The 55,370-nt window shown below is 62.5% G+C and carries 56 protein-coding genes (2 of these 56 running past the window's edge); 39 read left to right on the forward strand and 17 right to left on the reverse strand.

The genetic code is table 11. The features are described from left to right. Positions 1-1,603, forward strand: the 3' portion of a protein-coding gene (locus LNV08_RS05785; protein WP_263532719.1) for an EAL domain-containing protein. It extends 1,520 nt beyond the left edge of the window; the window shows 1,603 of its 3,123 coding nt (coding positions 1,521-3,123); its start codon lies beyond the left edge, outside the window; the stop codon is at positions 1,601-1,603. A 21-nt stretch (positions 1,604-1,624) separates the two neighbouring features. Here the strand turns inward: LNV08_RS05785 and LNV08_RS05790 are convergent, their stop codons facing one another. Both LNV08_RS05790 and LNV08_RS05795 read right to left on the reverse strand, forming a co-directional pair. Beyond that, positions 1,625-2,365 (reverse strand): DUF2306 domain-containing protein, encoded by a 741-nt coding sequence (locus tag LNV08_RS05790; protein WP_263532720.1) that lies wholly within the window; start codon positions 2,363-2,365, stop codon positions 1,625-1,627. Between the two features lie 45 nt (positions 2,366-2,410). Then, positions 2,411-3,394, reverse strand: coding sequence for an alpha/beta hydrolase family esterase (locus tag LNV08_RS05795; protein WP_263532721.1), 984 nt, complete (start codon positions 3,392-3,394; stop codon positions 2,411-2,413). Between the two features lie 294 nt (positions 3,395-3,688). Here LNV08_RS05795 and LNV08_RS05800 point away from each other — a divergent pair, with 294 nt between their 5' ends. The 10 genes from LNV08_RS05800 (at position 3,689) to LNV08_RS05845 (ending at position 14,816) form a co-directional block, all read left to right on the forward strand. Next, a complete protein-coding gene (locus LNV08_RS05800; protein ID WP_263532722.1) occupies positions 3,689-4,723 on the forward strand; it encodes a tetratricopeptide repeat protein in 1,035 nt (344 codons plus the stop codon). 12 nt (positions 4,724-4,735) lie between these two features. Next, a complete protein-coding gene (locus LNV08_RS05805) occupies positions 4,736-5,146 on the forward strand; it encodes a hypothetical protein (RefSeq protein WP_263532723.1) in 411 nt (136 codons plus the stop codon). 60 nt (positions 5,147-5,206) lie between these two features. Further along, positions 5,207-6,301: a sensor histidine kinase gene (locus LNV08_RS05810; protein ID WP_263532962.1), complete on the forward strand. Its 1,095-nt coding sequence runs from the start codon at positions 5,207-5,209 to the stop codon at positions 6,299-6,301. Continuing rightward, on the forward strand, positions 6,298-7,074 hold the full coding sequence (locus tag LNV08_RS05815) for a LytR/AlgR family response regulator transcription factor (protein WP_263532724.1): 777 nt from the start codon (positions 6,298-6,300) through the stop codon (positions 7,072-7,074). The genes LNV08_RS05810 and LNV08_RS05815 overlap by 4 nt, the downstream gene beginning before the upstream one ends. Before the next feature lie 257 nt (positions 7,075-7,331). Continuing rightward, on the forward strand, positions 7,332-8,138 hold the full coding sequence (locus tag LNV08_RS05820; RefSeq protein ID WP_263532725.1) for a DUF3667 domain-containing protein: 807 nt from the start codon (positions 7,332-7,334) through the stop codon (positions 8,136-8,138). 101 nt (positions 8,139-8,239) lie between these two features. Then, entirely contained in the window at positions 8,240-8,914 is a 675-nt protein-coding gene (locus LNV08_RS05825; protein ID WP_263532726.1) for a nitroreductase family protein, read from the forward strand. Positions 8,915-8,949: 35 nt separating this feature from the next. Further along, a complete protein-coding gene (locus tag LNV08_RS05830) occupies positions 8,950-10,137 on the forward strand; it encodes a sensor domain-containing diguanylate cyclase (RefSeq protein ID WP_263532727.1) in 1,188 nt (395 codons plus the stop codon). A 131-nt stretch (positions 10,138-10,268) separates the two neighbouring features. Continuing rightward, positions 10,269-12,332, forward strand: a complete 2,064-nt coding sequence (locus LNV08_RS05835; protein ID WP_263532728.1) for a hypothetical protein — start codon at positions 10,269-10,271, stop codon at positions 12,330-12,332. 81 nt (positions 12,333-12,413) lie between these two features. Further along, entirely contained in the window at positions 12,414-13,928 is a 1,515-nt protein-coding gene (locus tag LNV08_RS05840; RefSeq protein ID WP_263532729.1) for an ATP-binding protein, read from the forward strand. Positions 13,929-13,943: 15 nt separating this feature from the next. Further along, positions 13,944-14,816: a phosphate/phosphite/phosphonate ABC transporter substrate-binding protein gene (locus tag LNV08_RS05845; RefSeq protein WP_263532730.1), complete on the forward strand. Its 873-nt coding sequence runs from the start codon at positions 13,944-13,946 to the stop codon at positions 14,814-14,816. A 67-nt stretch (positions 14,817-14,883) separates the two neighbouring features. Here the strand turns inward: LNV08_RS05845 and gstA are convergent, their stop codons facing one another. Beyond that, the gene (gene gstA, locus LNV08_RS05850) at positions 14,884-15,492 is read right to left on the reverse strand and encodes a glutathione transferase GstA (protein WP_263532731.1); all 609 of its coding nucleotides are present in this window, start codon (positions 15,490-15,492) and stop codon (positions 14,884-14,886) included. Between the two features lie 265 nt (positions 15,493-15,757). Here gstA and LNV08_RS05855 point away from each other — a divergent pair, with 265 nt between their 5' ends. From LNV08_RS05855 to LNV08_RS05865, 3 genes are read left to right on the forward strand one after another with little or no spacing between them, the layout of a single operon-like run. Next, complete coding sequence (locus LNV08_RS05855) at positions 15,758-17,032, forward strand: efflux RND transporter periplasmic adaptor subunit (protein ID WP_263532732.1); 1,275 nt, start codon at positions 15,758-15,760, stop codon at positions 17,030-17,032. A 13-nt stretch (positions 17,033-17,045) separates the two neighbouring features. Then, positions 17,046-18,296 carry an ABC transporter permease gene (locus LNV08_RS05860; protein ID WP_263532733.1) on the forward strand — a complete coding sequence of 417 codons (1,251 nt, stop codon included), beginning with the start codon at positions 17,046-17,048 and terminating at the stop codon, positions 18,294-18,296. A 1-nt stretch (position 18,297) separates the two neighbouring features. After that, entirely contained in the window at positions 18,298-19,002 is a 705-nt protein-coding gene (locus tag LNV08_RS05865; RefSeq protein WP_263532734.1) for an ABC transporter ATP-binding protein, read from the forward strand. A 4-nt stretch (positions 19,003-19,006) separates the two neighbouring features. Here LNV08_RS05865 and LNV08_RS05870 read toward each other — a convergent pair whose 3' ends face one another. Continuing rightward, positions 19,007-19,360, reverse strand: coding sequence for a PspC domain-containing protein (locus LNV08_RS05870; RefSeq protein ID WP_263532735.1), 354 nt, complete (start codon positions 19,358-19,360; stop codon positions 19,007-19,009). A 177-nt stretch (positions 19,361-19,537) separates the two neighbouring features. Beyond that, positions 19,538-19,789: a hypothetical protein gene (locus tag LNV08_RS05875; protein WP_263532736.1), complete on the reverse strand. Its 252-nt coding sequence runs from the start codon at positions 19,787-19,789 to the stop codon at positions 19,538-19,540. 199 nt (positions 19,790-19,988) lie between these two features. Between LNV08_RS05875 and LNV08_RS05880 the strand changes: the two genes are divergently transcribed. The 4 genes from LNV08_RS05880 (at position 19,989) to LNV08_RS05895 (ending at position 24,129) form a co-directional block, all read left to right on the forward strand. After that, a complete protein-coding gene (locus tag LNV08_RS05880) occupies positions 19,989-20,540 on the forward strand; it encodes a hypothetical protein (protein WP_263532737.1) in 552 nt (183 codons plus the stop codon). A 93-nt stretch (positions 20,541-20,633) separates the two neighbouring features. Next, the gene (locus LNV08_RS05885) at positions 20,634-22,154 is read left to right on the forward strand and encodes an alpha/beta hydrolase (protein WP_263532738.1); all 1,521 of its coding nucleotides are present in this window, start codon (positions 20,634-20,636) and stop codon (positions 22,152-22,154) included. Continuing rightward, a complete protein-coding gene (locus LNV08_RS05890) occupies positions 22,151-22,942 on the forward strand; it encodes an ATP-binding cassette domain-containing protein (protein WP_263532739.1) in 792 nt (263 codons plus the stop codon). The genes LNV08_RS05885 and LNV08_RS05890 overlap by 4 nt, the downstream gene beginning before the upstream one ends. 14 nt (positions 22,943-22,956) lie before the next feature. Continuing rightward, positions 22,957-24,129: an ABC transporter permease gene (locus LNV08_RS05895; protein WP_263532740.1), complete on the forward strand. Its 1,173-nt coding sequence runs from the start codon at positions 22,957-22,959 to the stop codon at positions 24,127-24,129. Positions 24,130-24,160: 31 nt separating this feature from the next. Here the strand turns inward: LNV08_RS05895 and LNV08_RS05900 are convergent, their stop codons facing one another. Beyond that, positions 24,161-24,529, reverse strand: coding sequence for a DUF4902 domain-containing protein (locus LNV08_RS05900; RefSeq protein ID WP_263532741.1), 369 nt, complete (start codon positions 24,527-24,529; stop codon positions 24,161-24,163). A 160-nt stretch (positions 24,530-24,689) separates the two neighbouring features. Between LNV08_RS05900 and LNV08_RS05905 the strand changes: the two genes are divergently transcribed. From LNV08_RS05905 to LNV08_RS05920, 4 genes are all read left to right on the forward strand, one after another. Beyond that, complete coding sequence (locus tag LNV08_RS05905) at positions 24,690-25,403, forward strand: helix-turn-helix transcriptional regulator (RefSeq protein WP_263532742.1); 714 nt, start codon at positions 24,690-24,692, stop codon at positions 25,401-25,403. Positions 25,404-25,739: 336 nt separating this feature from the next. Further along, on the forward strand, positions 25,740-26,990 hold the full coding sequence (locus tag LNV08_RS05910; RefSeq protein WP_263532743.1) for an HlyD family secretion protein: 1,251 nt from the start codon (positions 25,740-25,742) through the stop codon (positions 26,988-26,990). Continuing rightward, positions 26,983-29,097 carry a peptidase domain-containing ABC transporter gene (locus LNV08_RS05915; protein WP_263532744.1) on the forward strand — a complete coding sequence of 705 codons (2,115 nt, stop codon included), beginning with the start codon at positions 26,983-26,985 and terminating at the stop codon, positions 29,095-29,097. Before LNV08_RS05910 ends, LNV08_RS05915 begins: the two co-directional genes overlap by 8 nt. A 271-nt stretch (positions 29,098-29,368) precedes the next feature. Further along, positions 29,369-29,590 (forward strand): DUF2061 domain-containing protein, encoded by a 222-nt coding sequence (locus tag LNV08_RS05920; RefSeq protein WP_263532745.1) that lies wholly within the window; start codon positions 29,369-29,371, stop codon positions 29,588-29,590. A 31-nt stretch (positions 29,591-29,621) separates the two neighbouring features. On the opposite strand, the gene LNV08_RS05925 is transcribed toward LNV08_RS05920, so the two are convergent. Next, the gene (locus tag LNV08_RS05925; protein WP_263532746.1) at positions 29,622-29,888 is read right to left on the reverse strand and encodes a YkgJ family cysteine cluster protein; all 267 of its coding nucleotides are present in this window, start codon (positions 29,886-29,888) and stop codon (positions 29,622-29,624) included. Positions 29,889-30,160: 272 nt separating this feature from the next. On the opposite strand from LNV08_RS05925, the gene mnmG reads away from it, so the two are divergent. The 4 genes from mnmG to LNV08_RS05945 all read left to right on the forward strand — a co-directional run bounded on the left by mnmG (position 30,161) and on the right by LNV08_RS05945 (position 34,442). Beyond that, positions 30,161-32,140, forward strand: a complete 1,980-nt coding sequence (mnmG, locus tag LNV08_RS05930; protein ID WP_263532747.1) for a tRNA uridine-5-carboxymethylaminomethyl(34) synthesis enzyme MnmG — start codon at positions 30,161-30,163, stop codon at positions 32,138-32,140. A gap of 38 nt (positions 32,141-32,178) precedes the next feature. Then, positions 32,179-32,832 (forward strand): 16S rRNA (guanine(527)-N(7))-methyltransferase RsmG, encoded by a 654-nt coding sequence (gene rsmG / locus LNV08_RS05935; RefSeq protein ID WP_263532748.1) that lies wholly within the window; start codon positions 32,179-32,181, stop codon positions 32,830-32,832. 63 nt (positions 32,833-32,895) lie between these two features. Continuing rightward, on the forward strand, positions 32,896-33,666 hold the full coding sequence (locus tag LNV08_RS05940) for a ParA family protein (RefSeq protein ID WP_263532749.1): 771 nt from the start codon (positions 32,896-32,898) through the stop codon (positions 33,664-33,666). After that, on the forward strand, positions 33,666-34,442 hold the full coding sequence (locus tag LNV08_RS05945) for a GNAT family N-acetyltransferase (protein ID WP_263532750.1): 777 nt from the start codon (positions 33,666-33,668) through the stop codon (positions 34,440-34,442). Before LNV08_RS05940 ends, LNV08_RS05945 begins: the two co-directional genes overlap by 1 nt. A gap of 6 nt (positions 34,443-34,448) precedes the next feature. Here LNV08_RS05945 and argC read toward each other — a convergent pair whose 3' ends face one another. Beyond that, positions 34,449-35,390, reverse strand: coding sequence for an N-acetyl-gamma-glutamyl-phosphate reductase (gene argC, locus LNV08_RS05950; RefSeq protein WP_263532751.1), 942 nt, complete (start codon positions 35,388-35,390; stop codon positions 34,449-34,451). 51 nt (positions 35,391-35,441) lie between these two features. Here argC and LNV08_RS05955 point away from each other — a divergent pair, with 51 nt between their 5' ends. The 5 genes from LNV08_RS05955 to LNV08_RS05975 all read left to right on the forward strand — a co-directional run bounded on the left by LNV08_RS05955 (position 35,442) and on the right by LNV08_RS05975 (position 42,156). Further along, complete coding sequence (locus LNV08_RS05955) at positions 35,442-35,981, forward strand: RBBP9/YdeN family alpha/beta hydrolase (protein ID WP_263532752.1); 540 nt, start codon at positions 35,442-35,444, stop codon at positions 35,979-35,981. A 14-nt stretch (positions 35,982-35,995) separates the two neighbouring features. Continuing rightward, positions 35,996-36,907 (forward strand): ParB/RepB/Spo0J family partition protein, encoded by a 912-nt coding sequence (locus LNV08_RS05960; protein WP_263532753.1) that lies wholly within the window; start codon positions 35,996-35,998, stop codon positions 36,905-36,907. A gap of 325 nt (positions 36,908-37,232) precedes the next feature. Then, the gene (locus tag LNV08_RS05965; protein ID WP_263532754.1) at positions 37,233-39,155 is read left to right on the forward strand and encodes a PrkA family serine protein kinase; all 1,923 of its coding nucleotides are present in this window, start codon (positions 37,233-37,235) and stop codon (positions 39,153-39,155) included. 79 nt (positions 39,156-39,234) lie between these two features. Further along, positions 39,235-40,515 carry a YeaH/YhbH family protein gene (locus tag LNV08_RS05970; protein ID WP_263532755.1) on the forward strand — a complete coding sequence of 427 codons (1,281 nt, stop codon included), beginning with the start codon at positions 39,235-39,237 and terminating at the stop codon, positions 40,513-40,515. Positions 40,516-40,647: 132 nt separating this feature from the next. Then, entirely contained in the window at positions 40,648-42,156 is a 1,509-nt protein-coding gene (locus tag LNV08_RS05975; protein ID WP_263532963.1) for a SpoVR family protein, read from the forward strand. Between the two features lie 7 nt (positions 42,157-42,163). Here LNV08_RS05975 and LNV08_RS05980 read toward each other — a convergent pair whose 3' ends face one another. Then, positions 42,164-43,576: a PLP-dependent aminotransferase family protein gene (locus LNV08_RS05980; protein ID WP_263532756.1), complete on the reverse strand. Its 1,413-nt coding sequence runs from the start codon at positions 43,574-43,576 to the stop codon at positions 42,164-42,166. 206 nt (positions 43,577-43,782) lie between these two features. Between LNV08_RS05980 and LNV08_RS05985 the strand changes: the two genes are divergently transcribed. After that, on the forward strand, positions 43,783-45,066 hold the full coding sequence (locus LNV08_RS05985; protein ID WP_263532757.1) for an MFS transporter: 1,284 nt from the start codon (positions 43,783-43,785) through the stop codon (positions 45,064-45,066). A 9-nt stretch (positions 45,067-45,075) separates the two neighbouring features. Here the strand turns inward: LNV08_RS05985 and LNV08_RS05990 are convergent, their stop codons facing one another. After that, on the reverse strand, positions 45,076-46,488 hold the full coding sequence (locus LNV08_RS05990) for an FAD-binding oxidoreductase (protein WP_263532758.1): 1,413 nt from the start codon (positions 46,486-46,488) through the stop codon (positions 45,076-45,078). A gap of 149 nt (positions 46,489-46,637) precedes the next feature. Between LNV08_RS05990 and LNV08_RS05995 the strand changes: the two genes are divergently transcribed. The 5 genes from LNV08_RS05995 (at position 46,638) to LNV08_RS06015 (ending at position 49,717) form a co-directional block, all read left to right on the forward strand. Next, a complete protein-coding gene (locus LNV08_RS05995; protein WP_263532759.1) occupies positions 46,638-46,895 on the forward strand; it encodes a hypothetical protein in 258 nt (85 codons plus the stop codon). 87 nt (positions 46,896-46,982) lie between these two features. Beyond that, on the forward strand, positions 46,983-47,564 hold the full coding sequence (locus LNV08_RS06000) for a cob(I)yrinic acid a,c-diamide adenosyltransferase (RefSeq protein ID WP_263532760.1): 582 nt from the start codon (positions 46,983-46,985) through the stop codon (positions 47,562-47,564). 91 nt (positions 47,565-47,655) lie between these two features. Next, the gene (locus LNV08_RS06005) at positions 47,656-48,057 is read left to right on the forward strand and encodes a DUF3597 domain-containing protein (protein WP_263532761.1); all 402 of its coding nucleotides are present in this window, start codon (positions 47,656-47,658) and stop codon (positions 48,055-48,057) included. Positions 48,058-48,183: 126 nt separating this feature from the next. Then, on the forward strand, positions 48,184-49,323 hold the full coding sequence (locus LNV08_RS06010) for a hypothetical protein (protein ID WP_263532762.1): 1,140 nt from the start codon (positions 48,184-48,186) through the stop codon (positions 49,321-49,323). Between the two features lie 145 nt (positions 49,324-49,468). Then, positions 49,469-49,717, forward strand: a complete 249-nt coding sequence (locus tag LNV08_RS06015) for a hypothetical protein (protein WP_263532763.1) — start codon at positions 49,469-49,471, stop codon at positions 49,715-49,717. Here LNV08_RS06015 and LNV08_RS06020 read toward each other — a convergent pair. From LNV08_RS06020 to LNV08_RS06045, 6 genes are all read right to left on the reverse strand, one after another. Next, positions 49,714-49,938 (reverse strand): hypothetical protein, encoded by a 225-nt coding sequence (locus LNV08_RS06020; protein WP_263532764.1) that lies wholly within the window; start codon positions 49,936-49,938, stop codon positions 49,714-49,716. The two genes, LNV08_RS06015 and LNV08_RS06020, sit on opposite strands and share 4 nt — an antisense overlap. A gap of 50 nt (positions 49,939-49,988) precedes the next feature. Continuing rightward, positions 49,989-50,435, reverse strand: a complete 447-nt coding sequence (locus LNV08_RS06025) for a PIN domain-containing protein (RefSeq protein ID WP_263532765.1) — start codon at positions 50,433-50,435, stop codon at positions 49,989-49,991. Further along, positions 50,435-50,761 carry a hypothetical protein gene (locus LNV08_RS06030; protein ID WP_263532766.1) on the reverse strand — a complete coding sequence of 109 codons (327 nt, stop codon included), beginning with the start codon at positions 50,759-50,761 and terminating at the stop codon, positions 50,435-50,437. Before LNV08_RS06030 ends, LNV08_RS06025 begins: the two co-directional genes overlap by 1 nt. Positions 50,762-51,043: 282 nt before the next feature. Next, the gene (locus LNV08_RS06035; protein ID WP_263532767.1) at positions 51,044-51,562 is read right to left on the reverse strand and encodes a GNAT family N-acetyltransferase; all 519 of its coding nucleotides are present in this window, start codon (positions 51,560-51,562) and stop codon (positions 51,044-51,046) included. Between the two features lie 153 nt (positions 51,563-51,715). Continuing rightward, positions 51,716-52,390, reverse strand: a complete 675-nt coding sequence (locus LNV08_RS06040) for a PolC-type DNA polymerase III (RefSeq protein ID WP_414858687.1) — start codon at positions 52,388-52,390, stop codon at positions 51,716-51,718. Beyond that, positions 52,387-52,710 (reverse strand): nucleotide pyrophosphohydrolase, encoded by a 324-nt coding sequence (locus tag LNV08_RS06045; protein WP_263532768.1) that lies wholly within the window; start codon positions 52,708-52,710, stop codon positions 52,387-52,389. The genes LNV08_RS06040 and LNV08_RS06045 overlap by 4 nt, the downstream gene beginning before the upstream one ends. A gap of 540 nt (positions 52,711-53,250) precedes the next feature. Here LNV08_RS06045 and LNV08_RS06050 point away from each other — a divergent pair. Together LNV08_RS06050 and LNV08_RS06055 are read left to right on the forward strand one after the other, a co-directional pair. Further along, complete coding sequence (locus tag LNV08_RS06050; protein ID WP_263532769.1) at positions 53,251-54,396, forward strand: SGNH/GDSL hydrolase family protein; 1,146 nt, start codon at positions 53,251-53,253, stop codon at positions 54,394-54,396. Positions 54,397-54,427: 31 nt separating this feature from the next. Next, a complete protein-coding gene (locus LNV08_RS06055) occupies positions 54,428-55,096 on the forward strand; it encodes an OmpW/AlkL family protein (protein ID WP_263532770.1) in 669 nt (222 codons plus the stop codon). Between the two features lie 60 nt (positions 55,097-55,156). On the opposite strand, the gene queE is transcribed toward LNV08_RS06055, so the two are convergent. Then, positions 55,157-55,370, reverse strand: partial view of a 7-carboxy-7-deazaguanine synthase gene (gene queE / locus LNV08_RS06060; protein WP_263532771.1) — the 3' portion only. It continues 422 nt past the right edge of the window; the window shows 214 of its 636 coding nt (coding positions 423-636); the start codon falls outside the window, past its right edge; its stop codon occupies positions 55,157-55,159.

Here is a 55,370-nt window from a genome sequence, read left to right on the forward strand (position 1 = left end):
TCAGCGCTACCAGGAAATGCTGGGTTATGTAGACGGCGAATTTCCGCGCACCCATCAGGCCTGGATGGAGCTGATCCACCCCGACGACAAGCCCCGCTTGCTGCAGATCATCGACGACTATCTGCAGCGACGCAGCGAGGCCTATGCGGCGGAGTACCGGCTGCGCTGCAAGAACGGCGACTACAAGTGGATTTATGCGCGCGGCAGCGTGGTCAGCCGCAGTGCCGAGGGGCAGCCGCTGCGCATGGTCGGCACCCACACCGACATCAGCGCCCTGAAGGCGGTTGAAGAAAAAATCTGGCTGCAGGCCAACTACGACGGCCTCACGCATCTGCCCAACCGGCAGCTGTTCCATGATCGGCTCGAGCAGTTAATCAAAAAGGCGCAGCGGGACCAAGAGCGCGTTGCGGTGCTATTCATCGATCTCGACCACTTCAAGGAGGTCAACGACACGCTGGGTCACGATGTTGGCGATGAATTGCTGGAGGAAGCCGCCTTGCGCATCAAGGACTCGGTGCGCGACTGCGACACCGTGGCCCGCCTCGGCGGCGACGAGTTCACCGTGCTGCTGCCGGAGCTGCATGACCTGGCCGTGATCGGCGCCCTGGCGCAGAAGATCATCGAACGGGTCTCCTTGCCCTATCTGCTGCGCGGCGCCGAACTTCATGTCTCGGCCAGCATCGGCATCGCCATCTATCCGGACGACGCGACCACGGTGATCGACTTGACCAAGAACGCCGACCAGGCCATGTATGTGGCCAAGGGCCAGGGGCGTCACTGCTTCCGTTTCTTCACCCGCGCCATGCAGGACGACGCCTTGCTACATATGGTGCTGGCCAGCGATCTGCGCCATGCCTTGGGCGCCGGGCAACTGACGCTGCACTACCAGCCTATCGTTGATCTGGCCGGCGGCAGCGTCCGCAAGGCCGAGGCCTTGCTGCGCTGGCTGCATCCGACGAGGGGCCAGATTCCGCCGAGTCAATTCATTCCCATTGCCGAAGAGACCGGCCTGATCAACCCGATCGGTGCCTGGGTGATGCGTCAGGCCATCGCGCAAGTTGTCGATTGGAAGCAGCGGCTGGGGGTTGAGCTCCAAATCAGCGTCAACAAATCGCCGGTGCAGTTTCTGGCGGATCAGCATCAGCAGGAAGACTGGCTCATCCTGTTGGAGCAGCTGGGCCTGAGCGGCAGCGACATCGTGGTCGAAATCACCGAGGGCGTCTTGATGGACAACGATATGCGTGTCGCTGCCCGGCTCTTGGAATACCGCGACCTGGGGGTTCAGGTCGCAATTGACGACTTCGGCACCGGCTATTCCTCACTGTCTTACCTGAAGAAACTTGATGTCGACTTTTTGAAGATCGACCAATCCTTCACCCGCAATCTGGCGCCGGATTCGCACGACCTGTCGCTGTGCGAAGCGATCGTGGTGATGGCGCACAAGCTGGGCATACAGGTCATCGCCGAGGGCGTCGAGACCGAGGCGCAAAGAGACCTGCTGCGCCAAATCAACTGCGACTTTGCGCAAGGCTATCTGTTTGCCAAGGCGCTGCCGGCCCTGGAGTTCGAGCAGCTGTTCTTGCAGCCAGCGCCGGCTCGGTAGCGGGGCTTATCTCAGGTGGCCTTACGCGGCCTGCAGCCGGCGAGCCCGCCTGCGCTTATGTGCACCCCAGGCCACATGGCCGAGCCAGAACAGCAGCAAGCCCAATATCAGCAGCGCCGGGACATTCAGCAGGCCGGACTTTTGCACCGCCTTCGGGAAGACCTGCTGCTGCCCCAGGAAGAGCGAATTGGCCGCGATGAACAAGGCCACCGTCATGCGCCAAAGATGGCGGGCAAGCCGCGTGGCGCCAGTGACGCCGCGATTCAAGATCAAACGCAGGTCACCGACTGCCGCCAAACTACCGATGATCATGAACATCACAAAGGCCGCGCCCGGCTGGCCATCCAGCATGCCGCGCGGATTCTGCGAGGCCAGCCAGAAGAAGTAGGCGCCCGCAACGGTGACGCTCAAGGAGGTCAAAAGCAGGCCGTAGTCGAAGCGTCCGATCTGGCCCGGCTTGCGCTTGACCGCCATCCATGAGCTCAAGACCAAGTAGAAGGTCAGGATGCCGGCAATCACCGAGGCCCGCTCGGGCGTCGGCAAAAACGGCGCCACGACGGCACCGATGCCGGACATGATCAGCATCGAAGCGACAAAGATCTTGCCGATCAGGCGGTGCAGGTCGGTGCCCTTTCGGCACACAAAAGCGGCCGTACCAGACAAGAGGCCGACGCTGCCGGCGCCGATGTGCAGGTAGAGCACCGCTGCAGCGGCGGCGTGAACCAGGGCGGAACTCTCGGGGGCGATGTAAAGGACGGTCATTTTTTAATAACTCCGTAATTCAGAGGATTGCGTCTATTGCGCTGTTTACTTGGGCTGCCGCTCGAAGAAGGCCCAGATCATGGCCGGGCCGTTCGGCTCCATCGGCGAGGGGCCCAAGAGCCGCGGGCGCTTCGAGTAAGGCTGCGGCAGGCCGTGCCCTCCGCCGTGAATGCTCACCAGTTCCACCTCGGCCTTGCCACCCTGGCTCCAGAGGTTCTGCTCAACGCGCACACCCTCGGCGACGGTTTGCTCGCTGGTCTGGGGTGACCCGGTCAGCTGAGCCCAATCGGCGAAATACTGTGCCGAAGCACGTGAGGAAACAATCGGGCCGCCCTTGTAGAACAGACCCAGCAGACTGATCTCGCCGCCGGCATAGGGCACCAGCGGGTCCTCGCTGCCGTTCATGATCATCACCGAAGTGGCTTTTTGCGCCGCCGGCTGGCATTGGAAGTTCTCAGGCGCCGGCACATTGGCGACCACGGCGGCCACGGCCTTGTAGCGGCTAGGCTGCTCCAGCGCCAAACGCATCGCCATCGAGCCGCCGTTGGAAACGCCGGTCGCAAACACGCGCGCCGGGTCGAGCGACAGCTCGGCGACTAGCTTATCGACCAGCGCGGCCAAGTAGCCCACATCGTCGCCTCTGACGCCGTTCAGCTCCTTGTCACCGATGCGGCTGCAGTCGTTCCAGTCGGAAGCGAAGGACTTGGGGTAGACGAGGGCGAAGCCATGCTGATCGGCCAGGCGCTCGAAGGCGTAGCCGGTGCCGATGCGGATTCGGCCGGGGCCTTCACCCGAGCCATGCATCACCAAGACCAGCGGCGCGCCTTTGGGCAAGTCCTTAGGCACATAGGTCCGGTAGCCGCGCTTGACGCCGGCCACGTCGATCTCGCCCTTGCTCAAGTTGCCGGACAGCTGCGGCAGTTCCGGATCAGGTGTGTAAAGAAAGTAGGCGAACAGGCCGGCCAGCACGGCCAGCAGGGCGAGTAGGCCCAAGAAGCCTCGCAGCAGGAATCGGAGAATTCTTTTCATAACCGTGCTTCTTGTGTATTGACGGGGCCGACTGTGCCCTTGTAGCCCGCTCGTGGCCAAGCGACGCCGGACCGGCGACGGCCTTGCCGGGACGAGCGACGCCCCGCAACGACCAATTGCAACCAATCGCGCTGGCATTAACTTTCCCGATTCGGGCGCCGCTCGTCCCGCCGCATCGTGCCTGAAAGCCTGCGCATCGTCGCTCGTCCGAGAGCCTGCTTGGACGAGCCGACGGCTCAACACAATGGCCCTGTCCTTAGAAATTTAACCACCCACTTTACCGAGAGCCCGATCATGAATACGCCTTTCATCTCCCATCGCGGCAGCCGCAGCATCGTCAACGCTATCGCCGCTCTGACCTTGTTCAGTACCTTGGGCACGGCCCAGGCCGCCGTCTTCAAAGATGCGCAGCTCGAGTCACTGCAAGATGCCGGCAAGTTTGTCGAGCTGGAGCAACTCGCCCAGACCCGTTTGAAGGCCAACGCCGCCGATGCCGAGGCCAGCGCGGCTTTGTCCTTGGCTCTGAGCTTCAGCGACGCCGGCGACGGCAAACGCCTCGAAGCCGGCGCCAAGCAGGCCAAGCTGTGCGTCGAGCAGCACCCGAACATGGCGGTTTGCCATGTGGCCTCGGCGCAGAGCCTCGGTTTGCAGATGATCAATATGGGCATGGCCAAGGCCATGCGCAATGTGGGGACCTTGAAAGAGTCCTGGATCCGCGCACTGGAGTTGGACCCCAGCAGCTTCACGGCCCGGGTGCAGCTGGCCAAGCTCTATCTGACGGTGCCCGGCATGATGGGCGGCAGCGTGTCCAAGGCCAAGGAGCTGGAGGCCGCCGTGCGCAGCAGCCAGCCCGAAACGGCGCGCATCATCCGCGTCAATATTGCCGCCGAAGACAAGAAATGGGCCGAAATGGAGAGCGAGTTGCTGGGCGCCAAGCCGAGCAAGGATGGCGCCATGCAGGACGAGCTGCGCGAAGCCACCATGCAATTGGCGCGAGTCTTTTTGAAGGACAACAAGGATTTGGCCAAAGCCAAGAGTCTGTATGAAGGCCTGCACCGCGATCAGCCGAACAAGGCCAGCGGCAGCTATGGCCTGAGCCGGGTCTTCGCCGCGCAGGGCCAAATGGACGAGGCGATTCGCCACCTGGAGCGGGCCAGGACGCTGAACGGCGCCGACGAATTGCCCGTCGACCACCGCCTCGGTGACGCCTATCTGGCCAAGGGCGACAAGGCGCAGGCCAAGGCCGCATACGAGCGCTTCATTGCCAACAAGCGGGCCAACCCGGCCAATGTCGAAGACGCTCGCAAGAGCCTGGCCAAGCTCGGCTGAAGGGGAATTCCAATGAGCGATCAAGACCTTCCACTCTGGCGCCTGAATCTGTTGCGCGCCTTCTATTTGCTGATCACGGTGGGGCTGGCAAGCAGTTGGGGCCCGAGCATGCTGCAGCACACCGACCTTTGGGCGCAGCGCCGGGGTGAGTTGGGCGCGATGTTGATCGGCCTGGCCATATTCTGTGTATGGGGGCTGCGTTACCCCTTGCAGATGTTGCCGCTGCTGATTTTTGAGCTGATCTGGAAAGTCCTCTGGATCTTGGCCATCGCCTACCCGCTGTGGCTGAGCGGGGCGGTCACGCCGGGCGTGGAAGCGTCCTTCTATGCCTGCTTGGCCGGGGTGGTGCTGACGCCGCTGGTGCTGCCGTGGCGCTATATCGTGCACCACTACTTCCGCAAGCCCGCTCAGCGCTGGCGTTAGTCGCCACTACAGCGACCACTGTTTCGACCTGCCCACCATTCACTCGAGTATTCTGCCGTGATGCATTCCACCGCCAATGCCCAACTCAGCCCTCCGATGCCGCAGCCCGATTGGCGAGCCCTGTTCGGCTGGCGCCGCGTGCGCACCGTCGTCATCATCTGCACCCTGCTGACTCTTTTGCTCAACCTCACCTACGCGAGCTTGACTTTTCGTTTGCCGATGCGGGTGTTCGGCACCGGCTTGGTCGTGCTGCTGGCTTTCGGTCTGACTGAGCAATGGCCTCGCCGATTGCCGAATTGGCTGGCGCGCTGGGCGCTGCAGGTGGCGGCAGTCGGCTTGGTGGTGCCGGTCACGGTGTTCCTCTTCTACAAACTCGGCACCGACGCGGGTGCGCCGGAATTCTGGAAGGAGGAGAAGCGGCTCTTTGGCTTCATGCTGATGAGCCTCTCCGGCATGCTGGTGGCACCTTGGACCGCGCTGACTGCCCTCTTACGCCAACGTGAGGCCAAAGTGGAAGAACAAGCGATCGACTTCGAACTGGAGCGCAGCGAGATGGCCCGCCAAGCGCTGGACGCGCGCATGCGCCTGCTCAGTGCGCAAGCACAGCCGCATTTTTTGTTCAACACCCTGGCCAATGTGCAGGCGCTGGTGGAAGCCGGCTCACCGCGCGCGCCGCAGCTCCTGCAAAGCCTAACGTCTTATCTGCGCGCCGCTGTGCCCAGGCTGGATGGTTCGGCCAATACGCTGGGCCAGGAGCTGGAATTGGTGCGAGCCTATCTGGAGCTGATGCAGATGCGCATGCCCGACCGCCTCGCCTTTGACCTGCATGTCGGCAGCGGCGTGCATCTCTTGCGCTGCCCGCCGATGACGCTGTTGACCCTGGTGGAAAATGCCGTTCAGCATGGCATTGACCCGAGCGAAGAAGGCGGCCGCATTGATGTCAGCGCCGAGTTGCTAGGAGACGGTCGCTGCCGCTTGACGGTCACCGACACCGGCGTCGGCCTGCAGGCAACCGGGCGAGGCCTGGGCACCGGCCTGGCGGCTTTGCGCGAACGCCTGCATTGGGCCTATGGCGGCAGCGCGACGCTGGACTTGAGCGAGGTGGAGCCGCATGGCGTGCAAGTTAGGATTGAATTCAAGATCGAGCCGAAATGAGCACAAACATCACCGCCCTGATTGCCGACGACGAACCGCTGCTGCGCGAGATCCTGGAAGCGCGCTTGGCCGCCGCCTGGCCGGATTTGAAAATCGTCGCGCAAGCGCGCAATGGCCGGCAAGCGCTTGAGCTGTTCGAGCAACATCAGCCGACGATTTGCTTCTTGGACGTGCATATGCCGGGCCTGAGCGGCATCGAGGTGGCGCGCCAGATCGGCAAGCGTTCGCATCTGGTGTTCGTGACCGCCTTTGACCAATACGCGCTGGATGCTTTTGAGCATGGCGTGCTGGACTATCTCGTCAAGCCCGTCACCGCCGCGCGCTTGGCCGAGACCGTGACGCGGCTGCAAGCGCGCTTGCAAACAGCGCAACCGGCCGTGCACACCGAGGCGCTGCTGGCGCAATTGGCCGAGCGGCTCAAGCTCGACCAGCCGGAGCCGATGCGCTGGGTGCGCGCGACGGTCGGCAGCTCCTTGCGGATGATTCCGGTTGACGATATCGATTACCTGAAGAGCGACACCAAATACACGCTGGTCGCCTACCGCGATGAGGGTCAGGCCGCCGAAGCCTTGATACGGATGCCTCTGAAAGACTTGGTCGCGCAACTCGACCCCCAGCAGTTTGCCCAGGTGCATCGCTCGGTCGTCGTCAATCTGCGCTCGATTCGCCGCGTCACCCGGGGCGACAACGAGACCGCCGACATCGAACTCAAAGGCCGCAGCGAGCGCCTGCCGGTGAGCCGCAGCTATTTGCAGTTCTTCAAGGAGATGTAGGCCCCGGCCTGCCGAGCGTTGCTGCTGAAGTTCCTATTTCAGGCTTCGTTCATCGGCGGCCCTCTGCCCGAGAATGCCTTCCAAATCCGCTGAGCAATTCAAACGAAGCTGACTCCAACACCGTCATCAATCCCTCGCATGCAAGGAAATGCAGGCTCTTGCCTTTTGCATGCCGTTCGCTGCAGGGGCTCAGCCGGACGTGGATGTTATGGTTCGATCTGCCGAGAATGCTCCCGCAGCCGAACTGGACTCGACCCATGCCCCACGACACCGCAAGCGGCTCACAAGCTATCGCGGGCTTGACTTGCCGCTCCTGTGCAACACCGCTGCAAGGTCCGTTCTGCCATGCCTGTGGCATCAAGGCACCACGCCTGCCGCTGACGCTGCCCGGCATGTGGCAGGACTTTACCGAGCGGGTGCTGCATGTCGAAAAGAGCCTCAAACGCACGGTCGGGCATCTGTGCTGGCAGCCGCAGCAGGTGTTCAAAGCCTTTATGCAGGGCCAGCGCCTGCGCTACACCCATCCGCTGCCGTTTTTGGTCGCCATTGCCACGCTCTGTGTGCTGTTGAGTCATTTTTACGGCGACGCCTACTTCGACGCCTATCGGGTCAAATTGCTGCAACAGGTCTGGGGCAGCCTGTCGCCGGCACGCAGTGCGCTCTACGCCCAACTCAATTTGTGGCTAAGCCTTTCAATGCCCTATTGGATGCTGGTCTTCACGCTGCCCAGCGCCGGTTTGCTGCGCTTGCTGTTCCCGAGGCAGGGCTTCACCGTCGCCGAGGCTTGGGCGGTAGGCCTGTACGGCATCGCCATGGCCATGTTGTTGGACTTGGCTGTCAGCGGCCTGGGCCAATGGGCACAGATGCCCATGCTGCGGCTGCAAATCATCACCGATGCGATGTTGCTGCTGATCTCCATCGCCTACTACCTGGCCTGGCTGGGATTCAAACCCTGGACGCTGCTGCGGGTAGTGGCAGCCTGCCTGTTTGGCTTTGCGCTGATGAACCAGCTGCAGGAAATGATCATTTACAGGATTGCGGCCTGGCTGCCCGGCCTGCAATGAACCCGCGGTGTGACCTGGGGTCAGGCCCGATGTGATGCGTCACATGTCGGCGTTATGCTCGCGCCGCACCCCAATCTACCGATTGCCCTCTCATGCACACAATGCCTGCCCCCACGATGGAGCCCTTGAGTGGTTACCGCGAACTGCCCAGCACCACCATGCTGGATCACGCCCGCAGCAACTATCAAAACCTGCTGCGCCGCCGTACCGTACGCGACTATGACAGCCGGCCCGTCGACCGCGCCGTGATCGAGCAATGCCTGCTTGCCGCCGGCACCGCACCATCGGGCGCTAATCAACAGCCCTGGCATTTCGTTGTGATCACCGATGCGCAGCGCAAGGCGCAGATTCGCGCCGCTGCCGAGGAGGAAGAACGCAGCTTCTACAGCGGCCGCGCGCCGGAGGAATGGCTGCGCGCGCTGGCGCCGCTGGGCACCGACGCCAGCAAGCCTTTTCTGGAAGAAGCGCCGGTCTTGATCGCGATCTTTGCGCAGAAATACGGCATCGATGAAAACGGCGAGCGTTTCAGCCATTACTACGTGCCCGAGTCGGTCGGCATCGCCACCGGCTTCTTGATCAGCGCTCTGCATGACGCCGGCCTGGCCACCCTGACCCACACGCCCAGCCCGATGGGTTTCTTGAGCAAGCTGTGCGGCCGCCCCGACGCCGAGAAGCCGGTCATCTTGTTGGTGGTGGGCTATCCCAAGCCCGGCTGCCTGGTGCCCGTGCATGGCGGCATCAAAAAGCCGCTGGAGGCGATCAGTACCTGGCTCTAAAGGCTGAGGCTTGGGCGCGTGCACAATAGCCGCCCATGCTGCCGACACCCTTCCACTTTCCCGCGCTGGATGTCCCCACCCTGCTAACCGTCTACCAGATGGTGGCAACCCTGATGATGTTGGTCACGGTTGGCGGCGCCTGGGGAACGCGGGGCCGTTACGGCATGTGGTTTTGGGCGGGCGCCTTTGCCAGCGTCGCGCTGGCCCAGCTTGTACGCAGCTGGCTGCTGGCCGTGGCGCCCCCCAGTCTGCTGACCATGACTGTCGGCCATATTGGCGGCGTGCTTTCCAGCGTTTTGGTGTTGCTGGGGGTGCGCGCCTTCCTGGGTCTGCCGTTGCGCTGGCAGCCTGCGGCCTTGTTCGCCGGCTTGGTCGCGTTGGGCTCGGTGAGCGCCTTGACCCTGGGTCAGCCGCTTTGGGTCTCGCTGTCTTTGACCTTGAGCGCCAGCGCCTTGCTGCGCTGCTTCGCACTGCGGCACATTTTCCGTGCGTGGCGCGTCCAGGGGGGCTTTGCGCTGAGCTTGATGCTGCTCGTGCTGGGCCTGTCGGTGGCGGCCCACGCCCTGCGCGCCCTCACCTCGTCGCCGGGTTTTGCAGGCTCGTCGGAGCATGCCGTCGCCACCAACAGCGTATGGCTGCTGGTTTTCATCGCCTTGCTGATTGCCCAGGCCTTCGCCGTCCTGCTGCTGCTCAATAGCGAGCTGCAACGCAGCCTCTGGTCGATGATAGAGATCGACCCCTTGACCGGCCTGCTCAACCGGCGCGGCCTGAAGAACCGCGTCGGCCGCCTGCGTCAACGCGGCGCCGGCGACAAGGCCGAGCTCGGCATGGTGGTCGCGATGATTGATTTTGATCACTTCAAAGACATCAATGACCGCCACGGCCACGCCGCCGGCGACGCCGTGCTACGCGGCCTGGGCAGACTGCTGCTCAGCCATGTGCGGCCCAATGATCTAGCCGTGCGCATGGGCGGGGAGGAGTTTGCGGTGGTCTGGCAAGAAGTCAGCGCCGAGGACGCGGTCAAGCTGGCCGAGCGCTTGCGCCTAAGCGTCGCCGACGAGATCTTCAGCACCGAAGCCGGCGCCATCCAATGCACGGTCAGCATTGGCATTGCGATGCCGCGCAGCCAGGATGAAGCGGTCGACGACCTGCTCGGCCGCGCCGACGCCGCGCTGTACAAGGCCAAACGCGAGGGCCGCAACCGGGTCGAGCGGGCCTATTGAGGTGCAGTGAGGCGGCTTGAATCGGCGTCTGCCGGGGCAGGATAACCGGCCGAAAGCCCCGGCTCATCGGCGCTTTGTCAATTTGGGGCCACCCTATCATCACGGGAACTAACGCTCCACAGACCCTCGCCATGCACAGCCCCTTCCCCTCCGCGTCCAGTTTGCCGGGCCGCAGCGTGCGGCGCAGCGTCAAGGCGGGTATATCGCTGCTTGGGGCCGCGCCCGCCTTGGCATTGAGCCTGCTTTGCGCCCTGACGCTGAGCGCCTGCGGCGGCGGGGGTGGTAGCGCCGACAGCGGCGGCAGCCCGAATCCCGGCACCACGACCCCTGGCGTCACGACCTTCACCGTGACGCCCACGCTCAACGGTGTCGCGGCCCTGGGCGCGCCCCTGACCAATGCCCAGGTCAAGGTGATGGACGGTAACGGTGCGGTCGTCGGCTCGGCCAGCACCCGCCCCAGCGACGGCTCCTACAGCCTGAGCCTCAGCAACAAGGTCTTGAAAGCGCCGCTGCTGGTGCAAGTCAGCGGCATTGACGCGGCCGGCAACCCGCAGGTGCTGCATTCGGCCGTCCCCATCATGGACGCGGCCAAGCCGGCCATGACGGCCAATATCACGCCGCTCAGCAATGCCATCGTGGCCCTGGCCCTGGGCAGCGACCCTCAGCCGGTGTTTGCCAGCTCGGCGGCCAGCGCGGCGGCCATGGCCGCGCCCGCAGCTTCGGCCGCCAGCGCGGCCGGCGAGTTCGTCAAGAGCATGATCAAAACCCAGCTCAGCGACCTCAAGTTCACCAACGCGGCTGCGCTGGACCTGCTCGGCGATGCCAGCTTTGCGGCCGACAAGAGCGCGCAAGATCTGCTGCTGGAATCCTTGCGCGTACAGCTGAGCAAGAACAACAAGGGCGTCGAGCAACTGCTGATCAGCAACAAGCTCAGCACCAGCCCCACGCCCGAGGTCCAAGTGAGCTTGGCTGCGGCCCAAACCGAGTTGCTCAAAACCACCGGCGGCACGCCGGCCACGGCCATCACCTCGACGCTGAAGCTGGCCTCGACCGCCAAGGCGACGCTGGACAATCTGCCCCTGCTGGACGAGTTGGCCAAGGGTCTGAACGCCTTGATCTCGCAGGGCAAGACCGCCGCTGACTTCAAAGCGGCCGCCCAGCTGAGCGCCTACACCCAGCACAACAGCGGCGACAAGGACGCCATCGCCGCCAAGCTGGCCGACTTTGCAATCAAAAAGGGCCAACTGGGCCGCTTCATGGTGACCGGCTGCGCCGACGACGCACTGCTGGTGGGTCTGTGCAAAAAGGTGCTGGTGTCGGCCAATGTCAGCGATGCCAGCGGCGCTTTGCTGGCCCAGTTCAGCGATGCCGTTTCCTTCACCAAGGGCGCCAATGCCACCACGCCGGGCCAATGGGGCCTGGTCGGCAATGGCAAGGGCTTTGCCGTCAACGTCTACCCGGTCAGCGTGATCCACTTGGGCAACGACGGAGCGGCCATTGCGGCAGGCGCGGCCGGCTCCGCCCCCAACCCCTGGGTCGGCATCCAAGTCGCCATTCAAGGGCAGAGCACGACGGCCACGCCGACCAAGCTCATGGACACCGCCACCGTGCAGCTGCAAAGTGGCTACAGCATTCCCTTTGCCTATTGCAGCCGCAAGCTCTTGTGCCTGTCCGATACACCGGGCGCCACCTCGGTCAAGCCCACCGGCAGCATCACCGAGCTGGTCCTCAAGCAGTCGGCCCTGGGCTGGCTGGGCAGCGCCGAAAGCCAGCGCGGCGCCAAATACACCGCCAGCTTCACGCTGGATGACAAGCCCTTGGCCGAAACCCGGGTCGCCTATTTGCCGGCGGATGTGCCGACGGACGCCCCGACGGCACGCTTCCCCGCCATCGACGGCTTGAGCAGCGGCAAGCCGCTGACGGCCGAGGCCATACGGGCCGGCTTGACGATCAACTTCGCCACTTGGGCGGCCGCCAACCCCGATATGCGCTTGATCAGCGTGCGGGTCTTGTTGGTCGGTTGGATCTTGCCCTTGTTCGTCGACACCGAGCCACCGAATGCACCGCTCACCACCTTGACGCTGGCACCGGTCGCTCTGCCCAACTCCGCCACCGTCTCGGCCGAGTTCTGGCTCGGCGCACAAGACTCGGCCGGGCGGCGTTTCTACACCCGCTACGCCCTGCCGACGCAGTAAGCAGGGGAGGCCCGGGCCGTGATCGCGGCAGGCCCTAGAAATACGTTTATGCTCAGGCCCGGAAGCCTGACCTAACGTCCCATGCACACTCTCCGACAGCAGCTCGTGTTGACCACTGCGGTGGTGTTTTCGATCGCCACGCTGGTCATCTTGGTGGCCGCGCGCTGGATAGTCGCGGGCGCCATGGCGCAAGAAACCGCTCGCGCCGGAGAACGCAGCGCCTCGCTGCTGTCGGCATCGCTGGCGCCGATGTTGGCCGAGTCCGACCTGGCCTCGATCGAAGAATTGGCCCAGGCCCTGGTGCAGCGCGGCGACTTCAGTTACGTGCAAATCAGCGATGCGCGAGGCGCCAAGCTCGCCAGCGTAGGGCCGGCGCAAGGCAGCGATGCACAGGGCTTTGTGCGCGATCTGCGCATGGGCACGCGAATCTACGGCCAGGCCAGCTTTGGCATCGCCCGCACCGGCGAACGCCAGGCAGCCCAGCAGGTGCAGTGGCAGTTGCTGGCGCTGTGCCTGGGCACGCTGCTGCTGGCCGCCGCCTCGCAAGTGCTGGTAGCGCGCCTGCTCACCAAGCGGCTGGAGGCCTTGCGCGAGGGTGCCGACCGCATGGCCGCCGGCGAACCCAATGTGCAGATCGAGGCGAGCGGCAGCAACGAGCTGGCGCAACTGGCCGGCGCTTTCAACCAAATGTCGAGTGCGCTGTCCGAGCGTTTCAAGGCGCAGCAGGCCGCCGAGCTGTCTTTGCAGCAGGCCAATGAGGCGCTGGAGCAGCGCGTTGCGCAGCGCACCGAACACCTGGAACAAACCCTCGCCCGCCTGTGTCAAACCCAGGACGAATTGGTCGAAGCGCAAAAGCTGGCCTCACTGGGCGCCTTGGTGGCAGGCATCTCGCATGAGCTCAACACGCCGATCGGCAACGCGGTGACGGCCGCCTCATCGCTGCAAAGCCTGATGAAAGACACCGCGCAGCTGGTGCAAGCACAGCAGGTCTCGCGCCGGGGCCTGAGCGAAGCGCTGCACAGCGGCGAGCAGATGGCCGGCTTGGTCTTGCGCGCGACGCAAAAGGCAGCGGGCTTGATCAGCAGCTTCAAGCGCGTGGCCGTCGATGACAGCAGTCAGCATCGCCGCAAGTTCGATCTGCGCGAGGTTTTGGAGGATTTGGTCTTGAGCTTTGGCCCCGGGCTCAAGCGCAGCCAAACGCGGGTCGAGCTGTTGGTACCGCATGGCATCGAGCTGGACAGTTATCCCGGGCCGCTCGACCAGGTGATAGGCAACTTGATTCAAAACGCCGAGCGCCATGCTTTCAACGGCCGATTGGGCGGGCTGGTGCAGATCAGCGCCCAACAGCTGGGCGAGCGGGTCGAACTGCAGGTGCGTGATGACGGCCAGGGCATGACGGTCGAGTTGCAGACACGCATCTTCGAGCCCTTCTTCACGACCAAGCTGGGCCAGGGTGGCTCGGGCCTGGGCCTGTCCATCGTGCGCAATATGGTCGGCGGCCTCTTGGGTGGTCACATCAGCGTGCGCAGCGCGCCTGGCCAAGGCTGCTGTTTCAATATCAACATCCCCTTGGCCGCACCGGCCAGGCCCATGTGAATCGGAGCTAGGGCAATGCCTGTTGACCCACGGTATCTACATCGCCGCAACTGCTTGGCTTGGCTGGCGGCCTTCAGCGCTGGCAGCGGCGTTTTCGCTCAGAGCAGCGCCAGCAGCGACCCGAGCCCCATCGTCTTTGGCATGGTGCCCTACCTGCCGGTGCAACAGTTGGTGCGCCTGTATGAGCCGGTCGTGAACTTGTTCGAGCGAACTTTGAGCAAACCCAGCCGCCTGGCCTCGGCGCCGGACTTTGAGCAGTTCATCGAGCGCGCCCGGCGCGGTGAGTTTGACCTGGTCGGCGCTTCACCCCATGTGGCGCGCATCCTGCACCGCGAAGCGGGTTTCTTGCCCCTGGTGCGCGCGACCGCGCCGCTGGAGCCGCTGCTGATCGTGCCGCTGGACAGCCCGGTCAAGCGCTTGCAAGACCTGCAGCAGCAAGCGGTCTTGATGGCCGACCCATTTGCCGTGCATGCGCTGATCGCCCTGCGCGAGATGCGCGACCAAGGTTTGGTGCCGGGGCGTGATTTCAAACTGCTGGTGGCCGGCACCCAGCGCAATGCCGTGCAGCGCATGCTCAAGGGCGACGCGGCGGCCGCCGTCGGCTCGGCTTCCACCTTGGGCATCTTGCCGGCCGAGCTGAGCGGGCGCTTTCGGGTGCTGCTGCGCGCGCCCAAGGGGCTCACGCCCATGGCCTATATGGCGCATCCACGCCTGCGGCCACAACTTGAGCGTCTGAAACAAGCCCTGCTGGCCTTCCCGGCCACACCCGAGGGCCAAGCCATGCTCAAGGCCGCTCAACATGATGGCTTGGTCACCTTGACCGACGCCGAGTTGGCCAGCGTGGATCCGCTGGTGGTGGAGTTTTACAAGCAGCGCGGGGCGGCTTGAAGACAATTCAAAGCAAAACGCGCCGCAGCGCGTTTTGCTCAATGGATGGTAGCAGGCGACTAGCGGCTTACTTCAGCAGGCCCTCGGCCTTCATCGCCGCGATCACCGCCGGGCGCGCCGCGACACGGGCGCGGAAGGCCACCAGATTCGGGTAGCCGGCAACATCCACGCCCACGTATTGACCCCAGTTGCTGACCACAAACAAATAGGCGTCGGCCACGCTGAACTGCTCGCCCATCAGGAACTGCTTGCCTTCGAGCTGTTCATTGACCCAGGCAAAGCGCTCGGCCAGCTTGGCCCGCACCTGCGGCTTGTACTCTTCGGTCGTGGCGGGGTTGAACAGCGGCGAAAAGCCCTTGTGCAGCTCGGAGGTGATGAAGTTCAACCACTCCTGCAGGCGGTAGCGCGCCATCGTGCCATTGGCCGGCGCCAGGTTCTTGTCAGGCGCTTGGTCGGCAATGTATTGGACGATGGCCGGGCCTTCGGTCAGGCGCTCGCCATTGTCCAGCTCCAGCACCGGTACCGAACCCTTGGCGTTGATGGTGTAGAAGTCGGTGCCATCGGCGAGCTTCTTGGACTTGGTGCTGGCCAGCACCAGTTCAAACTTCAGGCCCGCTTCAAGCAGGGCAATATGCGGCGACAGCGAGCAGGCACCGGGACTGTAATAGAGCTTCATAACGGGGATTCCTTGCGGGTTGAGTAACTGAGCAAGCGTACGCCGAAAAGAATTCACCCGCATGACGTCGCCCTTTCGCGTTTGATCTGAGCAAACTCACATCGGAAATTGGGGTCAGGTTGGAAATTGGGGTCAGGTTCATTTAATTCTCCCCAAGAAATGAACCTGACCCCATTTTCAAACATGCAAAATTGACACAGAACAAGACGCTAACCGAGCCGTGAAAGTAGATTGATGTTTTTGCAAAACCCAGCACCAAGCCTCTATGAAAACTGATCTGTCCACAAGGCTGAAGACGCTGGGTTGGAAGTGGCAATTGGTATTGCTGGCCTTGCTGCTGGGTTTGGCGGCGCTGGCTTGGCGCAGCTGGCGCGGCCCGGAGGTCACGACGAGCACGGTGCTGCGCCGCGACTTTGTGCAGTCGGTGGTGGCCAGCGGGCGCGTGGAGACCCCGCACCGCGCCGATATCGCGGCACAGATCACCGGCACCGTCGCGCGCGTGCCCGTCGCACAGGGCAGCCAGGTCGCAGCAGGGGACTTGCTGATTGAACTGGAATCCACCGAGTTGCGCGCCAATCAGCGCCAGGCCGAGTTGGCGGTGCAGCAGGCCTTGGCCCGCGTGCGCCAGGTCGGGGAGCTGCAAGCGCCGGTGGCCGAGCAGCAGCTGCGCCAGGCGCAAGCCAGCTTGACGAACGCCAAATCGCAGCTGAACCGGCAGCAGGCCTTGTTCGAGCAAGGCTTTATTGGCGAGGCCGCCCTGGAGCAGGCTCGCACCACGCTGGCCTTGACGGAAGCGCAATGGCGCTTGAGCCAAAAGCAGAGCGAGGCACTGCGACCCAGCGGCAGCGACGCAGCCCTGGCCGAGGCGGCGCTGGCGCAAGCGCGGGCCAGCGCCGAAGCAGCGGCCGCGCGTGCCGCCTACGCCCGCATCAAGGCGCCGGCCGCCGGCACGCTGATCGGCCGCAAGGTGGAGGTCGGTGACGTGGTGCAGGCCGGCAAGGTCTTGATGACGCTGTCGCCGGCCGGGCGCACGCAGCTGGTCTTGAGCATCGATGAGCGCAATTTGCGCCTGATCGCGCCCGGCCAGCCGGCGCTGGCGTCGGCCGACGCTTTCCCAGACCAGCGCTTTGCGGCCAAGCTGGTCTATATCAACCCCGGCGTGAACGCGCAGACCGGCGCGGTCGAGGTCAAGCTCGATGTGCCCGCGCCGCCGCCCTATCTGAGCCAGGACATGACGGTGTCGGTGGACATCGAGGTGGCACGCCGCCCGCAGGCCTTGCTGCTGCCGCTGGCCGTCGTGCGTGAGCCTCAAAGCGCCGCGCCCTGGGTGCTGCGTGTGGGCGAGGACGGGCGGGCGCGCCGCCAAAACGTGCGCCTGGGCCTGCGCAGCGGCGGCTATGCCGAGTTGCTGGACGGCCTGGCCGAAGGCGATCGTCTGGTGCTTGCGGCAGAGCCGGTGAAGGACGGCGCCCGGGTACGCAGCAAGGCGGACGCGCCCACCGCCAAGCCCGGCAGCGCCGCCCTGCCCGCCGGTCGCTGAAGGCCCGAGCGCCATGGCCCGCCCCCTGCCCTCCGCCTTGCCTTTCGAGTGGATCGTCGCGCTGCGCTTTTTGCGTGAAGGGCGGCTGCAGACCTTGTTCATCATCATCGGTGTGGCGATTGGCGTGGCGGTGATCGTGTTCATGTCGGCCTTGCTGTCCGGGCTGCAGGGCAACTTCATCCGGCGCGTGTTGACGGCGCAAGCGCATATTCAGCTGCTGCCGCACCAAGAGGTGACGCGCGCGCTGCGGCCGGCCAGCCCGACCGAGCAGCCGGGCGCCATCATCCAGCCGCCGCTGCAGCGGCTCAAGTCGATCGACCAATGGCAGGCAGTGGCCACCCAGGTGCGCGCCACGCCGGATGTGCTGGTGGTGTCGCCGCTGACCAGCGGCTCGGCCCTGGTGCTGCGCGGCAGCGCCAGCCGGGCGATTTCGGTCAACGGCATCGATCCCGATTTGTATTACCGCATCGTTGATCTGAACGACAAGCTGGTGCGCGGGCGCGCCGATCTGGGCGGCACCGACATCTTGATCGGCACCGATCTGGCCACCGATCTGGGCGTAGACATCGGCGACAAGCTGCGCCTCACGACCGCCAACTCGGCCAACGCAGACGCCAGCACCTTGACCATCATCGGCATCTTCGACCTCGGCAACAAAGGCGCCAACCAACGCAGCACCTTTGTGGCGCGCCATACCGCGCAAAGCCTGCTGGGTCTGCCCGGCGGCGTCACCAGCCTGGATGTGACGGTGCGCGATGTCTACGCGGCCGAAAAGATTGCGCAGTCGATCGAGGCCAACACCGGCGTGCAGGCCGACAGCTGGATCAAATCCAGCGCTCAATTCTTCTCGGCCGTCAGCGCGCAGACCACGGCCAACACCGCGATCCGCTTCTTTGTGGGCCTGTCGGTGGCTTTTGGGATCGCCAGCGTGCTGGTGGTGGTCGTGGTGCAGAAATCGCGCGAGATCGGCATTCTGCGCGCGATGGGCATTTCGCAAGCGCAGATTCTGCGCGTCTTCTTGCTGCAAGGTGGGCTGCTGGGCTTGGGCGGCTCGCTGGTAGGCAGCGGCGTCGGCGCGCTCGCCTTGTGGCTGTGGCAGATCTATGCACGCAATGCCGACGGCACGCCGCTGTTTCCGCTGGAGTTCGATCCGAGGCTGTTCGGCGCTGCGCTGCTACTGGCCACGCTGACGGGCCTGATCGCCGCTTTTGCGCCGGCCCTGCGTGCGGCAAGACTTGACCCCGTGGTGGCCATCCGTGCTTGAAATGACGACAACATCCGAGGCCGCCGAGTCGGTGGTGGTGCAACTGCAAGGCGTGCGCAAGGTCTTCAACCCCGGCACAGCCATCGCCACCGAGGTGCTGCACGGCATCGATCTGAGCCTGCACAAGGGCGAGTTCTGCGCGGTGATGGGGCCGTCCGGCTCGGGCAAAAGCACGCTGCTCAATATCGTCGGCCTGCTGGACCGCCCCAGCAGCGGCAGCTTGGCGATCAACGGCGAAGAAACCACCCAGCTGGACGATCGCGCGCTGACCCGGCTGCGCGGCCACAGCATAGGCTTTGTGTTCCAGTACCACCACCTGATCAGCGCTTTCACCGCGCTGGAAAACGTGATGATGCCGATGCTGGGGGCGGCCGGCTTCCCAAACGCCGAGATGCATCAGCGCGCCTTGGAGCTGATCGCCAGCGTCGGGCTGACGCCCTGGCAAGACAATATGGCCGGCAACTTGAGCGGCGGCCAGCAACAGCGCGTGGCCGTGGCGCGCGCGCTGGCCATGAAGCCAGCCCTGCTGCTGGCCGATGAACCCACCGGCAACCTCGACAGCAAAAGCGCCGATGCGGTGTTCGAACTGCTGCGCCGCGTCAACCGGGAGCAAGGCACAGCCATCCTGTTCGTGACCCATAACCCTGAATTGGCGCAGCGCTGCGACCGCACGATTCAGGTGATAGACGGCTTGGTCAGCGGCTAGCCGCTCAGACTTCTTGCTCGGGTACGAAAATCCACAACAAGATGTAGACCAGCACGCCGGAGCCGGCAAACAGCGCCAGCACCGTCAGCAGCAAGCGGCAAAGCCAGGACTCGATGCCGGTCAGCTTGGCGATGCCGCCGCAAACGCCACCGATCCAACGGTCGTCAACACTGCGCCGCAGCTCATTGATGCCGCCCGTTGCGGCGTTGCCCGTGGCCCGGTAGCCCGACGCTGACCCCGACAAGGCAGGCCCCGCACCGCCCAAGAGACGCTCTTTGGCGCGCGCGAATTCTTCGGCGGTCAAGACACCGCGCTGATGCAATTCAGCCAATTTATCCAGCTCGATGCTGTCAGACATTGCTTGCTCCTACAAAGTGATGGGCATAGCTTAACGTGAGGCCTGCACGGGCTGTTTGCAAGTTGCGACGAACTGCGATTTGGCAGCATCAAGCTGGCACGGAAAGCCCACTTCGATGAAGGCGCACACCAGCGGGCTGAAGAGGCCAGAGCTTTCTCCGCGCTAAAAGCGGGGGCGTTATTTGCCCGCTGCCGCAGCGGCCGATGTGGCGGACTGCTCCCGAATGGCATCTCGCGCGAATTCTTTGTCGCCTTTGGCGATGGGCTGCTGCCCTTTGTACGGGATGCGCGAGCCGGTCCAATAAGTCTTCTCGATATCGTCATTGGCGACGGCCTTGCCGCCCGCACCGGCGCTACAGCCCCCCACAGCACCGGCGAGCACTAACAAACAGCCCAAACCGAGGGCGCGGAACAATGATACTGATCCCATTTTTAATCATCCCTGAAGTTGCTGAGACATCGTGCAGCCCCTGTTCAGGGCACACGGCATGAAAGCCCGCTCATGCAGGCCGAAGATCTTCTTGTGCCACGATTGTGAGCGCATTGATTTCGCCTCACCAAGCGGGCAAACCCATGCCCGACGATTTTCCCTCCCATATCCCGCTAGCTCGCTCGGTTATGCTTTTCGAATGAACCCCATTCATCGCCGCCTGCTACTCATCGCCGCCCTGCTCGCCAGCGCAGCGCTGACGCTGACTGCGCTGGGCGTGAGCGGGCTGCTTTGGCGAGGTCGGGCGCTGCCCCGCTTCGCCAGTGCAGTGTTGATCGGGCTGCTGGTGCTGAGATTCACCGTGCCCTTGACCATCTTGGGCAGTGATCTGGCCTTCAAGCAGTTGCTGGCCGAGGACTACCGATCCAGCCAGCAAGGCATCACCAACACGGCCAGCGAGTTAGGGCGCCAAGCCGCTTCCGCCAGCCAAGCAGGCGCCTCAGCAGCCCATGAGTCGACCTTGGACAGGCTCAAGCACGCGGCCACGCTACCGGACGTGCGCGCCTATGCGGAGCGCATGCAGTTGGCGGCGGACCGCGCCGTCAGCGACTTGATCAGGCTGATCGTCAGCTTCTTGATGCAGACCTTGGTGTTCCCGCTGCTGCTGATGTGGCTGATGCTGAGCATGGCAAAGCAGGCATTGCTGGCTGCCGCTAACCGGCCCAGTCCACCCGCCATTCAACGCCGCTAAGCGCCATTCGCCGCTTAGCCTTCGCAGCGCCATGCGAGGCTGCCCATAATCCGCTCCAGCTCAGAACAGCTCTGAAGATACTGGAGGACGGATATGAGATACCGAAAACAACTGCTGCACCGAGCCGCGTGCGCCGGGGCGACCTTGGGCCTGGCGCTCAGCCTCGCTTTCGCCGGCAAGCCCGCTGCAGCGGCTAGCGCGCCTGGCAAGAGCATCACCAGCCCCTGCCGCATCGAGGGCATGCCCAATGAGCTGCAGTGCGGCAGCATTCAGCGTCCGCTGAATCCGGCCGATCCGGCTGGCACGCAGATAAGCATCCACTTCCTCGTCGTGCCGGCGATGGCGCGCAACAAGCAGCCCGACCCGGTCTTGATGCTGGCCGGCGGCCCCGGCCAGAGCGCGATTGCGGTGGCCCCCATGGTGATGAGCCGGCTGGCGCGGCTGAACAACCGGCGCGACATCGTCTTCATCGACCAGCGCGGCACCGGCAAGTCGGCGCCGCTGCAATGCGCCGATGAACGCGAGCTGCCCTTTGAACAGGCGCTCGATGCGAGCGCACAGCTCAAGCGGCTGGAGACCTGTCGCCAAGACCTGGCCAAGCTGGCGCACGGCGATCTGCGCTTTTACTCCACCACCATTGCGATGCAAGATTTTGAAGCGGTGCGGGTGGCTCTGGGGGCTGCGCAGTGGAATTTGATCGGCGGCAGTTATGGCACGCGGGCCGGGTTGGAGTATCTGCGCCTGTTCCCGGCGCAAGTGCGGCGCACCGTGCTGGACGGCGTTGCGCCGCCGGATATGGTCTTGCCTGCCAGCTTCTCGACCGACGGCCAGGCCGCGCTCGATGCCAGCTTGCGGGCCTGTGAGAAAGAGCCGGCCTGCGCTCAGCAATTCCCGCAGCTGCGTCAGCAGTGGGCCGGCCTCTTGCACAGCATGCCGCGCCAGCTCAGCGTTAAGCACCCATTGACCGGCCAAGACGAGCGCTTCACGCTGAGCCGCGACATGCTCTTGCGCAGCGTGCGCCTGCCGCTGTATGCGCCGGCGCTGGCGTCCGCCCTGCCCGCCGCCATCCACGCCGCCGGCGAAGGGCGCTTTGAAAGCTTGATGGGCTTGAGCGGCGCATTGGCGAGCAGCAAGTCCAGCCGGCTGGCGATGGGCATGCATTTCTCGGTCGTGTGCGCCGAGGATGTACCGCGCCTGGACAAGGCCGGCGACCCGCCGGGTGCCGACTTTGGGCGCGGTGACGCCCAGCTCTACACACAGGTCTGCAAGGATTGGCCGCGCGCGCAGATCGCGGACGAGTTCTTCAGCATGCCGCCGGCCACCTCGCCGGTGCTGCTGCTCAGCGGCGGAGCCGACCCGGCCACGCCGCCACGCCATGGCGATCGCGCAGCCAAGGCCTTGGCCGCTGCTAACCCCAAGCTGGTACAGCACATCGTCGTGCCCGAGGCCGGCCATGGCGTGATGGGGGTGGGCTGCATGCGTGAGCTGCTGTTCCGCTTTATTGACGCCAAGACCGATGCGCTGGCGCTACCGCAGGACGCGGCCTGCGCCAGCAAGATCCCGCGCCCCGGCGCCTTCCTGCCGGTGCAGGCCAGCAAGGGGCAACAGCCATGATCCGCATAGAGAACGTCAGCAAACAATTCATCGCCAAGAGTGGCGGCTCCTTGCTCAAGCGGCCGGCCAAGCTGTTGGTGCAAGCGGTCAAATCGGTGACGGTGGACGCGCCCGATGGCCGCATCACAGGCTTGCTCGGCCCCAACGGCGCCGGCAAGACGACCACGCTGCGCATGCTCGGCGGCTTGTTCACGCCGGACAGCGGCAGCATCACGGTAGACGGCATCACGGTGGCCGAGCAGCCGCGCCAAGCGCTGGCACGCATGGGCATTCTGGGCGACGCCCATGGCCTTTACCCGCGCTTGTCGGCGCGAGAAAACATCATCTACTTCGGCCATCTGCAAGGCATGGAAGAAGATGCTGCGAATGCCCGCGCCGAGGCCCTGGCCGAGCTCTTGGAGATGACCAAAATCCTCGACCGCCGCGCCGAGGGCTTCAGCCAGGGTGAACGGATGAAGACGGCGCTGGCCCGAGCGCTGGTGCATGACCCGGCGCATATCGTGCTGGACGAGCCGACCAATGGCCTGGATGTGCTGGCCACGCGGGCCTTGCGCGAGGCGCTACGTCATCTGCGTTCGAAAGAGGGCGGCAGCAAATGCATCATTTTCTCGACCCACATCATGCAAGAGGTGGAGCAGCTGTGTGAGCACGTCGTGATCGTGGCGAATGGGCGCAGCGTCGCCGAGGGCTCGGTTGAGCAGTTGCTTGAACAAGCCGGCGAGCGCAAGTTCGAAGACGCCTTCGTCAAGCTGGCCTTTCACCACGAACAAACGGGAGCGGCGGCATGAGGACTGCAGCAAGCATGAGCAAGAATTTCTGGATCGTTTTTGTCAAGGAAGTGCTGGACGCGCTGCGCGACCGGCGTACGCTGCTTCGCCTGATGGTGCCGGCCGTGCTGATGGGGCCGCTGCTGCTGTTGGCGCTGTCGGGCTTTATCTCCTCGCTGGAGGAGCGCGCCGACAAGCGCGAAGTGATGGTGGCCGGCATCGAGCACGCACCGAGCCTGCGCAACTACCTGGAGCGCCAGACCTACACCATCAAAGTAGCCCCGGCCGACTATGAGGCTCAATTGCGCAATACCAAATTGCTGGAGCCGGTGCTGGTAATCGGCAAAGACTTTGAGAAGGAATTGCTGACCGGCCAGCAGCCGACCGTGGAGTTGGTCAGCGACAGCGCCAACCAGCGGGCCAGCACAGGCCTGGGAGGCCTGGGGCGCTTGCTGGGCGGCTTCAACCGCGAGCGCGCGACGCTGAATATGGCACTGCGCGGCGTCTCGACCGAATTGCTGCAGCCGGTCTTGGTGGAAGAGCGTGACCTGGCCAGCGCCCAGGCCCGCGCCACCCGCATCACCAGCATCATCCCGATGTTCATCATCATGGCGGTGCTTTACGGCGCGCTAACGGCCGCGCTCGACAGCACCGCCGGCGAGCGCGAACGCGGCTCGCTGGAGCCGCTGTTGATGAACCCGGTGCAACACCTGGCCCTGGTGCTGGGCAAATGGGGCGCAGTGGCCTTGCTGGGCCTCTTGGTGGCGCTGCTGGCCAGCCTGAGCTTCATCCCGGCGCAATGGCTGCTCAGGAGCGACAGCTTGCAGGCGATGTTCCAGTTCGGCTGGTACGAGGTGTTCGCCTTCTTGCTCTTGCAGCTGCCGCTGGCGGCGGGCCTGGGCGCGGTCTTGATGGCGATGGCGATTCGCTCCAAGACCTTCAAAGAGGCGCAGGCCGGCAGCGGCTTGATCGTCACGCTGGTGGGCTTGGCGCCCATGGTCAGCATGCTCAACCCCGGCGGCGACGCAGCCTGGTATTTATGGGTGCCAGGTCTTGCTCAGAACACGCTGATGATGCTGGTGCTGAAGGGCGAGGCCCTGAGCTGGGCGCAAGTGATGCCGGGGGTCTTGGTAGGCGCGACCTTGACGGTAGGCTGTTTACTCTTCGTCGCCAAGTCCATGCGAGTGGCCGTGGCCGGGCACAAATAGCCTCACGGCGGGCAGTTCGCTGCCCGCAATCTCAATGCAAGCCCAGCGCCCGCCGTACTTCGCACTGCCAAGGCAGGGCGTGAACAATCTCGTTCAGTTGCCGCGCCGACTCCATAGGCGCCAAGACTTGCCCTGCACGGTTGACGAACTGCAGATTGGTGATCAAGGCCATCGGGTCCACCATCGCCACCAGACCCGCCGGCAGACTGACCCAATCCCAGGCCACGCCCGCGATGGCTTGGCCATCTGCCCCCTGCCACAGGGTTTGCCCCATGGCCGGGTGTTCGGCGTCGCCGGCGACCAACACCTGCGTACTCAAATGCGCCAATTGCAAACTGGGGGCGTGCTGGGTTTCACACAAAACTCTGGGCCATGCGTACACAATCCAAGCAGGAGTCATATTTTTGATATAAGAAGTGAAATACGCTGAACAAGCGCGGGCAAGCTGAAGCCAGTGTGCAAGCTGAACCGCTGTTTCACCAGCTGTAAACCTTGTCAGGGAGACAACGGATGGGCTTGGCAGCCAATTGGCGCTAAGCTGGTATGGAGGGAGGCATTCGATGTTAGACGGGCGATACCAATCGGTGCTTGAGGCGGGCAACCGGGCTGTGTTCACCAGCGAGCTGGAGCACTTCACCAAGGCCATGGGCTTTGACAATTTCTCCGCGATGACGGTGGTCGATCACTCCTTGGGGAGGTCTGATTTCATCAATGTTGACAACTGTCCGAGTGGGTTTCGTGCTGCGATGGACAGCCCCCAACTGGGTCAACGCGATCCGGTCATGCAGCATTGCAAGCGACAGAGCGTGCCGATAGTTTGGGATCAGCAGACTTATGTGCGCAATAACGCCGCCGAACTCTGGGAAGCTCAAGCTCGGTTTGGCTACCGCACCGGCATCTGCCTTGCTTTGCATCTACCCGAGGGACGGCATTTTGTGCTGGGCATGGAGCGTCATGAATCCCTGCCTTCCGACACAGTGCAATTGACCCGTATGGTTGCAGATCTGCAACTGTATGCCGTCCATGCAATGGACACGGCCCTGCGGGTACTCTTGCCGCCTGAGCAGCAACTCGACCGACCCCATCTAACGCCGCGCGAGTTAGAGGCTTTACGTTGGACCATGGATGGCAAAACGGCTTGGGAGGTCGGCGCCATTTTGAGCATCAGCGAGCGCACGGCCGTCCTGCATCTAAGCAATGCAATGCGTAAGCTTGATTGCAATAACAAACACCAAGCCGTCCTGAAGGCGATGCGAATCGGCCTGATCCGCTGAACCTGCCCTGCATGCCCTGTAAGAGTTGACAGTTACCACTTGCTGCAGTCTTTGCTTCAATTGCTCTGTGCCGATAGCACGCACCCTACTAAATCGGAATCTGCCATGCAAAACGAACAAATTCAGCCCTTGATTTCTCAGCCGCTTTCAGCGCCAGGTCCAACAGAGATTGATGCCCAGTTGCTGCATTTGGTGTGCGGAGGCTCGACACCCATCGCTAACGCTGGCGCCGATCCAATCCCCTGTCCAAAAGGCACGTGGTAATTCCCAAGCGCTTGCCATCAGGGCGATTGATGCGGGAGGCTGGAGGCGAATAGCCTCGGTTCTCCTTCGTCCATGCTCTTCCGCCCCGAGGCCCACCAAGGCCAACAACAAGCTTGGCTCGGCAGCATTCAGCTGCTGAGGCCGCTCTCGCTCAGGGTACTGAGCCTTACCGCCGTCACGGCGGTGGTGGTCGTGGCCGTCTTTCTGAGTCAGGCCGAATACACCCGCAAAGCGCGAGTCAGCGGCTATCTGCTGCCCGACAGGGGTGTGCTGCGGGTCAGCAGCGCCCAAGCGGCGACCGTGCTGACACGGGAGGTCAGCGAAGGCCAGTCGGTCAAGGCCGGCGATGTGCTGTTCGTGCTCAGCCTGGACAGCGCCAACCAGAGCGCCGAGGCCATCGCCAAGAACCTGTCGGCCGGTCAGCAAAGCCTGCAGATGAGCGCCGAACATCAGCGGCAGTTAGCGCACACTCAGCAGCAAACACTGACGCTGCGCAGCAAAGGTATTGAGCGCGAGCTAAGCTTGCTGAAGGCCGAGGCCGGCTTGCAGCAGGAACGCCAGGCACTGGCCGACGCCGCCTTGGCGCGGCTGGAGCAGCTCAGCCGCGAGCAATTCATCTCTGCGGCCCAGGTGCAGGCCAAGCGCGAGGAGGTGCTGGGCCTGCGCGCCCAGGGCCAAGCGCTGGAGCGGCAGCGCGAGACCTTGCTGCGTGAGCAAGCAGCAACCCTGGCCGAGGCACAGCAATTGCCGCTGAAAGAGCAGGTGCTGCAAGGCGTGATTGAGCGCGACAGCGCCGAACTGAATCGCCTCGGCTTAGAAACCGAGGGCAAGCGCCGCCTGGTCTTGCGGGCACCGAGCGACGGCGTTGTCGCCACGCTGCAGGCCGAGCCGGGCCAAAGCGTGAACGCCGGCGCCGTCTTGGCCAGCGTGTTGCCGGCGCAGGCGCAGATGCTGGCACAGCTGTACGCACCATCCAGCGCGGTCGGTTTTGTGCGGCCGCAGCAGGCAGTGAATCTGCGCTATCAAGCCTTCCCCTACCAAAAATTCGGCAGCCAAAGTGGTCGCGTTTTGCAGGTCTCACGCACGCCGCTGACGCCGGCCGAGCTGGCCTTGCTGAACCTGCCCGCCGCCCTCAGCCAGGGCGCGCAGAGTGAGCCGCTGTACCGCATCACCGTCGGTCTCGACCGCCAGACCGTCACGGCCTATGGCCAGGAGCAGGCCTTGAGCGCCGGTATGCAGTTGGAAGCCGATGTGCTGCTGGAGCGGCGGCGCCTGATCGAATGGATTTTTGAGCCCTTGTTGAGCCTTGCCCGCCGTGTCTGAATCGCCGAACTTGATTGAGCGCCTCCATCTCGGTTGGCGCGGCCGCAGCCGCATGCCGCTGCTGCTGCAAACCGAAGCGGCCGAATGCGGTCTGGCTTGCTTGGCCATGATTGCCAGCCACCATGGCCGCCAGCTCAATCTCGCGCAGATGCGGGCGCGCTTTTCGCTGTCGCTGAAGGGTGCGACCATGGCAGATTTGGTCCGCATGGCGGCCGATCTGGGCTTGAGCAGCCGCGCGCTGAGGGCTGAGCCAGCACATTTGGCGCAGCTGCATCTGCCGGCCGTGCTGCACTGGGACTTCAATCATTTTGTCGTGCTGGCCGAGATTCGCGGTGACTTCGCCATCATTCACGACCCGGCTCATGGCCGGCGCCGCCTGCGCCTGACCGAACTCTCTCGCCACTTCACCGGCGTGGCGCTGGAGCTTCGACCGAGCCACAGCTTCGCGCCGCAAGCCGCTGCGCCGCGCCTGCGCTGGCGCCAGCTGTTCGGCCACATCAGCGGGCTCAAACGCGCCCTGCTGCAGATTCTGGGTCTGGCCTTGGCGCTCGAGATGCTGGCCCTGCTCTCGCCCTTCTTGCTGCAATGGGTGGTGGACGGCGTGCTGGTCAGCGCCGACCGCGATCTCTTGGTGACCTTGGGCCTGGGCTTTGGCCTGCTGGTGCTGCTGCAGGTCGGCGTCGGCGCGCTGCGCTCCTGGGCGGTGCTGTATCTGTCGGCCTCGCTGAATGTGCAGTGGCTGACGCAGGTGTTCGGCCATCTGCTCAAGCTACCCCTGGCCTGGTTCGAGAAGCGTCATATCGGCGATATCTGGTCACGCTTCGGCAGCGTGCAACTGATTCAGCGCACGCTCTCGACCCGCTTTGCCGAGGCGGTGTTGGACGGCCTGATGGTCATCCTCACTCTAGGACTGATGTGGATCTACAGCCCGCGTTTGAGCGGCTTGGCGCTGCTGGCGGTAGCCGCCTATGCGCTGCTGCGCTGGGCGTTCTTCAAGCCGCTGCGCGAGGCCTCGGAAGAAGCGCTGGTGCATGAAGCCAAGCAGAACAGTCACTTCCTCGAATCGCTGCGCGGCGCGCAGGCGATCAAACTGTTTAACGCGCAGGCCGAGCGCAGCGCCGCCTTTGCCAACCTGGTGGTTGAGCAGATGAATGCCGGCATTGAGGTGCGCCGACTCGACCTCTGGATGGACGTAGGCCACAAACTTTTGTTTGGGCTTGAGCGGGTCGCCATCATCTGGGTCGGCGCTCTTTTGGTACTGGAGCGCGAGCTGTCGGTCGGCATGCTGTTCGCCTTTTTGGCCTACAAGGAACAGTTCACGCTGCGCCTGGCCGGCTTGATCGACAAGGGCGTGGAGCTCAGCATGTTGCGCCTGCAGGGCGAGCGTCTCGCCGACATCGTGCTGACGGCACCCGAAACCGATGCTGGCCATACGGCCCCGGCGCCTGACAGCGAAGGCCGCCTGACTTTGCACGCTGTGAGTTTTCGTTATGCAGACGGCGAGCCGACGGTGCTCAGCGACTGCAGCTTCAGCGTTGCAGCGGGCGAATCGGTCGCCGTCGTCGGCCCCTCGGGCTGCGGCAAGACCACGCTGCTGAAGCTGCTGCTGGGTATTCACCGCCCGCTGGCCGGCGAAATCCGCGTTGACGGCGTGCCGCTGGCGCAAATCGGTCTGAGCGCCTGGCGCGCGCGCATCGGCACGGTGATGCAGGATGACCAGTTGTTCGCCGGCAGCATCAAGGACAACATCGCGTTCTTCGACCCCGATGCCGACCTGAAGTGGGTCGAGGAATGTGCGGAAAGAGCCTGCGTGCTGGCCGATATCAAGGCCATGCCCATGGGCTTTCAAAGCCTGATTGGCGATATGGGCAGCAGCCTGTCGGGCGGCCAACGCCAGCGCATCTTGCTGGCACGCGCCCTCTACAAACGACCCCAGTTCCTGTTTCTGGATGAAGCGACCAGTGCCCTCGACGTGGCGCGCGAACGCGAGGTCAACGCTTCGCTAAGCGGCTTGAAGCTGACGCGCATCGTCATCGCGCACCGCCCCGAAACCATCGCGGCGGCGGAGCGGGTGATCAGGCTAGAGGCTGGCCGAGCGGTGCTTTAAGGATGCTCTGCGCAACTCAGCGCGAGTGGGTGCAGTGCGGATCGGGATGGGCTGCAAGGCGCGTTTTGCAGCCAATAGCAGTAGCTATTGGCAAGAAATGCAACGCCGCATACCGCACGAGGCCGCACTAGCACACGCCGCGAGGAGTTGTGTAGAGCATCCTCAACGCCGGCTATGGCCGGCATCGATTTTGCCAACTGGACGCTGGTGCTCGCTGAATTTAGAGTTCAGCTATTGATACCCCAACAACAATAGCAAGGGCAGAGCAATCATGGCCAAGACCGCAAGCTTCGGTGTCCTCCATCTCGGCACATCTTTTGGCGTCACCTACACCTTGACCGGCAATATCGCCATCGCTGGCGCCGTGACCTTTATCGAACCGCTGGTCAACACCGTGATGCATCACTTTTTTGAGAAGTACTGGGGCCACCCTGCTTTGCTGGCTTGGTGGGCGCGCCGCGGCCGCCCCTCGGAAGTGGTCAACCCGGCTTGATCGGAATACCGTCGTCTGGGCGGGACAGAACTCAGGGCGCCGTCTGCTCTTCCATCCAACCCAGCCAGCGCATCGCTTGCTCGCGGTTGTCGCCGCACATCAGCTCGGACGGCTGCAGTGAACCGCACACCGCCGGCCGCTCGGGGCGGCCGAAAATCTTGCAGCGGTTCGCCTCATCGAGCTGCACGCAGCGAACGCCGGCTGGCTTGGAGATGCCATTGACAACCGGCATGCCCGGGATGGGCGAGCTGATGGACGGGGCGATGCAGCAGGCGGCGCAATGATCTCGGCATTTCATCGCGCAATTGTCCGTCCAGTTGCAGCGGCAGACCGGCACTTATCCACAGCCCCGCGTAAAATCTGGCGCTTGCCCGCGCGCGCGTCTTCCGCAGTGCAAAGAGGCTGAGAACTTTTGTAGCGAGCGGGCGTCAGGCTAGGCGGGCGGAGCGCAGCAACCGGAATGTACTTCCTGTACATGAGGATTGCGAGCATCCAACCAACGACGCATGGCGGTCGCGCAGTAAAAAGTTCTCAAGCTCTGAGGCCACTTTTTTCAAGGCAAACCCACTCATGCAATACCCCAAGGAATTCGACGTTATCGTGGTCGGCGGCGGACATGCCGGCACCGAGGCCGCGCTGGCCGCCGCCCGCATGGGCTGCGCCACACTGCTGCTGACCCACAATATCGAGACGCTTGGGGCAATGAGCTGCAACCCCTCGATCGGCGGCATCGGCAAGGGCCACCTGGTTAAAGAAGTCGACGCGCTGGGCGGCGCGATGGCAGCGGCCACCGACGAGGCCGGCATCCAGTTCCGCATCCTCAACGGCTCCAAAGGCCCGGCCGTGCGCGCCACCCGCGCCCAGGCCGACCGGGTTCTGTACAAGGCGGCAATTCGCCACAAGCTGGAAAACCAGCCCAATCTGTGGCTGTTCCAGCAAGCGGTGGACGACTTGCTGGTCGAGTCGGACGGTCAGGGCGAGCGCGTCGTCGGCGCGGTCACCCAGATGGGTTTGCAGTTCCGCGCCCGAGCTGTCGTGTTGACGGCCGGCACTTTTCTTGACGGCCGCATCCATGTCGGCCTGCAGAACTATGCTGCCGGCCGCGCCGGAGACCCACCAGCAATCAGCCTGTCGGCACGGCTGAAAGAGTTGAAGCTACCGCAAGGGCGGCTGAAAACCGGTACGCCGCCGCGCATCGACGGGCGCTCGATCGACTTTTCAAAATGCGAGGAGCAAGGCGGCGACTTGAACCCGCTGCCGGTCTTCAGCTTCATGGGCAACGTCTCGCAGCACCCGCGCCAAGTGCCCTGCTTCATCACCCACACCTCGGCAGAGACGCACGCGATCATCCGCTCCGGCTTCGAGCGCAGCCCTATGTTCACCGGCGTGATCGAGGGCGTCGGCCCGCGCTACTGCCCCAGCATCGAAGACAAGGTTAATCGCTTCGCCGACAAAGACAGCCACCAGATCTTTCTGGAGCCCGAAGGCCTGACGACGCACGAGTACTACCCAAACGGCATCTCGACCTCCCTGCCCTTCGACATTCAGCTCGCCGCCGTCCGTTCGATTCCCGGCTTGGAAAACGCCCACATCATGCGTCCCGGCTACGCGATCGAGTACGACTACTTCGACCCGCGTGGACTCAAGTCCAGCTTCGAGACCCGCGACATCCAGGGTCTGTTCTTCGCCGGCCAGATCAATGGCACGACCGGCTATGAAGAAGCAGCGGCCCAAGGTCTGTTCGCCGGCCTCAATGCCGCACTGCAGGTGCAGGGTCGTGGCCCTTGGTTGCCGGCCCGCGATCAGGCCTATCTGGGCGTCTTGGTCGATGACCTGATCACCCAAGGCGTGACCGAGCCCTATCGCATGTTCACCAGCCGGGCCGAGTTCCGACTGCAGCTGCGAGAGGACAACGCCGACATGCGGCTGACTGAAATGGGCCGCGAGCTGGGCCTGGTGGATGACGAACGCTGGGCTGCCTTCAACCGTAAACGTGATGCTGTTTCACGTGAAACAGAGAAGCTCAAAGCGACCTGGGTTCATCCGGCGATCCTGCCCGCCGCCGACGCCGAGCGTCTGGTTGGTAAGGCCCTGGAGCGCGAATACAACTTCATCGAGCTGCTGCGCCGGCCCGGCGTCGTCTACGACACCTTGGCAGAAGTCGCCTCCATAGCAAGACCGGAGTCGGCTGTTTCACGTGAAACAATCAGCGCCGAGTTGGGCGACAGCTTGGCTACAGCGGTGATCGAGGCGATAGAAATCAGCGTCAAGTACGCCGGCTACATCAACAAGCAGGTTGACGATGTGGCGCGCGCCGCGAACTACGAGCACCTGAAGTTGCCGGCGGAACTCGACTACTCGCAGGTCAGCGCCCTCTCCTTCGAAGCGCGCCAGAAGTTAAACAAGCTCAAGCCCGAGACCCTGGGCCAGGCTTCGCGCATCTCGGGCGTGACGCCGGCTGCCATTTCCCTGCTGCTGGTCCATCTGAAGAAGAAGCGCTTCAAGGGCTTCGGCGCCGAAGAAGCAGCAACAGCGACTCCAAGCGCCTGACCAACACCGAGCCCCCACAGATAGCGACAACGACATCAATGATTGATATTGCCAGCCTGCGCGCACCCCTGGTCGCCGCCGCAACGACCTTGCGCTTGGAACTCAGCGAGGCCCAAGTTGATAAGCTCTTGGCCTATCTGGCCATGATGGAAAAGTGGAACAAGGTCTACAACCTGACTTCGCTGCGCGACCCGCAAGCGATGTTGACCCACCATTTGATCGACAGCCTGAGCTTGTTGCCGGCGCTGCGCAAGCAGGCGGCAGGCAGCGCTTTGCGCCTGATGGATGTCGGCAGCGGCGGCGGTTTACCTGGGGTAGTCGTCGCCATCTGCAACCCCGACATGGATGTGAGTTGCGTCGATGCGGTACTGAAGAAGGCCAGTTTCATCACGCAAGTAGCGGCGGAACTGAAGTTGCCGAATCTGCACGGCGTCCACTCCCGCGTCGAAGCGCTGGACACCCCGGCTTTTGACCTCATCACCTCACGCGCCTTTGCTTCGCTACTGGACTTCACCACCCTCACCCGCCAGCATCTGAAGCCAGGTGCTGTTTGGCTGGCGATGAAGGGCCAGCACCCGACTGAAGAGATTGCTGCCCTGCCCAGCGATCTTGATGTGTTTCACGTGGAACAACTTGAGGTGCCGGGCCTCGACGCCCAGCGTTGTTTGATCTGGATTCGGCCAAAAAACTGAGCCACGTAAACAAAATTACCAGGCGCAGCGATTAAGCTGTGAACGTCCACAAATACTGAGCACATGGCCAAGATCTTTTGCGTTGCCAATCAAAAAGGCGGAGTCGGCAAGACCACCACCACCGTCAACCTCGCCGCCGGCTTGGCCAAGGTGGGCCAGCGGGTGCTGGTCGTTGACCTTGATCCGCAAGGCAATGCGACCATGGGTTCAGGCATCGACAAGCGAACGCTGGAACTGACTGTTTACGACGTGTTGCTGGAATCCAGCAGCGTCGCAGAAGCCAAGCAACACAGCGAAAAAGCCGGTTATGACGTACTCGGCGCCAACCGCGAGCTGGCCGGCGCCGAGGTGGAATTGGTGTCGCAAGAGCGGCGCGAGCGGCGCCTGAAGACCGCGCTGAGCGCGGTCAAAGATGACTACGATTTCGTCCTGATCGACTGCCCGCCCTCGCTGTCGATGTTGACGCTGAACGGCCTGTGCTGCGCGCACGGCGTGGTCGTGCCCATGCAGTGCGAGTACTTTGCGCTCGAAGGCCTGTCTGACTTGGTCAATACGATCAAGCAGGTGCATGCCAACCTGAACCCCGACCTGCAAATCATCGGTCTCTTGCGTGTCATGTTCGATCCGCGCATCACGCTGCAAAACCAGGTCAGCGATCAACTCAAGAGCCACTTTGGCGACAAGGTGTTCGACACCGTGATTCCGCGCAATGTTCGCTTGGCTGAAGCGCCGAGCTATGGCTTGCCCGGTGTCGTGTTCGACTCCTCATCCAAGGGCGCCCAGGCCTTTGTCGAGTTCGCACGTGAAATGGTGCGCCGTGTCGGCAGCATGTGATGAATCCGAGCTTGGCTGACTTGGCCCTGCGCGCCGAGCAAGCCGGCTTGAACGCCAGCGCGCCACCGCAAGAGAAGTTGATCGAAGGATGGTTGATCCGGCTCTCACCGGGCAAAGCCAAACGCTCGCGCTGCATCAACGCGCTGGCCGCCGGTAGCCTGCCCTTGGACGAATTGCTGGCGCGCTGCCAAACGGCTTTTGCGGCCGCCAATCTACCGCTCTACGTGCGCGTGACGCCGTACAGCCAACCGGCCGATCTGGACGAACGCCTGGCCGCCAAGGGCTGGCCCGAGGTGGATGCCGCCGATGTGATGGTCCTGGCCGCCCTGCCCGCCGGCTCAAGTTTGCCAGCCGACCAAGTTTTGCAAGCCTTGGAAGCGCCGGCATACGCGCAACTGGTCGGTCACTTGCGCGCTTCCTCAGACGAAGAAATCGCCGCGCATGCCGAGCGCCAGCAGGCGTCACCGGTGGCGTATCAAGGCTTTGCCTTGCGGTCCACAGAGTCCGGCGCCGAGTTGCTGGCCTGCGGCCAGTTCGCCCGCGAAGGCGGCATCGTCGGCTTGTTCGACATCTTCACGCCGCCGGCGCAGCGCGGCCGGGGCCATGCCCTGAATCTGTGCCGCCAGCTGCTGCAGAGCGCCGCCGCCGAGGGGGCGCATGAAGCGTACCTGCAGGTCGGCTCAGATAACTTTGAGGCCCAGCGCGTCTATGCGCGGCTGGGCTTCAGCTTTGCCTACCGCTACCACTATCGCAGCGCGGCAATTTCAACGCCCTAGAAGGGCTTAAAGCCCCAGGCCCTCATCGAGCCCCAGGTGCACATTCATAGACTGCACGGCGGCCCCGCTGGCGCCCTTGCCGAGGTTATCCAGGCGGGCCATCACCAAGACTTGAGTGTCGGAGCCGAACACGAAGAGATCGACCCGGTTCGTGTCATTGCAAGCCTGCACATCAAAAAAGCCCGAGGCCAAGGTCGCTGCATCGCGCAGCGGCATCACGCGGATGAAGCGCTCGCCTTCGTAATGCGCGGCCAGCGCCTGCTGCACATCCTCAGCGCGCGCGCCCGCACGCAATTGGCTCAGATGCAGCGGCACGCTGACGCACAAGCCCTTGTAAAAGCTGCCGACGATAGGCATGAAGACAGGCGCGTTCTGCAGCCCGGTGTAGTTCATCATCTCGGGCAGATGCTTGTGCGCCAGGCCCAAGGCGTAAGGGCGCGGCGACTGCAGGGCCGCGTTGCCGCCCACTTCGTACTCGGCGATCATGCTTTTGCCGCCGCCCGAGTAACCGGTTATGGATGTGGCAGAAACCAGCGCGGCCGGGCTCAGCAGACCGGCATCCACCAGCGGACGCAGGGCCAGGATGAAGGCAGAGGCATGGCAGCCGGGGTTGGAGATCCGCTTGGCAGCGCGCAGCTTGTCGCGCTGGCCCTTGGCCAATTCAGGTAGGCCAAAAGCCCAGCCGGAGACCGTGCGGTGTGCGGTGCTGGCGTCGATCAAACAGGTGTTCGGGTTGCTGATCATCGCGGCTGCTTCACGTGAGGCGGCGTCGGGCAGGCATAGAAACGCCACATCGGCGGCATTGAGCAGGCGCGCTCGCTCGGCCGCGTCCTTGCGCTTGTCGGCGTCGATGCGCAGCACTTCCACATCCTTGCGCGCCGCCAGATATTCATGAATACGCAGCCCCGTCGTACCCTCTTGTCCGTCCACAAAAACTGCGTAAGTCATGATCTCTCCAGCACAATCAAATTCAAAGAACCGAAATCTTAAGGCAAGCCGATGAAAGACCTGCAACGCGTCCTCCTACTCCCCGGATGGTTGAACTCCGACCCCGAACATTGGCAAAGCCTGTGGGAGCAAAAATTTGGATACGAGCGAGTCGAGCAAGCCGATTGGGGCTGGCCGCGCCGTGGCGACTGGATGGCGCGCTTGGATGAGGTCTTGCTCGCCGATGCGCGGCCCGCCGTGCTGGTGGCCCATTCGCTAGGCTGCCAATTGGTAGCCAGTTGGGCGGAACACTCGCAGCTGACCGGGCGAGTGCACGGTGCACTTCTGGTCGCTCCGCCCGACACCGAAGCAGCCAACATGCCCTCGCAGCTTCACAACTGGAGACCGATTCGCCGCAGTCGCCTGCCCTTCCCCTCCATTGCCGTCATCAGCAGCGATGACCCTTTTTGTTCGCAAGTGCGAGGCGCGCAGATAGCCGCTGATTGGGGCAGCCGCTTGGTCGAAGCAGGGGCTTGTGGTCACCTGAACACGGCATCAAAGCTTGGCGTCTGGCCCGTCGGCCAAGCCTTGCTGGCGGGCCTGCGCGAGTAAGGGACAATTACCGCATGGCGACAAAAAAACTCAAAGGCCTCGGCCTCGGCTTGGAAGCACTCCTAGGCCCCACAGTCAGTGATTCAGACGCAGCAGCCGCCCGCGAAGGCGCCCCTAACGCCTTGCGGCTGGAGCAGATGCAGGCCGGCAAATACCAGCCGCGCACGCGCATGGATGAGGGCTCGCTGTACGAGCTGGCCGAGAGCATCAAGGCGCAAGGCATCATGCAGCCGATCTTGGTGCGGCCGATCAAGCCGCCCTCGGATTTGAGCGAAGTACGTTACGAAATCATTGCGGGTGAGCGTCGCTTCCGGGCCGCCCAACTGGCTGGCTTGCGCGAAGTGCCGGTGCTGGTCAAAGCGGTGCCCGATGAAGCCGCCGCCGCGATGGCCTTGATCGAAAACATCCAGCGTGAGGACCTCAATCCGCTCGAAGAAGCGCAAGGCCTGCAACGCCTGGTCAGCGAATTCCATCTGACGCATGAACAGGCTGCCCAGGCAGTAGGCCGCTCGCGCAGTGCCGCCAGCAATCTTTTGCGCCTGCTGCAACTGGTGGAACCGGTGCAGAACATGCTGATGGCCGGCGACATCGATATGGGCCATGCACGCGCGCTGCTGCCCTTGGACGGCGCCCACCAGATCACCTGTGCGACCGAGATCGCGGCCAAAAAGCTCAGCGTGCGCGAGGCCGAGAAAATGGTCGCTCGCCAGGGTGTCGGCCGCCAAAGCACCTTGCTGCGCGCCAAAAACGACAAGAGCCGCGATCTGCTGAGGCTTGAAGAGGAACTGTCTGACCTGCTCACGGCCGTGGTTGAAGTGCGCGTCAAAAAGCGCACCAAGCGCGGCGAACAGGGTGAACTGTCGATTCAGTTTGCATCGCTCGACGAGCTGAACGGTCTGATCGACCGCTTGCGCGGCCCACAGTAAAACCTGCAATGGCAGCGGCTTTTGGGGGTCAGGTCATGCCCCCCACGCCGGGCAAAATCAGCGTAGCATTGGGCCACGGTCTGGCCCTTGAAACGACTTGAAAGCACCCTAAGTACAAGCTTATTCTTGCTTAGCCAGCGGCACTCGAGTAGCAAGCTCTGATCAAGCTTGGCCAGCAAGAAATTTGCAGCAAAGAAATGCACGGAAAGCTCTGATGACGCCCCAGTTCCCGCTGGCGGCAGCGGCCGGGACGCCATCAGAACTTCCCTGAAGTCCCCGAGCAAGCAGGTGCTCGGGGTTGGACGGGGCTTTACAGGAGCTCAGCATGGACGTGATCAGCAGTTTCACCGCTCGCTACGAGCGCACTCGCGTTGAAGAACTCTCGCTGGAGGACTACCTCGCCGAGTGCAAACGCAATCCCATCACCTACGCCACCGCGCCCGAGCGCATGCTCCAGGCCATCGGTGAGCCGCAGATGATTGACACCCGCAACGACACGCGGCTGTCGCGCCTGTTTGCCAACAAGACCATCAAGATCTACCCCGCATTTGCGGAGTTCTACGGGCTCGAAGAGGCGATTGAACAAGTCGTTAGCTACTTCCGCCATGCGGCCCAAGGTCTGGAGGAAAAGAAGCAAATTCTCTACCTGCTGGGGCCGGTCGGCGGCGGCAAAAGCTCGATCGCCGAGCGACTGAAACAGTTGATGGAGCAAGTGCCGTTTTATGCCCTGCAAGGCTCGCCGGTCAACGAGTCACCGCTGGGTCTGTTTGATGCCGCCGAGGACGGCCCGCTGCTGGAGCAGGAGTACGGTATCCCGCGTCGCTATCTGAACCGCATCTTGAGCCCTTGGGCCGTCAAGCGGCTGGAGGAATTCGGCGGCGATATCCGCCGCTTCAAGGTCGTCAAGCGCTACCCCAGCGTGCTCAAGCAGGTCGGCATCTCCAAGACCGAACCGGGCGATGAAAACAACCAGGACATCTCCTCGCTGGTCGGCAAGGTCGATATCCGCAAGCTCGAGACCTTTTCGCAAGACGACCCGGATGCCTACAGCTATTCCGGCGGCCTGTGCTTGGCCAATCAAGGCTTGCTGGAATTTGTCGAAATGTTCAAGGCACCGATCAAGGTGCTGCACCCGCTGCTGACGGCCACGCAGGAAGGCAATTACAAAGGCACCGAAGGCTTCGGTGCCATTCCCTTCGACGGCATCGTGCTGGCCCACAGCAATGAGAGCGAGTGGAAGACCTTCCGCAATAACAAGAACAATGAAGCCTTCCTGGACCGCATCTATATCGTCAAGGTGCCGTACTGCTTACGCGTTAGCGAAGAGGTCAAGATCTACGAGAAGCTGATCCGCAGCTCCTCGCTGGTGTTTGCCAAATGCGCGCCGGGTACGCTGAAGATGATGAGCCAGTTCGCCATCCTGACTCGCCTGAAGGAGCCCGAAAACTCGTCCCTGTATTCGAAGATGCTGGTCTATGACGGCGAGAGCCTGAAGGACACCGACCCCAAGGCCAAGAGCTACCAGGAGTACCGCGACTACGCCGGCGTAGACGAAGGCATGAGCGGTATCTCGACCCGCTTCGCCTACAAGATTTTGTCCAAGGTCTTCAACTTCGATTCATCCGAGGTAGCGGCCAACCCGGTGCACCTGATGTATGTGCTGGAGCAGCAGATCGAACGCGAGCAGTTCCCGACCGAGACCGAAACCAAGTACGTCGGTTTCATCAAAGAGAACCTGGCGCCGCGCTACGCCGAGTTCATCGGCAAGGAAATACAAACCGCTTATCTGGAAAGTTATAGCGAGTACGGGCAAAACATCTTCGACCGCTATGTCACCTACGCCGATTACTGGATTCAAGACCAGGAATACCGCGACACCGACACCGGCGAGGTGTTTGACCGCTCGGCACTGAACGCCGAGTTGGAGAAGATCGAGAAGCCCGCCGGCATCAGCAACCCGAAAGACTTCCGCAACGAGATCGTCAATTTCGTGCTGCGCGCACGGGCCAATAACGCAGGCAAAAACGCTTCCTGGACCAGCTACGAGAAGTTGCGTACGGTGATCGAGAAGAAGATGTTCTCCAACACCGAAGAGTTGCTGCCCGTCATCAGCTTCAACGCCAAGGCCAGCGCCGACGAGGCCAAGAAGCATGAGAACTTCGTCCAGCGCATGGTCGACAAGGGCTACACGGCCAAACAGGTGCGGCTACTCTGCGAATGGTATTTGAGGGTTAGAAAGAGCTCCTGAAGGCTATTGAAGCTCCAGCGCTAGGTGAGTTGGACGCTAACTCTCACCTGGCCTTCGAATCACTGCCTGAGGACTACAGATGCTTCAACAAATCATCGACCGTCGCCTGTCGGGCAAGAACAAGTCGATAGGCAACCGGGAACGCTTTTTACAGCGCCACAAGGAACAGGTGCGCGAAGCGGTGCGGCGGGCCGTTGATGGGCGCGGCATCCGCGATATGCAAAAAGGCGAGGACGTTCACATTCCGAAAAAGGACTTGAGCGAGCCGATCTTCGGCCACGGCGAGGGTGGCGTGCGCGAGGTGGTGCGGCCCGGCAATACCGAGCATGTCAAAGGTGACCGCGTCGCCAAACCCAAGGGCGGCGGCCAAGGTCAAGGTGGCGGCCAGGCCAGCGACTCCGGCGAGGGCGACGACGACTTCGTCTTCCACCTCAGCCGCGAGGAGTTCATGCAGGTCTTTTTTGAAGACCTAGCTCTGCCCAATCTGGAGCGCACCCAGCTCGCCGATACGCCGGAATGGAAGACCCACCGGGCCGGCTACACCGGCGACGGCAACCCGACCAATCTGCACATCGTGCGCTCGATGCGCGGCGCTTTAGGGCGGCGCATCGCCTTGGGTACCGACAAGCGGCGCGAGCTGCTGGAGTTGGAAGAGCGCTTGGCCTTGCTCAAGCATGAAGACCCCGTTGACCGCGAAGTTCAGCGCATGCTGGCGGAGACCGAAGCGCGCATCCAACATCTGCGCCAGCGCCTCAAGGCCATCCCATTTCTCGACCCCATCGATCTGCGCTTTCGCAACCGGGTGCGCGTGCCGGTGCCAACCAGCCGCGCCGTGATGTTCTGCTTGATGGATGTATCGGGCTCAATGGACGAGGGCCGCAAGGATCTGTCCAAGCGCTTTTTCATCCTGCTTTATCTGTTCCTGACCCGGCATTACGAAAAGATCGACGTCGTTTTCATTCGCCACCACACGCAGGCGCAAGAAGTGGACGAGCAGAATTTCTTCCATGCCACCGAAACCGGCGGCACCGTGGTGTCCAGCGCCTTGGTGCTGATGGAAGAAATCATCCAGGCTCGCTACCCCCGCAGCGAATGGAATATCTACGGCGCTCAGGCCAGCGACGGCGACAACTGGCACCACGACAGCGGCCGCTGCCGCGAGCTTTTGGCCGACAAGATCTTGCCGATGTGCCGCTACTTCGCCTATGTGCAAGTCGCCGAACAGGAGCAAAACCTCTGGGACGAATACAGCAAACTCAGCCAAGAGGTGCGCCACTTCGCCATGCGCAAGGCCACCGAAGTCTCGCAAATCTACCCGGTCTTCCGCGATCTGTTCAAGAAGGAAAGCTCAGCTAAGTGAGTGCCTGCACTCACCCGCTACATCAAGGCATAAGGGGCTGACATGACCGACATCGAAAACCGCCGCCACCGCGCCATCGCCCCCAGCACCGATGACTACGGCGGGCGCCGCTGCAAGCCGGCCTTGAAGGAAATGAAACCGGCCGGCCCCAGGCCCGCCGCCCCGCTGCCCTCGCCCAGCGACTGGACCTTTGAGCTGATCGACGAATACCACGATGTGATTCGCGCCACAGCCGAGCGCTACGGCTTGGACACCTACCCGAACCAGCTCGAGATCATCACCGCCGAGCAGATGATGGATGCCTACGCCTCGGTGGGCATGCCGGTCAATTACCGCCACTGGAGCTATGGCAAGGAGTTCATCGCCACCGAGCGCAACTACAAGCGCGGACAGATGGGTCTGGCCTATGAGATCGTCATCAACTCCGACCCCTGCATCGCCTACCTGATGGAAGAAAACACCATGGCCATGCAAGCCTTGGTGATTGCTCATGCCTGCTACGGGCACAACAGCTTCTTCAAGGGCAACTACCTGTTCCGCATGTGGACCGATGCCTCCAGCATCATCGACTACCTGGTCTATGCGAAAAACTTTGTGGCCGAATGCGAGCAGCGCCATGGCATCTCGCAGGTCGAGCAAATGCTGGACTCCTGCCATGCGCTGATGTCTTACGGCGTCGACCGCTACCGCCGCCCCGCCAAGCTCTCATTGGCCCAAGAACGCACTCGCATGGCCGACCGCGAGGCCCATGCGCAGCAGCAGATCAACGACATCTGGCGCACCCTGCCCAAGCGCGCCGACGCGGCCGCCGAGGCCGCCACCGCCCTGCGCTTCCCCGACGAGCCGCAGGAAAACATCCTCTATTTCATCGAAAAGAGTGCGCCGCTGCTGGAGCCCTGGCAGCGCGAAATTGTGCGCATCGTGCGCAAGATCGCTCAGTATTTCTACCCCCAGCGCCAGACCCAGGTGATGAACGAGGGCTGGGCCACCTTCTGGCATCACCGTCTGCTCAACCAGATGTATGACGATGGTTATCTAAGCGACGGCATGATGATCGAATGGCTGAAGTCACACACCAATGTGGTCGCGCAGCAGCCCATGGCCAATCTGAATCCCTATGCGCTGGGCTTTGCGATGTATACCGACATCAAGCGCATCTGCGAAAAGCCGACCGAAGAAGACCGGCGCTGGTTCCCCGACATCGCCGGCGGCGACTGGCTACCGACGATCGACCATGCGATGCGCAACTTCAAGGACGAGAGCTTTATAGGCCAATACCTGAGCCCGCACCTGATGCGTGAGTTCAGGCTGTTTTCCATCCTCGACGACGAGAAATTGTCCGAGTACGAAATCTCCGCCATTCATGACGAAGCCGGCTATCAGCATGTGCGCGAAGCCCTGTCCCGCCAATACGATCTGAGTACCCGCGAGCCCAATATCCAGGTCTGGAACGTCAATCTGCGCGGGGACCGCTCACTCACCCTGCGCCACACCCAGCATATGGGGCGCCCCCTGCACGACAGCGCGCAAGAAGTGCTCAAGCATGTGGCCCGGCTGTGGGGCTTTGGCGTTCAGCTGGAAAGCGTCGATGACAAGGGCGAGGTCAGCAAGCGCTGGAGCGTGGCGGCGCCGCCGGCATGACACGACACTAGGCTTCGGCCAGCAGAGCCGTGGCGAGCTCGCCCAAGACGCGAATACCGATTGCCCTCTCCTCGCTCAGCGGGTGTGCAGCCGTCAGACGCAGGCAGTGGTCGAAGCCCGTGCCGGTGCTGAAGACCGCCCCGGGAACGAAGTTGTAGCCGCGCGCCCGCGCTTGCTCAAGCAGGATGGAGGCATCCAAGCCAGCCGGTAAAACGACCCACAAGGCATAGCCTGCATCACCGCTATTCAGCCTTGTCCCGGTGGGAAAGTGCGCCAAGATCTCGCGCTGATACAGCTCGACCTGCTCCTTCAAGCTTTGCCTCAGCCTTCTGAGGTGCGCGTCAAAACTGCTGCTGGCCAGAAACGCAGCCATGACCTGCTCGATCAAAGACGGCATCAACTCACCATGCACCGCACGCGCCGCCCGTAACTGCAAATGCAGGCGGCCACTGACGACATAGCCCAGACTGAAGCCAGTCCCACTGATGCAGGCGAAGCTGCCGCAGTACAGCACCCAGTCGTCGCGATCAAACGCCTTCAGAGGGCGTGGTCGATAGGCGCCACGATAGAGCTCACCCATCATGTCGCACTCGATCAGGGGCAGCTGATGCTGGGTGATCAGGGTGACGAGTTGCTCCTTGTCGGCGTCGCTCCAGCCGCCTCCGGGCGCAGTGCTCAAGCTGTGGTCAAACACGCAGGCGGCCACAGGGTACTGACTCAGCGCATGGCCCAAAGCCTCCAGGGAGGGACCGTTCTCGTTCGAGACCGGAATCTCAAGCACGCGCAAGCCCATGCTCGCAATCAGTTCCAGCGCCCGCATCGGCGCCGGGCTGGTGACCACGACCCAATCGCCGGCTTGCGTCAGCAGCCGCAAGCAAAGCTGCAGCGACTCACCCTCGCCCTGCGTCACGACGATGTCATCGGCAGCAAAGGCGCAGCCCAGCCGGGGAGCCCGCAGGGCCAGCTGCAGGCGCAGCGTCTCGCCGCCGAAGACGCTTCCGGTGGCCAACGGTGATGATGATGAGCGACATTGCTGCGCCAACAGCCTTCGCAAGGTTGAAATAGGAAGCAATTCCTGCGGCAATGTCAGATGACCAAGCGATAACAAGCCCGGCTGCGAAGCGGCCAAGCTCATCAGGCGCCGGCGTCGCCCGGCTAACTCCAGCGCCGTCACCCGCGTCGCAAAACCGATGGGCGCGGGTGCCTGGCAGGAAAAAAAGCCACGGCGAGCACGCGCCTCGATCAGCCCCGCATCCTCCAGATCATGCAGCGCATGGGTCACGGTGGCCAAGCTCGCGGCATGTTCCGCACAGAGATGGCGGACCGAGGGCAGCCGACTGCCGGGCGGATATCGCCCGGCTTGCAAGGCCTCGGCCAGCGTGGCTGCAAGTGTGCGGTAGCGAAGGGGGCGAGAGCTCATGCGAAAGACCGGCTAAGGGCCGGTCAAAGGCTCGCACGATACCGTCAATTGCGCCTTCTGAATCGATACACAGCTCCAAAGAACAAGCGATACAGGCGCAGGCCGGCCCTGTATCTATCTCGCCGACAGAGCGCTGAGCCTTTGCGCCTAGGCGGCTAATTCCTAGACTGCGCGGGCCATGACAACGAGCGAGGGAACGAACAGCCATGCCATACCTAACTACCCGCCTCCAAGCCTGCACGCCCTGCGTGCGGCAGCTTCTACTGAGTGAGCTGCTTGGCCTGCTGGCCAGCGCCGCTACTCAGACCGGCGTGGCTTGGTGGATTGCGGGCCAAGGCGGCGGCGCCGACATGGCCGTCTATGGGGCGGTGACGGCGCTGTGTTCGCTGCTCGCCATGCCATTGCTATCTCCTTTTGGAGACCGCTGGCCGAAACAGCAGCTGGTTCGTCTGGCAAGAACAGGCCTCCTGCTGGATGCGCTGGCGCTCGCTTTGCTGGCATCGAGCGGCCTCTACAGCCTAGCGCTACTGTGTGCCTGTTCCGTGCTGGCCACCCTCGCCAACGCATTGCTGCTGCCGGCACAGGCGAGCATGCTTCCCGAACTGGTGGCAACGGAACAACTCCCCGAGGCCATACGACTACGACGCACCGCCCAGGCGATCGGGAGTCTGCTGGGTCCTGGCTTGAGTGGCGCCTTGCTTGCATTCGGCGGGGTGGCGCCAGCGATGACGCTGAATGTCTTGCTGTTCGGCTTGGCGTGTTTGGCTGCGCAGCGTTTGAAACAAGCACCGTATGCCGCAGCGCCGCCTGGCTCTAGGGGCTGGCGCAGCGATATAAGCGCCGGCCTGCGAGCCAAATGGGGCGTCACGCTCGACCGTTGGTGGTCCCTGACCGGCGCCTTGATGATGATATTTTTGCTGCCCGCCATCGGCATGCTCTTGCCCCTGCGCTTGCAGTCTATGCAACTTTCGGCGCTATGGTTCGGCGCTTGCGGCGCGGCCTTGTCGGTCGGCCTGCTCATGGGATTGGCCGGCCTTGCCGATGCTTTGACTGACCGCCTGGGCCGGGTTCGTGCGATCGGTGTGGCCGTGGCCTTGTGCGGCCTCGCCGTCGGCTCGATCGGTGTTTGCGATTCCGCACCGGGCTTGCTGGCCCTCTTTGCGCTGATCGGCCTATCCATGTCGGTCACCCAATTGGTCGGCCAGACCCACCGCGCCCTGGCCGTGCCGGAGAACTTCCGCGCCCGTATGGCAGCTGGCCAAATGATGATTGCTCAGTTGGCCGCAGCGCTCGCCCCGGCAATCGCGGGCTTGCTGCTGCTGCGCTGGGAGGTGGCCGAGGTCTATCTATGGCTGTCGGCGGGCTTCCTGGGCAGCGGACTGCTGCTATTGGCGGTACCGGAGCTCAGACCCTTCCTGCGGCTCGATCACGAGCAGGTCAAAAACTGGTATGGCCGGCGCTACCCCGAAGCCTTTGCAGCACGCCGCTAAAGGCTCCGATCAAGACGCAAAAATCTTGCCCGGATTCATGATGTTGTGCGGGTCCAGCGCCGCCTTCACGCTGCGCATCAGCGCTACAGCGCCCTCTCCCGCCTCGTCGACCAAAAAGCCCTGCTTGTGCAGGCCGACGCCATGCTCGCCGCTGCAAGTGCCCTCCAAGTGCAATGCACGCGTCACCATTTGATGACTCAGTCGCTCGGCCGTTTCGCGCTCGGCGGGGATCAAAGGGTCAATCAGATAGGCCATATGGAAATTGCCGTCGCCAACATGGCCGACGATGAAATAAGCCAGGCCGGTCGCCTCGACCTCCGCCACCGAGGCATTGATGATCTCGGCCAGGCGCGAAATCGGCACGCAAATATCGGTCGTGACGCTGCGGCAGCCGGGCTTGGTCTGCAGGCCCGACAGATAAGCGTGATGCCGGGCAGCCCAAAGCCGCGTGCGGGCCTCGGGCGTGGTTGCCCATTCAAAGTCCTCGCCGCCCAGATCACGCGCCAATTCCTGCACCGTTTGCGCCTGCTCGGCCACACTGGCGGGGCTGCCGTGGAACTCCATCAAGAGCATGGGCAGTTCCTGCAGGGCTAACTTGTCATGGGCATTGACCGCCCGGATCGCATGCGCATCAAGCAGTTCGCAACGCGCGATCGGCACGCCGAGCTGGATGATCTGTATGGCGGTCTGCACCGCCGCCTCAATGTTCGGGAAGAAGCATACGGCTGCCGACACCGCCTCGGGCAGCGGGTAGATACGCAGGGTCAACTCGGTGATCACGCCCAAGGTGCCTTCGCTGCCAACGAACAAGCGCGTCAAGTCATAACCGGCGCTGCTCTTGCGAGCGCGCGTGCCGGTGCGGATTTGCTCGCCGCTGGCCGTCACCACGCTCAGCCCCAGCGTGTTCTCGCGCATCGTGCCGTAGCGCACGGCATTGGTGCCGCTGGCGCGCGTTGCCGCCATGCCTCCCAGGGTCGCGTCAGCGCCGGGGTCAATCGGGAAGAACAGGCCGGCATGGCGCAGCTCGGCATTGAGCTGGCTGCGGGTCACGCCGGCCTGCACGGTGACGGTCAGATCCTCGGCATGCACCTGCAAAATGCGCTGCATTCGCGACACATCCAGGCTGATGCCGCCTTGCACCGCCAGCAGATGGCCTTCCAAGGAGCTGCCGGCGCCGTAGGGAATGACGGGCACAGCATGCTGGTTCGCCAGCGCGACAACAAAAGCGACCTCCTCGGCCGACTCGGCGAACACCACCACATCGGGCGGCGGTACATCAAACGGCGACTCGTCCCGGCCGTGCTGTTCGCGCATGGCCAGCGCGGTGTTGCAGCGTTCACCGAAGCGCTGCTGCAAGCCCAGCAACAAGGCTTGCGGGACTGGCCGTGGCTTCAAGAGATCAAGAGGCAAGGTTTCGAGCATGACAAGAGCTTTCAACCGGCACGGGCGGCCGGCTCTAGAAACAAACAAACTGTCGACAGAGTAGCCCAGCTTTGACCCAAAGCGCTTGTCAATGAGTCGCCCGGGTGCGAGCATCAGGCATCACTGAAAAATCATTGGAGGTATTCGCTATGTTCGGAATTGATCTTGGCTGGTTGGCGTTGATCGTGGTCTTGCTGCTCGCCGTGGCCGGTGTGATGCGCTGGGATCTGCTGCGCGCCATCGGCCGCGACGCGCTCGACAAGTCGGCGCAGCCGCCGGCCAATCTGCCAGTCGGCAAGGCCGAAGCCGAATTCGGCAGCCCACCGCGGGAGCTGCACCATGCCGAGCAACATCAACACCCCAGCCACAACAAGCCCGAGATCCATCGTTCGGGCAAGCGCCACTGAACTGAATCTGCATAGCCCTGCGCTGCAGGAGGGCAGGCATTTCAGGCAAGATGCCGCCCATTCTTGAACTACATAGGCGCAGCAGCCATGGCCAACCGACTCTCACAAATAGCCACCCGCACCGGCGATGACGGCACAACCGGGCTTGGCGACGGCAGCCGCGTGCCCAAAGACCACTTGCGCGTGCAAGCGATGGGCGATGTGGATGAGCTGAACTCCAACCTCGGCGTGCTGCTGGCCGAGCCGCTGCCGGACGATGTGCGCGAGTTGCTGATCACCATCCAGCATGAGCTGTTCAACCTTGGCGGTGAGCTCTGCATGCCGGGTTACGAACTGCTGAAGATGGACGCGGTCTTGCGTCTGGATGAGGCCTTGGCCCATTACAACGCCGCCCTGCCGCGCCTGAAGGAGTTCATCCTGCCGGCCGGCACCCGCAGTGCGGCGATCTCGCATGTCTGCCGCACCGTAGCGCGCCGCGCCGAGCGCGCCGTGGTCACTCTGGCCGCGCAGGAAGCCATCAACGCCGCACCCCGCCAATACCTGAACCGCTTGTCTGACTTGTTATTCGTACTGGCCCGTGTGCTGAACCGCGCCAATCTGGACGGACTGGGTGGCGACGATGTCTACTGGCATAGCGAGCGGCTGCAGCGCCAGGACGCCGAGGCCTAAATCTTCAATTAGACTGACCCTGACAGTCATATTGCTGTCGCCGTGGAGGGCCAAACTGGCCCATCCACTCAAGCTCAGGGAGATGATTCAAATGGGAATGTTCAGCAATATCCTCAACAAACTCGGTTTTGGCGCCAAGCCGGCTGCAGCCGCCGAAGTACCGGCTGTCGCAGTGGAAGCAGCTGCAGCTGCTGCACCGACCGTCGCCGAAGCAGCACCGGTCGCCATTTCGGTGGTTGACGTGGTGGCGCAACTTGACGGTCTGGCGGCCGCGCATGCAGAAAAGCTCAACTGGAAGGTCTCGATCGTTGATCTGATGAAGTTGCTGGAACTGGACAGCAGCCTGGCCTCGCGCAAAGAGTTGGCCACCGAACTCGGCTGCCCGGCCGAAAAGATGAGCGACTCGGCTCAGATGAATATGTGGTTGCACAAGACCGTGCTACAAAAGCTGGCCGACAACGGCGGCGATGTGCCGCTTGAGCTGCTGAGCTGATTTACTGTTGCTCTGTTTTTTTACTGGCTCAGCCTATGAGCTAGTTGCCAGACAAACTCCGCTGCAAGGTCAGACGAAAGTGGTGTTCATCCCTTTCGCAGCTGGCCGGCAACCCCGGAGCACACCATGGCACAGATCACCGCAGCGGCAGTAGTTCTAGACAACACCAAGTTCGGATCGGCACAAAGCCCGGCCCAATTAGAACTAGGCATCGAGCCAGCGGGCCTTCAAGACGCCCGCGAACCCGGCGCCATGGTGCCGGCCACCCAAAGCGTGGGCTTTGCGCTCGGCTGGGACTTTGCCCATCATGGCCTGACCCCACCGGCGCTGCAGCTTTATGCCAGCTCGCCCTTGCGTCAGGGTTTTCAAGCTGGCAGCGCCACCTTCGGCCGCCGCACCTTGCGCGCCAATCGCCACACCCAGCAATGGCTGCTGCTGCGCACCCATGCTTGGTCGCGCGGGCGCAGCTTCGAAGAAGTTCAGCTGACGCCCAACTACCTGCAGCAGCTTGGGGTCAACTTCTGCCCCATCACCCGTCAGCCCCTGGATGCGCATCAAGGCAGTCGCCACCAGGCACAGCTCGACCGAGTGCGGGATGACGCTGGCTACGCCGCCGGCAATCTGGTGATGATGAGCCGGGCGGCCAATCTGGCCAAGGCTCAATATGGCTGGGCAGAGGCCGCCGAGGTGGCTCGCAGCGTCGAGACAGGGCCTATCCGCCGAATCGCCGGCTTAGGAGCTGCCGAGTGGCAACGCGTGGCCTTGCTGTGCAGTTTCGTGACCGAGCTGCCACATGCGCAGGCAGCCGCCCTGCCCTTGCTGGTTCTGCCGCCAAACCGCCTGCGCTTGTTCAACCCAATCCAGGCTTTGCAAGCAATGTTGACGCGCCAACTGGCCACGCCGGGCTGGAGCGCCCGCTTGGCGCGCATCGAAGCGCTCTTACCCACCGAAGCTTGCAAGGCCGACTTCAACCGCTTTGTCTTGGCCCTGGCGCCGCGCGTGCTGGCGGTCAGCAATCTGCACCGCGAGCAAGAAATCCGCTGGGCGCTTGAAGACGCCTGGCAGCAGCCGCTGCTGCTCAAGCGCTGGACCCGCTTTGCCCTGCAACTCAGCGCGGCTCAGGCCGAGGCCTTGCTGCAACGCGCTGCCGCCAAGCAGTTGGTCAATGCCGTCCATGTCCAGCACTTGACACAGCCCAACGCCATTGATGGTTGGGCCCTGGAGCGCGGTGGGTTTTGCGCTGCCAGCCAATATCTTGAACATTGACTTGGTCTGCTCGTCCCTCCACCTTGAATGCCGGAGGAGGACTACAGGGGTCAATTCACGACTGCATCATGCGCCACCAGCATAGTCCGCCTGCACCACCACGCTGACAGGGAGGAGGAACACCCAGAGACTTGCAAAGGGGTGAATGAACAACAAACAAACACCTACTTTCTACTTTTTTGACTACCTCATGCAAAAGACTCTGCTCGCCCTGGCCCTCGCGGCTGCGGCCATCGCGCCGGCACAAGCGGCTTTGAAAACCGGCGACTTGGCTTTCACTTCCTTCAATGCCGATGAAGACGGCTGGGCGATGGTGACCTTGTCGGCTTCGTGGCTCGCCGCCGCGCTGCCAAGTAAACAGGCCGTCAACGACAAGAAGCCTGTCGCGGCCTAGCCCGGCAGGCCCACGCTGAGTCGCTCCAGATCACCGAACTGATCTTGTAAAGCGACGTGATAGCCCAGCGCACCGAACCAATTGGCCCATTCTTGGGCCAATTTTTTTGTCGGCAGCCAAGGCCCGGTTTTATCAAGAATGACGCGGTTGGCGCGACGCTCGTAAAACACGACGCGCCACATACCGGTAGAGACCGAATGACTGAAACTGTTGTTGAGCATGGGGAGGCGGCAATGTATCAGAGTAAGCCGTTACTTGCCTGCAAGTGCCGTCAAAGCAGGGCCAAAAACTCTTCCGTCCCCAGCACGCTGAAGGCCGGATGCTTCAACTGCTTCGCGTAGCGCCCAAGACTGTTGCGCAACTTGGGGCAATCGCTGACGACATGCGCCAGGCTCGCTTCAGCGCTAAGGGCTGATCGAACCAGCGTCAGCAAAGGCAGCGACTCCAACTCGGAGCTGGCGGGCATCTGGCCGTTGACCACCTCGGCATAGGGCAAAAAATCCGCCAACAATTCAAGCTGCTGAGCTTCGTCAAGCTTAAAAGCCGGAAAGGCCAGCGCCTGCATCAAGGCCTGTGCAGAATCGGTCGCAACCAAAGCTTGGCATTGCCCCGTTTGCCAAGCTCTGCGCAGCAGTTTGGCGTTCGCATCATTGAGCAGCAGCGCCCTCAAAACAACGGCGGTATCGAAGGCTACCCGCGGCGGCTGGGCAGGGCTCATCACTTGACCGCCTTGGCAAAGGCGCGACTCAGGCCCGCTTTCAAATCCGCTGTTGTAGCGGAAGTCTTGCGTCGTCCACCGCCTGCAACAGCTGGCAATGGTTTTGCAACCGATTTTTTGGAAGCTGCGGCTGCCTTGCCTGATTTCTTGGCCGCCGGCGATACGGGCCGCGCAGGCGCCGACTCAATGGTTTTGGCGTCGATTTTGAGCTCCGCCAGCTTGGCCCTGAGCGCGTCGCCACGTTGAATCCGCACCGGTGTCAGGATGATTTGCCCGGCCTTGTTTTGGACCTCGAAGTACTGCACCGGCCCGAGTTCATCGGTCACGCTTTTGGGCAGGGTCAGCTGATTTTTTGAAGTGAGTTTGGCGAGCAATTTTCGTCTTTTCGCAAAGTAAGGATTCATTACTTTCGCGCTTCCTTGCGGACGGAAAGCAAGAAAGCAATGAGTAAAAAAAGGCTTGGCAAAACTTGACCCTCAAGGCGAAATCGAGGGTTCAAGCGGGCTGGAAAGACACCGTAAAACAGGCCGAAAAAAAAGCCGCGGCACCCGGGCTCACGGCTTATTCGTGGCGGCCATCTTGCGATGGCTGCGCTGTTCAAGGTCGGTTCAGACCAGCGAACGCTGCAGGCGCAGCTCTTCCAGACGCGTACCGGCGACCTCGGTGGTCTTGGCGCTGCCCAGCTCACGCTTGAAGCCGGCCAACTCAAAGAAGCGCAGCGCACGCTCGTTGCGCAGATAGGTCCACAAGGTGACCTTGGTGCAGCCCTCTTCTTGCAAGCCGTCGCGTGCGGCGTCCCACAAGGCCAGGCCCACGCCTTTGTCCCAATGGATGGGGTTGGCATACATGGCCCAGATCTCGCCGGTGCTGGACGGTGTGCCCTTGTCGCGCGAACGGTCGAAGCCCACAAAGCCCATCAGCTCATTGTCGATATGGGCAACGATCACCTGGGGCTCGCACAGGTCGATCGCTTCACGCCAAAAAGCCTGGCGCTTTTGCACAGAAAGTGCGTCCAGCGCGGCGTCGGGCAAAAGCCCTTTGTACGCGTCCTGCCAAGCGGCAACATGAATTTCTGCGATGCCTTTGGCATCACGCAGTGTGGCGGGGCGAACCTGAATACTCGACATACGGAAGCAACTTTGCTGGAACAAATACGAATCGGAAGGGCGGTATTTTGCTTGCCAAAACGGCTGACATCGGCGCTTGACAGCGCGATATTTTTGTAGCCCTGAGCCCCAATCCACGCCCAATCCACGCGTAAACAGCGCTCCAAGCCCCCGTCAATGCGTGGCCAAGGCTTGCACGCCTTGGCGTTTGACATAGTCTTGCACACTGCGTTTGAGCGCCGATTTATGCGCTCGTTGCAGCTGATTGAGCAGGCCATGCTCCACCGGCAACGAGCCCAATTCGCCCGCAAAGCGCTCGGCAATATCGTGCTGCATGCGCAGCAATAAATGAGCGGTTGTCATTGCATCGGCCATGGCCCGGTGAGCTTTTCCTGAGTCCGGCAAGCCATGAAACTGCGCCAAAGTGCCGAGCCGGCAGTTGGGCGCGTCGAGATAAAGCCTGCGCGCCAGCAAGACCGTGCAGGCAAAACTCTCATGAGCGGGGTCGGGCATACAGCCTGCCCTGGCCATCTCCGCCTGCCAAAAGCCCCGGTCAAAGGCCGCGTTGTGCGCGACCAAGGGGCAGCCCTGGGTGAACAAGGCCAAGTCCTGCATGACGCTCTCGGCGCTGGGTGCGTCCGCCAGCATTTCATTGCTGATGCCGGTCAGCTCTTCAATGAAGGGCGGCACCCAAGCACCTGTGTGCATCAAGCTTTGATAGGCATCGACGATAAGTCCGCCGCTTACCAAGACCGCCGCGATCTCGGTTGCGCGGCCCCCGCCATTCGGAGACAAACCCGTGGTCTCAAAGTCGATCACCGCGATGGTTTGCACAGCGGCCTTGCTCATGAAGCACTGGCCACCGGATGTTTGATCGCATTGAGCAGCAACTTTCGTTCAAGCGCAGCGTTGATGTCGACACCGGTGTGGTCGGCGATCTGCAATAGGTAAAGCATCACATCGGCAATCTCTTCGCCCAGATGCTGATGCTTGGCCGGGTCGTTCTGAATCTCCTGAGACTGTTCAGGCGTCAGCCATTGAAAAATTTCCACCAGCTCTGCCGCCTCAACCACCATGGCCATGGCCAGATTTTTAGGCGTTTGGTAGGGCTGCCAATCGCGCTCGATGGCGAATTGGCGCAGCCGCTTTTGCAAGTCTTCGATATTCATGGGAGCTCAGTGTGGCATGAGCCCGAGTGAATTTGGGCCAACTGTGCAAGCGCAAAAAATGTTCACGCGTTTCTTATTCATAGCAATTCAATCTTTTAACTTAGTAGTCTTAGTAGAGCGGGCTTGTTTCTGTGGATAAGCCAAATTTATCTTGACGCCACAAGCACTTAGCTTGTTTCAAACCATGTGGGCGAAGCCCTCTTGCTGCTGTCACTCAAACAGGAACAACTTTCAAATTTCAGCCCACCCTGTGGATAAGGTCTGGCTTGATCTTTTTTTATCCACAGCCTTGTTCATTGACAACATCTGGTCGACCCGGTAGCTAGCCCCGCCAGACCAAAATAAAGCCAACAGCTACGCTGTCCCCGACGTGACAAGCTTTTCGAGCGGCTCCTCTAAATTGACATAAATCCCGTGTATGGGCGCCACAGATGGGGATAAACCCCGGCGAGGAAGCGGGTCCGAGTCGATAGAGTGAAGCAGCGCTGCAAGCCAGGATGGTTTGACAGTCAGGTGCAGAAATAAGCAGGAGACAACACCATGAAGAAGTTTCACATCACCCTTTTGGCGCTTGCGGGCAGTTTGCTCGTCAGCGCTTGTGGCGGCGGCAGCAGTGCCGATACCACGCCTGCCGTGTCCATCACGGCGGTCAAGGTCTTCGGCGACAGCCTGGCTGACTCGGGCACCTTCGGGCTCAAGTTCACGGTGCAAAGCCCGGACAGCTTGATCTACCCCGAGCGCATTGCAGCGGCCTATGGCCAGACCCTTTGCAATTTCTACACCTTTACCGGCGTGACCTTCGCCCCGAATCCCAAGGCCGGTTGCAGCAACTTCGCCATCGGCGGCGGTGTGATCAATTCAGCCAGCTTGGCCGCAGCCGACCCACGCCGCGTGCCGGTTCAATTGGCAACCGCAGCAGCCGTGGGCAGCTTCAGCCCCACCGACCTGGTGGTGATCGACGGCGGCGGCAATGACGCTGCCGACCTGGTGGGCGCCTACCTCACTATCCCCAGAGACGGCGGCGCGGCCTATATGAAGCTGCTGGGCACCCTGCTGACGCCGGCACAGGTCGGCGCGATCATGAGCGGCGGTGCAAGCACCATTGCAGCGGGCGGCGCCACCTATATGCTGGCCCTGGCCGATCTCTTCCATGCATCGATCAAAGCCAATGTGTTGGACAAATCAGCGCAGCGCGTCGTGATTCTGAACATGCCCAGCATCACCAACACCCCACGCTTTCAAATGGTGTTGGACGGTATAGCGGCCGCTTCGGGCGGCGGCACAGCAGGTGCAACGGCACGCGCCCAGTCGGACGCTTTGTTCAGATCCTGGATGACGGCCTTCAACAAGCAGCTGGACAGCAAATATGCCGGTGAAAGCAAGGTGGCGATCGTTGACTTCTATTCCGGCTTCAATGATCAAGTGAACTTCCCCGCGCAGTTCAGCCTCAGCAATGTGAAGACGCCTGCTTGCCCAGCGACAGGCATGGGCGCTGATGGCTTGCCGACCTACACCTTCGAAACCTGCACGGCCAAGGCCTTGTCGGCTGCACCGCCTGCCGGCGTCAGCGGCGCCGATTGGTGGAAGAGCTATGCCTTCTCCGATGGTTTCCACCCCACGCCCTATGGCCATCAGTTGTTGGGTCAGCTGGTTTCCAAGGCCATCGCCATCAAGGGTTGGCTGTAAAGCGCGGCCGAGCATCAGGAGCATTCACACCATGAAAAAATATCTCTTCTCCCTGAGCGCGATCGCTGTTTTCGCAGCCGGCGCAGCACAAGCCCAAACCGTTGGCAGCTTCACAGTTCGACTCGGCGCCACGACGATCCGGCCGGCCGTCAGCAGCGGCGATCTGTCGGCACCCAGCCCCGCTGGCACCAAGGTTGATATCAACAATTCCAGCCAAGTCACCGGTGGCATTTTTTACATGTTGACCGAAAACATCGCCATCGATGTGCCCGTCGGCATTCCGTTCAAGCACGAAGTATTGGGCGCTGGCGCGATTGATGGCACGGGCAAGCTGTCCGATGTCAAGGCCTTGCCCATCACCGTCACGGCGCAATACCGATTCGGCGCCCCCACCAGCATGTTCCGGCCCTTTGTCGGCGCGGGTGTGACCTATGCGGTGTTCTCCGATACCAAGGCCACCTCTGTGCTCTCCGGCATTACCGGCGGCTTGCCGAGCAATCCGACCACCATGTCGATGAAGAACTCCTTCGGCCCGACCGTGCAACTGGGTCTGGACATGAAGCTCTTTGATCGCTGGTCGCTCAATGTCTCCGCCACCAAGGTGATGTTGAAAACGACCGGGTCCTTGTCCACCGGTCAGACCATCGAGGTTGAACTGAACCCGATGGCCTATTCATTCGGAGTTGGCTACACCTTCTAAGTGCTGCTCGTTCCGGGCTGAAGAAAGGGAGCCTTGGGCTCCCTTTTTCTATTCAGCTCATCAGGCAATGCCGATGACCTTGTGCATCTGCACCGAGAGACGCCACTGCGGGTGTGCCATGCAATAGGCGACCGCCTCGCAGGTGTGCTGGGCCTTCAGAATGCTGTCCATCGGTTGCAAGAAGAAATGCTGAAAGCCCATAGCTTCGAAGCGCTCGGGCCGCGCCAAGGGCTGTGGAAACACCAGTTTCAGCTCATGGCCATGCGTCAGGACC

It is taken from the genome of Paucibacter sp. TC2R-5 (assembly GCF_025717605.1).
GTDB classification, from domain to species: Bacteria; Pseudomonadota; Gammaproteobacteria; order Burkholderiales; family Burkholderiaceae_C; genus Paucibacter_A; species Paucibacter_A albus.

Bases quoted from the DNA above. Each gene is read 5' to 3' on its own strand.
- LNV08_RS05925 (WP_263532746.1), bottom strand. From the start codon at position 29,888: ATGAAATGCCGAGATCATTGCGCCGCCTGCTGCATCGCCCCGTCCATC.
- LNV08_RS05940 (WP_263532749.1), top strand. From the start codon at position 32,896: ATGGCCAAGATCTTTTGCGTTGCCAATCAAAAAGGCGGAGTCGGCAAG.
- LNV08_RS06050 (WP_263532769.1), top strand. From the start codon at position 53,251: ATGAAGAAGTTTCACATCACCCTTTTGGCGCTTGCGGGCAGTTTGCTC.
- LNV08_RS05860 (WP_263532733.1), top strand. From the start codon at position 17,046: ATGGCCCGCCCCCTGCCCTCCGCCTTGCCTTTCGAGTGGATCGTCGCG.
- LNV08_RS06000 (WP_263532760.1), top strand. From the start codon at position 46,983: ATGGCCAACCGACTCTCACAAATAGCCACCCGCACCGGCGATGACGGC.
- LNV08_RS05965 (WP_263532754.1), top strand. From the start codon at position 37,233: ATGGACGTGATCAGCAGTTTCACCGCTCGCTACGAGCGCACTCGCGTT.
- LNV08_RS06045 (WP_263532768.1), bottom strand. From the start codon at position 52,710: ATGAATATCGAAGACTTGCAAAAGCGGCTGCGCCAATTCGCCATCGAG.
- LNV08_RS06035 (WP_263532767.1), bottom strand. From the start codon at position 51,562: ATGTCGAGTATTCAGGTTCGCCCCGCCACACTGCGTGATGCCAAAGGC.
- LNV08_RS05980 (WP_263532756.1), bottom strand. From the start codon at position 43,576: ATGAGCTCTCGCCCCCTTCGCTACCGCACACTTGCAGCCACGCTGGCC.
- LNV08_RS05880 (WP_263532737.1), top strand. From the start codon at position 19,989: ATGAACCCCATTCATCGCCGCCTGCTACTCATCGCCGCCCTGCTCGCC.
- LNV08_RS05825 (WP_263532726.1), top strand. From the start codon at position 8,240: ATGCCTGCCCCCACGATGGAGCCCTTGAGTGGTTACCGCGAACTGCCC.
- LNV08_RS05890 (WP_263532739.1), top strand. From the start codon at position 22,151: ATGATCCGCATAGAGAACGTCAGCAAACAATTCATCGCCAAGAGTGGC.
- LNV08_RS06005 (WP_263532761.1), top strand. From the start codon at position 47,656: ATGGGAATGTTCAGCAATATCCTCAACAAACTCGGTTTTGGCGCCAAG.
- argC (WP_263532751.1), bottom strand. From the start codon at position 35,390: ATGACTTACGCAGTTTTTGTGGACGGACAAGAGGGTACGACGGGGCTG.
- LNV08_RS05820 (WP_263532725.1), top strand. From the start codon at position 7,332: ATGCCCCACGACACCGCAAGCGGCTCACAAGCTATCGCGGGCTTGACT.
- rsmG (WP_263532748.1), top strand. From the start codon at position 32,179: ATGATTGATATTGCCAGCCTGCGCGCACCCCTGGTCGCCGCCGCAACG.
- LNV08_RS05885 (WP_263532738.1), top strand. From the start codon at position 20,634: ATGAGATACCGAAAACAACTGCTGCACCGAGCCGCGTGCGCCGGGGCG.
- LNV08_RS05910 (WP_263532743.1), top strand. From the start codon at position 25,740: ATGCTCTTCCGCCCCGAGGCCCACCAAGGCCAACAACAAGCTTGGCTC.
- LNV08_RS06025 (WP_263532765.1), bottom strand. From the start codon at position 50,435: ATGAGCCCTGCCCAGCCGCCGCGGGTAGCCTTCGATACCGCCGTTGTT.
- LNV08_RS05800 (WP_263532722.1), top strand. From the start codon at position 3,689: ATGAATACGCCTTTCATCTCCCATCGCGGCAGCCGCAGCATCGTCAAC.
- LNV08_RS05875 (WP_263532736.1), bottom strand. From the start codon at position 19,789: ATGGGATCAGTATCATTGTTCCGCGCCCTCGGTTTGGGCTGTTTGTTA.
- LNV08_RS05975 (WP_263532963.1), top strand. From the start codon at position 40,648: ATGAAACCGGCCGGCCCCAGGCCCGCCGCCCCGCTGCCCTCGCCCAGC.
- LNV08_RS05835 (WP_263532728.1), top strand. From the start codon at position 10,269: ATGCACAGCCCCTTCCCCTCCGCGTCCAGTTTGCCGGGCCGCAGCGTG.
- LNV08_RS05945 (WP_263532750.1), top strand. From the start codon at position 33,666: ATGAATCCGAGCTTGGCTGACTTGGCCCTGCGCGCCGAGCAAGCCGGC.
- LNV08_RS05955 (WP_263532752.1), top strand. From the start codon at position 35,442: ATGAAAGACCTGCAACGCGTCCTCCTACTCCCCGGATGGTTGAACTCC.
- LNV08_RS05920 (WP_263532745.1), top strand. From the start codon at position 29,369: ATGGCCAAGACCGCAAGCTTCGGTGTCCTCCATCTCGGCACATCTTTT.
- LNV08_RS05790 (WP_263532720.1), bottom strand. From the start codon at position 2,365: ATGACCGTCCTTTACATCGCCCCCGAGAGTTCCGCCCTGGTTCACGCC.
- LNV08_RS06020 (WP_263532764.1), bottom strand. From the start codon at position 49,938: ATGCTCAACAACAGTTTCAGTCATTCGGTCTCTACCGGTATGTGGCGC.
- LNV08_RS05855 (WP_263532732.1), top strand. From the start codon at position 15,758: ATGAAAACTGATCTGTCCACAAGGCTGAAGACGCTGGGTTGGAAGTGG.
- mnmG (WP_263532747.1), top strand. From the start codon at position 30,161: ATGCAATACCCCAAGGAATTCGACGTTATCGTGGTCGGCGGCGGACAT.
- LNV08_RS05990 (WP_263532758.1), bottom strand. From the start codon at position 46,488: ATGCTCGAAACCTTGCCTCTTGATCTCTTGAAGCCACGGCCAGTCCCG.
- LNV08_RS05995 (WP_263532759.1), top strand. From the start codon at position 46,638: ATGTTCGGAATTGATCTTGGCTGGTTGGCGTTGATCGTGGTCTTGCTG.
- LNV08_RS05900 (WP_263532741.1), bottom strand. From the start codon at position 24,529: ATGACTCCTGCTTGGATTGTGTACGCATGGCCCAGAGTTTTGTGTGAA.
- LNV08_RS06040 (WP_414858687.1), bottom strand. From the start codon at position 52,390: ATGAGCAAGGCCGCTGTGCAAACCATCGCGGTGATCGACTTTGAGACC.
- LNV08_RS05970 (WP_263532755.1), top strand. From the start codon at position 39,235: ATGCTTCAACAAATCATCGACCGTCGCCTGTCGGGCAAGAACAAGTCG.
- LNV08_RS06055 (WP_263532770.1), top strand. From the start codon at position 54,428: ATGAAAAAATATCTCTTCTCCCTGAGCGCGATCGCTGTTTTCGCAGCC.
- LNV08_RS05805 (WP_263532723.1), top strand. From the start codon at position 4,736: ATGAGCGATCAAGACCTTCCACTCTGGCGCCTGAATCTGTTGCGCGCC.
- LNV08_RS05870 (WP_263532735.1), bottom strand. From the start codon at position 19,360: ATGTCTGACAGCATCGAGCTGGATAAATTGGCTGAATTGCATCAGCGC.
- LNV08_RS06010 (WP_263532762.1), top strand. From the start codon at position 48,184: ATGGCACAGATCACCGCAGCGGCAGTAGTTCTAGACAACACCAAGTTC.
- LNV08_RS05985 (WP_263532757.1), top strand. From the start codon at position 43,783: ATGCCATACCTAACTACCCGCCTCCAAGCCTGCACGCCCTGCGTGCGG.
- LNV08_RS05830 (WP_263532727.1), top strand. From the start codon at position 8,950: ATGCTGCCGACACCCTTCCACTTTCCCGCGCTGGATGTCCCCACCCTG.
- LNV08_RS05810 (WP_263532962.1), top strand. From the start codon at position 5,207: ATGCATTCCACCGCCAATGCCCAACTCAGCCCTCCGATGCCGCAGCCC.
- LNV08_RS05845 (WP_263532730.1), top strand. From the start codon at position 13,944: ATGCCTGTTGACCCACGGTATCTACATCGCCGCAACTGCTTGGCTTGG.
- LNV08_RS05895 (WP_263532740.1), top strand. From the start codon at position 22,957: ATGAGCAAGAATTTCTGGATCGTTTTTGTCAAGGAAGTGCTGGACGCG.
- gstA (WP_263532731.1), bottom strand. From the start codon at position 15,492: ATGAAGCTCTATTACAGTCCCGGTGCCTGCTCGCTGTCGCCGCATATT.
- LNV08_RS05795 (WP_263532721.1), bottom strand. From the start codon at position 3,394: ATGAAAAGAATTCTCCGATTCCTGCTGCGAGGCTTCTTGGGCCTACTC.
- LNV08_RS05905 (WP_263532742.1), top strand. From the start codon at position 24,690: ATGTTAGACGGGCGATACCAATCGGTGCTTGAGGCGGGCAACCGGGCT.
- LNV08_RS05815 (WP_263532724.1), top strand. From the start codon at position 6,298: ATGAGCACAAACATCACCGCCCTGATTGCCGACGACGAACCGCTGCTG.
- LNV08_RS05960 (WP_263532753.1), top strand. From the start codon at position 35,996: ATGGCGACAAAAAAACTCAAAGGCCTCGGCCTCGGCTTGGAAGCACTC.
- LNV08_RS05840 (WP_263532729.1), top strand. From the start codon at position 12,414: ATGCACACTCTCCGACAGCAGCTCGTGTTGACCACTGCGGTGGTGTTT.
- LNV08_RS06015 (WP_263532763.1), top strand. From the start codon at position 49,469: ATGAACAACAAACAAACACCTACTTTCTACTTTTTTGACTACCTCATG.
- LNV08_RS05865 (WP_263532734.1), top strand. From the start codon at position 18,298: ATGACGACAACATCCGAGGCCGCCGAGTCGGTGGTGGTGCAACTGCAA.